Here is a 57,671-nt window from a genome sequence, read left to right as displayed (position 1 = left end):
TGTGGTGATGGGGGTCAGTGGCACCGGGAAAACCAGTGTCGCCCACGCTCTGCGTGATGAGCTGGGCTGGGAATTCATCGAAGGAGATGACTTGCACCCAGAATCCAACATCTGCAAAATGAGCGCAGGAATACCCCTCAACGACTCTGACCGAGGCCCTTGGCTAGAGAAAATTGCCTCCTGGATTCAGGAAGCAGATAAACGAAAAGCTAAGACCCTGGTCACCTGCTCGGCCCTTAAGCGTGCCTACCGCGATGTACTCCGAGAAGCATCACCGGGACTTGTGTTTCTGCATCTCACCGGAGATAAAGACCTAATCGCTGAGCGCATGAAGAGGCGCACAGGCCACTTTATGCCGCTTTCACTACTTGAGTCACAGCTAGCTACCCTAGAACCCCTCCAAGAGGATGAAAAGGGTGTAGTCGTAGATATCTCAGGGGAGATGCCCCAGGTCCTTGAGAGAGCTTATGCAGCTCTAGGCCTTAGCCTGACCTAGCCCGTAACCACATCATCTTATCCATCAGGAAAGTAGTTCCTCATGCCCCTCCCCGACGACTGGAGTCAGAGCCTGACCGCAGGCCCGCTTCTAGCTATAGCCGCCGGTGCAATTTTGCTCCTGCTACTTCTCATCATCAAACTGAAACTACATGCCTTTCCCTCCCTGATCATTGTCAGCCTCCTGACCGCAGTAGCCACAGGCATACCGATTACCAGTGTTGTACCGGTCATGCTCAGTGGCTTTGGGTCTACACTTGCCTCCGTAGCCCTGCTGGTGGGACTGGGCGCAATGCTGGGTGCTCTGATTCAGTACTCAGGTGGCGCCCAGGTGCTAGCCAATAAGCTGATCACAGTTTTTGGTGAGAAGAGGGCTCCTATTGCCCTTGGTGTCGCTTCAATGCTCTTTGGCTTCCCCATCTTCTTTGATGCCGGGCTGGTTGTCATGCTACCCATCGTCTTCTCAGTAGCTCGCTGGGTCGGAGGTTCCTTGCTCTACTACGGTATTCCCGTTGTAGGTGCCTTCTCGGTTATGCACGTCTTTGTTCCACCCCACCCTGGGCCGGTATCTGCCGCAGCATTCTTTGAAACAAATGTAGGAACCCTACTACTTGTCTCACTCCTGATCGCAGTCCCAACCTGGTACCTGGCAGTCTACCTTTTTAGCAAGCTGGTAGCCCAGAGAATTAACCTACCGGTTCCGGCACTTCTGGGGTACGAAGAAACTCAGGAAGATCCTACCAACCCGCCCTCTTTTGGAACGGTTCTTTTTGTTCTGCTCCTACCTATGGCCCTTATTTTTTTCAATACGGGCCTCAACACCCTTGCTACCGGCGGTGTCCTACCTGAAGGTTCAGCCAACCAAACCTGGTTCCAGGTCCTACGGCTCTTAGGAGAGACTCCCGTTGCCCTGCTCATCACCTGCCTAGTTGCCATGTACCTGCTAGGCTTCAAGCGTCAGGACCAGGCAGCCGGACTACAAAAGATTATGGACGGCGCCCTGCCCGCTGTCTGTTCGGTTATTCTGATTACCGGTGCCGGCGGTATGTTCGGTGGGGTCCTGCGCTCCTCAGGGATTGGTAATGCCCTAGCTGATGTACTGGGTGATTTAGGGGTTCCGCTGATTTTTGCAGGCTTCATGATTGCGGCCATCTTACGTGTAGCTCAAGGCTCAGCTACCGTAGCTCTGACTACCGCTGCTGGCCTGATTGCCCCCGGTGTTCTAGCGGCTAACTACAACTCAATTCAGCTCGCCGCCCTGGTCGTCTCAGTTGCCGCCGGTTCTGTAGTGCTCTCCCACTTCAATGATTCAGGTTTCTGGCTGGTCAGTCGCTTCTTCCGCATGGATGAAAAAACTACGCTCAAAACCTGGACCGTCATGGAAACCCTGATCGGCATAACTGGTTTTGCCGGTGCCCTGGCAGTTTTTGGAGCCGCAAGCCTACTCTAGAGCCTGACTCCCTGAGAAAGGTCAGATGACCTCAGAGGCCGCCCCTTCTGTTGAGGGGGCGGCCTCTGAGCTCTCTATGAGTTATTACTTCTTCTTATTGAGCTGGGCAGCCTGTGCACCAAACTTCTCTAGAAGCTCAGGCATGTCCATGGGGGCGGTGACAACCTCCACAAAGACCAGCTTGTCGCGGGTTTCACGAGCAAGGCGGCAGGCCTCGTCAAATTCACGAATAGTGGCGGCTCGAAGAATAACAGTGTTGTCCTCTCTTCCCCCAAAGGCACCGGGAATCTTTGACCAGTCATAGGCCGTGATGTCGTTGTAGGAGGCGGTGACACCGTGGATTGAACGTTCAATGGTGTAGCCATCATTGTTAATCAGGAAGATAACCGGGTTGATCTCTTCACGGATAATTGTGCCAATCTCTTGGATCGTGAGCTGGGCAGAGCCATCGCCCACCATCAGTACACCGCGGGATCCCTGGTCAGCCATAGCCGCTCCCAAGAGAGCCGGAATGGAATAGCCGATCGACCCCCATAGTGGCATGCCAATAAAACGTGAGTCCTTGGGGAACTTGCGAGTAGCCATACCAAAGAAGGAGGTGCCCATATCGACTACCACGGTGTTCTTAGAATCCAGGTTGGATGAAAGAACCTTCCAGAGGGCGTCCTGGGTGAGTGCCTCATCGGTAATCTGGGGGAGTGGCTCCTGGGTGGTGGTTGCCTCAAAGTCGGTACCACTGAGCCCCAGTTCCAGCGCGACTTCCTTCACGATGGTCAGCGACCTGGCCATGGTCAGTGGCGCATAGTGGCGGCCCGCGATACTGGTGCTCTCAGCCGCAACATTGATTACCCGGCTAAAGTCAATGGAATGCGAGTAGATGCCGGTGGTGGTATCGGTAAGCTCTACACCAGCGCAAATAAGAACCTCGGCATCCTCAACTACGGCACGTGTCGGCTCGGCAGAAAGCCCACCCACATAGATACCCGCAAAATTAGGTTCTGTCTCATCGAGAACAGCCTTACCCCACATGAGTGATGCGAAGGGGAAGCCGGTTTCGGTCACCAGGTCCCGCACCTCAGCTACGGCACCTAGCCTCTCGGTCATAATATCGGCAAGTACAGTAACCTTCTTACCCTGCATAAAATCAGCTACTGCCTTGCGGAAAGCCTGTTCAATATCGGGTGAGGAAACCTTGCTGTCTACCTCAAGTGGCTGTGCCGGTGGGGTGGTAGGCATAGTGGATACATCAACAGGGAGCATCAGGTAGCCGGGCTTGCGCTGAATGACGGCGCTTCGGATCACACTGTCAATGTCACTGGCTGCAGTGGCAGGGTGGATAGCGGCTACAGCGGCAGAAACCTCCGAGGCCATACGCATGAAATGCTTAAAATCCCCATCACCTAAGGTGTGGTGCATACGCAGGTGGGAGTTCTGCGCGGCAAGGCTAGGGGCACCCACAATATGGATGACGGGGACGTTTTCTGCGAAAGAACCGGCAGTTGCGTTAATAGCGGACAGTTCACCTACGCCGTAGGTGGTAACTAGTGCACCCAGACCCTTAACACGGGCGTACCCGTCTGCGGCATAGCCAGCGTTCAGTTCGTTGGCGTTGCCCACCCAATCTAGCTTCTCATGGGCCAGAACATCGTCCAGGAAAAAGAGGTTAAAGTCCCCCGGGACGCCAAAGACCTTATCGACCCCTAGCTCAGCCAAGCGATCGAGAATATAGCGGCCTACGGTATAAGTCATCGTCGACTCCTTCTCTAGTACATCATGCAGGTTATTAGCACCTGCCACAGTCATCTAACAGTTTAATCGCTCCTGCAAGACCCCCCGAGCCGGTTTGCGCTTACTCTTGGTCTGAGGGTGCACAAATGGGTGTTTAATAGAAGATCCGCCTGTATGTGAGGGGCTCTAGGGGGGGCTTATGCGGTGATTGTTGCGGTTTCGGTAAGAAGGGGATGAGAGTAAGGTCCTGAGGTGTAGCGGGTACGGAAGAAAGATAGTGTGCAGGAGACTAGCCCGCCCTAGCTCTGAGCTTGCCCGGTACTTGCCGTGATTTCTGCAGGTTTAAGCCCGGGATTAACAAGGCTCAAGAATAATATGTCTAAAATAGGAGATACTTTTGATCCGAACCCATAGAGCTCATGGGTTGAGTTATACCGGATATTTTATCCCCGAAAGGTAGTGGGACTGGTGAGCTGGTCTGTTCTTGTGCTTCCGGTTGTTATCTGTGTGGCGCTTCTTGTTCTACCGGGGCTATTCCTTGTCCTAGCGACAGGCCAGAAGGGGCTAGATGCCCTAGCCCTCTCCCTGCCTGTATCGGTGGCCACTATTGGGCTAAGCGCCATAGTTGCACCCCTGTTGGGGATCAAGTGGTCTATAGCTGTTCCCTGCCTGAGCGGGCTCATATTAGCCCTCCTTACCTACCCGCTGATGCGGTTGCTGCAGAGATATAGGTGGTGGGATACCCCCCTGCCCCTCACGGCGGGTAGCCCATCCACACTGAGCCAGTCACAATGGTGGGGGCCTCAAAGTATTTATTCTGTCCTAGGATTTTTTCTAGGGGTTGCCCTCCTGGGCCGCGGTATCCTGGGTGCTCTCGGTAGCCCAGATGCTATTGGGCAGTCCTTTGATGAGCTCTTTCATCTTAATGCGGTCCGGTATATCGCTGAAGAGGGCAATGCCTCGTCCTTCTTTGTCGGGACCATGACTATTGATGCCGACTCATCCTTTTACCCGGCTGCCTGGCATGCTATCCCTGCCTTGGCCCTTGGAGCGGCTCAAGATTCTGTTCGGGCGGCAGTCAATAGCATGGCTTTAACGGTTGGTGCTTTTGTCTGGCCTATCAGTACTCTCTACATGGTGCGCCATATCCTGAGGAACAACCCGGTATCGCTGGTGGGAACAGGGGCTATTTCGGCATCTTTTATAGCCTTCCCTTTTCTTCTCATGCGCTGGGGGATTCTCTATCCCAATAGTTTGGGAATTGCGCTTATTCCTGTGGGTATCGGTCTAGCTGCCCAGATTTTTAGACTTGCGCATTTGAGGACCCTAGCTAGTGTTCAGGGAATTTTCCTGGGAATTTTCGTTTGCCTGGGCATAGGCTTAGCCCACCCTAACGCGGCACTTACTTTGCTGGTTCTTTGCCTACCTATGGTTGTGGTTCGCATGTATCTACAGGTGCGCGCTGCCTTCAGAGGGCAGCTGGGTTGGCTACCTACCAGCTTCCAGTTGCTGGCGCTCTTTTCCTGCATCCTGGTCTTAGGTGTGCTGTGGGTACTGGTGCGCCCAGATATTGAGGCCGGACGTCACTGGGTACCTGAACTAACAGCCTCGCAGGCTGTGGGGGAGGGCCTGGTCAACGGAGTCATGAATACCGGTGCCCTCTGGGCTGTCAGCCTTTTGATGATTGTCGGTATATTTGTAACGGTTGCCCAAAGGGATAAAAAACTGTGGATTCTGGGTAGCTGGCTAGTAGCTATGTTTTTTCTGGTAGCTATCCGGCACCTAGATTACGATGAAGGCCGGTACGAAATTACCGGTGTCTGGTACCAGGATGCCTACAGGGTTGCTGCTTTTACACCCGTTGTAGCCCTACCCTTGGCCGCCTGTGGCTTATCTGCAATGAGTCAGAAATTGGTTGATTCTTTCTCCCCAATCCTACGGGGGCGGGTGAAGGAAGGAGTTCTATGGGCCGCTCTTATCTTGGTCTTTCTGGCTCCCCTCACCTACTGGACCCAGAATGCAGTAGGTTATACAGAATATCTTCAGAAACTTAAGAAGTACTATACGGTGACCGACTCGAGTTACCGGGTCTCCAATGACGAAATCGCTCTCTTACAAGAAATCAAGGGGATTTTGCCCCCAGGGTCCACCATTGTGGTGAATCCAGAGGATGGAGGGGCCTATGCTTATGCCATATCTGGCTATGAGGTCACATCTAAGCATATACTTGCGGATGTTACGGAGGATGAGAGGACGCTTAAGCTCCATTTTGATGAGGCGGCTACCGACCCTGACGTCTGCCCAGCCATGCGCCGGGAAAACGCCTTCTACGCCTTGGATTTCACACCTCCTCCTGGTCAACAAAAGGCAAGTGGCTTCGACCGCCTGGGGGAGGACCTCCCCGGCTACACTCAGATTGACCGTGTGGGGGCTGTCGGTTTATACCGGGCTGACCTCTGCATGTATCCGCCGAGCTAGGGTTTTTGAGGTTGCCCCAAAAGAGGTAGGCTAAACCTTTGCGCACATCCTGCGCAGAAAGTGTCCTAGGCTGGGTGGTTGAGAGACTCAGCTTGGTTTAGGGCCTACCGGCGGTGGACTGGGGAAGGGACTCGGCCGGACTATAATTGAGGCTAAGTGCCACAAACAAGGCCCTAATTGATATTTTTGTGAGGAGAGCTCCACGCCCATGCCTGCGGAACCCCTAAGAGGTAGTCTGAGTACCCTCATTATTATGCCCGCCTGGAATGAGCAAGACGTTATTGGTCGAACTATTGCAGAGCTCTACGCCGTAAAACCGCAGGCTGATCTTTTGGTTGTTAACGATGGTTCAACAGATAGAACAGCTCAGGTAGCCCGGGAGGCCGGCGCCCTGGTGCTGGACCTGCCCTATAACATGGGAGTGGGAGGTGCTATGCGTGCAGGTTACCGTTACGCCCAGCGGATGGGCTATGACGTTGCCCTGCAAATGGACTCTGATGGCCAGCACCCCCCAGAGTACATCGACACTCTAGTAGAAGCCCTTGAGGGAGCGGATATAGTTATTGGATCGCGTTTTGCTGGGTCAGATAGTTACAGTGTGCAGGGTCCTCGTAAATGGGCCATGCACCTGCTGTCCTTTCTTTTCACGCAGATATCGGGTGAGAAATTTACGGACGTCACCAGCGGTTTTCGTGCCGTGAATAAAAGGGGAATTGACCAGTATTGCGACTTCTTCCCAGCGGAATATTTGGGCGACACCATTGACTCCACAGTTATGGCCATACGAGCTGGCTGTAAAGTGATTCAAGTCCCAGTTGAGATGCGAGAACGTCAAGGAGGCAAACCCTCATCCGGACCTCTTAAATCAGCTGTCTATCTGATGCGCTCTTTTTTCGCCTTTGGTATATCCATGACCCGTAAAAAAACAGAAAGCGGGAAGTAGTCGTGCCATCTAACATATTTTTCCTGATCCTGGCCATTCTCATATTCGCTATGGTCTTTGCCCAAGTCCGCAATCAAAAGATGAAGGAAAAGTACGCCGCGCTGTGGCTGCTGGTCTCGGCAACCATCATTATCTTAGCTATCTTCCCACACCTTTTGGAGGCCTTGGCACAGTTAGCCGGGGTTGTTATGCCTGTTAATCTGCTCTTTATGTTAGCGATTATCATGCTCATAGGGGTCTGCTTACACCTAACATTAGACTTATCTCGTTTGGGGGAAGACACCAGAAGGCTGGCCGAAGAGGTAGCAATCTTACGGTCCCAGCTGGAAAAGCCAGATCATAGACCGGGGCCAGCTGCTATCTTGAAGGACCAGCCAAGCCAGGCAGCAAACCATAAGAGGAAATAGCTAGGGCATGAATATTGCTTTTGTCATTAATAATTACCCTCCCAAGGTGGGCGGGCTAGAACAGCATGTCTCTGCCCTAGCCGCTGAACTTAAAGACTTAGGCCACCAGGTGACGGTACTTACTTTAGGAGCCAAATCCCACTTCACGGTAGAGGAAGGTATCAGGGTTTACCGGCTCAAAGAATATCTTACCGTGGATGGAATTTTAGGTTTTCCCTCACCGCTGGGAATCCTGAAAATTGCCCGTCTGCTCAAAAGCGAAAAAATAGATATCATCTCGGTTCACACTAGGTTTTTTAGTATGAGCTGGATAGGAGCCGCCTTAGGGAAAATCCTGGGAATCCCCGTTCTGCATACTGAACACGGTTCAGGTTTTGTAGCTTCGGAAAAAGCTTTAATTCGCACTGCCAGCCGACTCGTTGATCGGACCTTGGGTGTTTTGACCCTGCGAGCGGCTTCACGGGTTATTGGGGTGTCAGAACCCTCCTGTGATTTTATTAAAAGACTTGCCGGGGTGGAGGCTGAAGTTTTCTATAACGTTTCTCCACTTCCTGCCCTAGCCCCTGAAGATGTAACTTTTGATCGTAAAAAGTTGGTCTTTCTAGCCCGGCTTGTGGAGGTTAAGGGTTGGAGAACCTTCCTTGAGGCGGTTGAGCTCCTAGCAGCTGATGACCCGGGGATCAGAGCTCTTGTTTTAGGGGCGGGTCCCGACCTTGAAAAGGCTCGTGCTTATGCTAGTGAGCTGGGTATAGCTGACCGCGTAGATTTTAAGGGGTTTGTGGATCATTCCACGGTAGCCCGGGAGCTGGCCGGTGCTACCTTGGTCAACCCGACTGTTGCCGCTGAGGGCTTCCAGACCACCATTATTGATGCATACGTTTCACAGGCTGCCATTGTTACCTACGATGTTTCTAGCGCCCGCGTACTTCAGGAATCCGGTGTTCGAATTCGTATCGTGACTGACCGCGGGGCAGAAGAGCTGGCAGCTGCTATTGCCGCACAAATCGCAGAGCACGACGCTCAACCCCGCCCCATTCAGAGCCTAGAGCAGTGGGGGTGGCCTAGCCAGGCTAAAAAATACGAAAATATCCTCACAAGCTTAGTGAAATAGTCACCTCTGATAAGGAGTGGTTGCCTATGAAACCCGTGCCTGAACTTTCCGTAGTGATTCGAGGCGGCGATATTAATGACTGGCTATGCAAAACAGTTGAGTCTACCCTCAACAGTCAGGGCCTTAACCTTGAAATTATTTTGGTCCTCAATAGCCCAGATGTCCCATTAAAGGGTGAAGCCCTTGAGTCTCAGGAAAGAGCCTACAGCTGGCTTCAGGACCCACGACTGACTGTGCTTAGGTACGACCGCTACATCGGTGTTTCAAACGCTATGAGAGTTGGTTGTGAAAATGCTCGGGCGGATTTCATCGCTAACGTGGATGGCGATGATCTGGTGGATTCAACCAAATTCCGCACCCAACTGGACTATCTGGCTACCCATCCTCAGTGTGTTCTTGTGGGTACCGGTGGATGCCTAATCGACGGTACCGGTCAGGTTACCGGCCATTTTAAAATCCCTCTCGGTGATGATGTGCGCCGAAGTATGCTTCTGCTGAACCCCATACCTCACTCTTCTATCGTTATGCGCGCCCAGGCCTACAAGGAGGTCGGCGGATACCGTCAGGACCTGGAACAGTTCGAGGACTATGATCTCTTCTTGCGGCTAGCCAGATTAGGCGCTGTAGCCACTCTGCCTGGGCCTGGTATCAGCTACCGTGTGCACTCGGAAAATATCAGTAAGGGTGCAGGTGCCCGGGGTAGACATATCAAGGTAGTGGCTCAGGGACGCCGTCAGCTGGCTAAGGTGCTGGGTGTTCCACAGTTCCTTGCTCTGCCCCAGCACTTTATCTGGCGAGCTGTTCAGTTTATCCGGGTAGCTGGCCTTATCCGACCTTTGCACGAGTACTTTAAATTTTTGTAGGTAAGGTCTACTGCCTAGAACGGAAGAGGGCCTGCATTCCAGCAAGATGCACCGCTGCACCTACCAGCGGGCTAGATATGAGGGCAAGCAAGGTTCTGGCCTCTAGCCCTAAAGGGAAGATGAGGCAGACCAAAGCGGTGAGAAGGGTGGCGACCCACCCGAGCAGGTAAATACGGTGTGCCCCCATAGCCAGGGCCGCCGTCCCTGAGAGGGTAGTAAGAGCTAACAGGGCTGCTGCGAAGGTTAAGGCGGCCAAGAAGGGGCCAGTCAGTTGCCCAGCGTACTGTGTATAAATCAGATCGAAGAGCAAGGGGCCGATGAGCCAGGCCGCTAAGGCACCCACCACTCCCAGGCCGACTAAGCCCGCTAGGGGTTTAGCTAGAATCCTTGCGGGGCTTTGACTTTGGGTGATGAAGTAGGAGACCGCCACACCCTGAAAAGCCTGAAGAGGGAGCATAATGGGGGCTCTAGTGATGGATATACCCAGAATGATTGCCGCCATCAGGGTAGCTTCTTTTGCTGAGCTGGTGGAACTGGTGGCTTCAAGAAATACGGGGAAGCCCGTAGACATGGCGGCCATAGCCAGAGCCGTTCCTACCGCCAGCATCATGCTGATATAGGTAGTCCTTAGATTACCGCTCAGGCGAATCGTGAGTGTGGAGCGAATCTGCGGTGAGAAAAGGATAAAGAAGATCCACAAAAAAGCGGTAGCTAAAAAGGATAGCTGGAAGCCTAGCGGACCTGCTCCGGTCACCGATGCAAGGTAGGTGCACAGCAAACAGAAGATACCGCCGGTAGCGATCAGAAGAGCATATTCGGTCCAGGCTCGGATCCCAGCGGCTGCACCGATAAAGTAAACGTGGCAGGCGTAAACGGTGGTGGTCAAGGCGATCAGGAGGGCTGATCGAAGGTCCTTAGCCGGAAGCACCGTCCCTAACCATACGGGAGTGAGGGCGAGGAAAACCAGGGAGCAGGTGACACCAACGAGCACTGCAGCTAGAAGGGGGTTATAGGTTGGTGAGCTACTGGAGTGCTGGTTTTTGAGACCTGTCCCAGCCCGGTCTTGCTGGGCAAGCCCCAGGAGCCTGGCTGATTCCTGTTGGACACCCAGAAGTGTTGCAAAGACAAGGGAGGTAAGGGACCAGAAAACGAGGAAGTCCTTGCCCTCCTGAGGTCCCAGGGAGCGGGTTGCAAGCCAGGTGACAATAAAAGTGGAGACGGCGCTAATAACTGATGAGCCGGTGATAAAAAGAGACTGCCCCTTGCTGATGACAGGTTGCTTGGATAAATCCTGCTTCACGAGCCCTCCAGTTTGATTCCTCATAGCCTTTAGTCCCTCTAGTCTAGTGGTGGTGAGGCTGTCGCCCGGTGCCGTATCATGGTTCTGTGACCAATCCTTCCTCCCCCAAGCCTGACCAAGGTGTAGCCGTCCTGTCGGTAGTGGTTCCTGCTTACAACGAAAGCGAAGGTATCAGAACATTCCATGAGATGCTACTGATACCGGCGCTTGACGAGATGCGCGAGGAGCTGAGCCGATTGGGGCAGGTCCCCTATGAAGTGGTTTACGTGAATGATGGTAGCTCTGACAGTACATTAGCTGAACTCCACGCTCTTGCAGACCAAAAAGAGAACATAAGGGTCGTTAACCTCTCGCGTAATTTTGGTAAAGAAATTGCCACAACTGCTGGTATTGAAGCAGCTACCGGTCAGGCTGTGGTGATGATGGACGCAGACGGACAGCACCCGCCTGCCTATCTACCAGAGTTCATAAGGCTCTGGCAGGGTGGGGCCCAGGTCGTTGTAGGGGTTCGCTCTAACGATGCTGGCGGCTTCTTTAAAACCCAAGGTTCCCGCTACTTTTACCGCATCCTCAACTCAATTTCTGATAGCCAAACTGTGCCTCGGTCTACTGACTATCGCCTACTTGATCGGGGCGTGGTCGATGAGTTCCTCCGCCTAGGTGAGCGTAAACGCATCACTCGGGGGCTCATTGATTGGCTAGGTTTTAGGCGAGAGTACATTGAGTTTGAGGCTCCAGAGCGTCTGGCCGGCGAAGCCACCTATGATATGCGCAAACTGGTAGGTCTTGCACTTAATAGCTTTACCACGATGAGCATTAAACCGCTCTTTATTTTTGGCTATCTAGGGGTCATGATTACCCTGGTAGCATTCATCACCGGTATTTCCATTATCGTGCAACAGTTTATGATGGGTGACCCGCTGGGGTGGGACATTACTGGGTCAGCTATGGTGGGCATCCTGGTGGCCTTTCTCGTAGGTATCTTGTTGATAGCTCAGGGGATTCTCGCGGTGTATATGTCACATATCTACGTGCAGGCTCAAGGGCGGCCTCTCTATGTGGTTGATCGTTCCTCATCACGCAATCTGGCAAGGTAAACCATGCTCGGTTTAATCCGTAAAAATCAGACCTTGGTGCGTTACGTTCTAGTGGGCGGAGTCGGCGTACTATTTGAGCTTGCGGTCATCTTCGTGATGATCCGGGTATTCACTGCAAGTGATAGTCTCGCGGTCACCGCGAGCTACTGGCTCGGCGTTATTTTCTCTTTCTTACTGCAGAAATTTTTTGCGTTTGAGAATAAGGACGTTCGTGCTAAAACCGTGAGCTACCAAACCGCTGCGTTTGCAGTTCTGCTTGGGTTTAATTACCTCTTTACCTTGGTTTTTGTGCATTTTACGGCCGAGTTTTTAGGGATCTATCTTTCCCGTATGGTTGCACTAGCCATTACAACCGGCTGGAACTTCTTTGTCTATAAATTAATTATCTTTAGAAAGCCAAGCCATGTCTCATAGCTCTCATACCCGCGCTGTAACTAGTAGGCTTTCAAGGGTAGCGGCTACGATACTTGCTGCTGCCGCTCTTGTGGCGTTTGGAACCTTTACCTACTTTGCCACTCAGGCAAGTATCATTGCCGATGACTTTAGCTACTTTCATGCCTATGAGCAGGCGGGTAATCCTATAAGTTATGTCACCCACCACTATATGACCCATAATGGGCGGTTGGGGCAGGCCGCCTTCTTTGCCTTTGCCTACGCAGTCTTTGGTCAGGCCTCCTTGCAGATTGTGCCTGTTTTTATGCTGGTCATGATCGTTTCTTTGGTGGCTTATATGGTGCGCCGTCTAGTGGCGCTGACTGTGGCGCCGCTAGTTGTCTCCTATAGCGTAGCTGCCCTCTTCACCGTAGGCGCTTTGATACTCACCCCGAGTATGTTTGATTCCTTCCTCTGGCTTACCTCAAGCACCGTATATCTGGGTGGCCTTACCTTTACACTGTTGGCCTTTTCTCTGGCGCTGTCGATGAGTTTCAAAGACGTGCGGCTACCGGGTATTTTAGTGTTGTTCCTGGTGACGCTGTGGGCGGGTATGTTCACTGAGCCCCTAACTGTCTGCACCGGTCTTACCGGGTTTGTCATACTCTTGAGTGGAGTTTTTACGGGTAAGGGCGCCATGCGCCGTCTTGGCCTTCCCCTGTGGCTGGGCTCAATTGTAGCCTTTGCGCTCATTTATTTTTCCCCGGGTACAGCAGCTCGCCGTGAGTACTATGGGACTGATATTTCTATTGGAGAGATTCTTAAGAGTCTCCCCGCGAACTTCCGCCTCTTCACAGAGCACTCGCAAGAGTGGGGGTATCTACTTGTTGTGGCCGCAGCTTTAGCTGTTTATGGTTTTGCTTCAACCCAGTGGCACGAAAACCTCAAGTTCAGAAAACTACTAATGGTTACCGTACTGGTATTCCTCTTTTATTTTGTGGGCCAAATTTTTATTGCTCGAACAGGTAGCCCCGAGATTGCACTAAGAACCTTCACAAACCCCACTTTCGCTCTAGCAAGCTGCTGTGCCCTGGTTGTACTTGCGCTGGTTCGACTCCTAGCACCTCGGAAGGAACAACAATCGGTGGTGCTGGTGTTGCCTTGCATTCTTCTGGGCCTTTCATTAATTTCGGCGGTGACGTATGTTCAAACTGTCTCTCAGGCACTTACCATGCGCGCTACTCAACTTGAGGTACGCGCTCAATCTGTAGCCGACCAACTGGCATCTGGAGACGCCCATTCGCCGGTTGAGCTAAAGCCACTCAATACTCCCTTGGTGAGTGAGGCTGTTGATCTTAACTACAGCGATGTGCCCCAGATTGAATGGGTCCTTGATGCGATTAGCACCTGGTACGGGGTAGAAACTGAGCGGGTAGTCATTGGACAGGAGCCGCAAGGCTACTGCCTGCCTGCAAGCCCTATCGTCAAGTCGTGGATGACATGCAATATGCCTTAGGGGTCCGTGAATACTATTTTTGCAACGGCTAATAGCGGGGTGTGATAGGATTCCTCAGTTATTGGCTTGAGATTTGATAGAAAACTTGGGATATCCGATACGGCCTGGCCTAGCAGATAGTGTTAAGAGATGAATCAGAGACCGCGTAGACAGCATAAGCCCCTCGGTAGCTTGGTGGAACAACCTAAATTCAGGCTAGAAGTGCAGGGCCTGCGTTCTTTGGCTGTGCTCCTGGTTGTCATGTACCATGTCTGGTTTGGCAGAGTCTCAGGCGGTGTGGATGTCTTTCTTTTCATCTCTGCCTTCCTGCTGTCTCTTTCCTCTCTGCGCAAAATTCAAGAAGGTCAGCCCCTAAAAATCCTTAGCTACTGGCTCCATGTCTTTCAGCGCTTGCTCCCGGCTGCCGCAACGGTGATTGTTGCCACCCTACTGGCAAGCTACTTTGTTATTGTTCCCTCACGCTGGGCCTCCATACTGGCGGATGCCAAAGCTTCCATCTTCTATTACCTTAACTGGCGACTGGCCTTCAACGCCGTGGACTACTACGCCCAGGACGCCACCCTCAAGACACCATTCCAGCACTTCTGGTCGCTCTCCATGCAGGGACAAATTTTTATTCTCTGGCCCCTGCTTTTTGCTCTGGTAGCTTTCCTGGTCGGTTATCTACGCCTTAAAGTCTTACCGACAGCCCTCTTTGTCTTTGGTCCTATCTTTGTTCTCTCTTTGACTTTCTCTATCTTGGAGACCGGTTCGAACCAGGGCTTTGCCTACTTCGATACTCGGACCCGCCTGTGGGAGTTCGCTGCGGGCACTCTGTTGGCTATTGTTCTTCTTTCATGGCGCGTGCCCCAATTCATTAAAGTCCCGATGGGTTGGGCTGGCGTGATTGGCCTTGTCACTTGTGGATGGCTTTTACCTGTTCAGCAGGCCTTTCCCGGCTACCTAGCTCTCTGGCCCCTGCTCTCCGGTGCTTTCGTGATTGCGGCCGGGCAGACCGGCTCACCTTTTGGAGCAGATAGGTTGCTATCCGCTAAGCCCTTTCAAAAAATGGGTGCTATCTCCTACTGCCTCTACCTGGTGCATTGGCCGCTACTGATTCTTTATACTTCCTGGGCCCGAAAACCTCAGGCAGGCTGGTTTGACGGTGCTCTCATTATCCTGATCTCCCTGGTCCTTGCCTGGTTGCTTCATAAGGGTGTTGAAAGGCCGCTGAGAGCCTGGGAGAAAAAGTCAGGTGCTACTCCCTTTACTTCCCCTGCTGGAGCAGCAGATAGGCACCAGATGCCCTGGTCTAGTGTGGTCCGGGTAAGTGTAACCCGTCTGATTCGCCCGGCCTCATTAATTCTTCTTTGCTTGGCACTAGCGGGAGGCCTGGTGTTTGGCGGGCAGAAGTGGCTTGAGGCGAAATCGGTTCAGTGGGCCTCAAATGAACAGTACGCCGGGAGTGAGCGATTCCCTGGCGCCCTCGCTAAAAACGTAAACCAGAGGTATACGGACCCGGCTATCCCAATGACTACAGACGGCCAGCTCCCCCCCTTTGGTGAAAGTTGTTTGGATTACCCCGGTATTGATAACGAGTATCTCGATTCAGGCGTTGAGACCAGCATCTGCCGCATGAAACTATACGGAGACCTGGATGCTCCTCTGACCGTGGTGGTCGGAGACTCCCATGCCCACCACCTGGTCTACCCCCTGATGGAGGGTATCGCCCGGGCAACGAACACTAACCTCATCTTGCTCTTCCGCCCGGGTTGCCGTTTCTCGCTCACCTCAGACCCTGCTGAGCCAGGATCATGCCAGGACTACAACCAGATTGTCTACCAGCAGTTGCTGGAATTGCACCCTGATAATGTGGCTTTGGTTTCTACCCGCACCTCCAGAGAATCCAATGAAGAAATTTTTACACCCAACTTGGAGCCAGCACTTGCTGGGCTCACCTCTGAGGGGATTAACGTCATAGGCGTCCGGGACAACCCCCGTTGGACAGAGAATAAGTTTGAGTGTGCACAATCTAACCGGCAGAACCCCGCCTCATGTGGCGCTCCCCGGCAAGACAAGATGGCTGCGACCGACCCCAGCATCGACATCATGGATCGTTATGATCACACCTACAGAGTCGATGTCACCGACGGTTTATGCCCGGATAACTATTGCAACTCCATTGTGGGCAACATCATTGTTTACATGGATGATAACCACCTGAATTGGTCCTTTTCTCAAACTTTGGTTGAGGAAGCAGACCGAGAGCTACGTGAACAGGGCTGGGATCCCTACGATTTACAGATTCCTTCCTCACAAGAACTGATACCCGCACCGTAATCGGCCCGTTACCTGATGGCAGGCTGAGAAAGTGCTAGCTCTCAAAGTGACCCCCGTGTGAAGACGCCCGGGGTTAGGCTCCTTATGCCTTTGAGCGGTCTCACTAAAATCTAGAGGTGGTAGTGTTGCGGTTCACTCCTACCCCCAAGCGGACTAAGATTAAATGACGCGCACCACCCCGCGCACCGATATCACAAAGAAGTGACATCTTCACCAGCGAAAGGCAAATTCTTGCGCACGAACGAACGCTCAGCCCTCTGGTCCGGCACCAATGACTGGATCAACGATTACTACCGTCACAGCTCAGCAGACGAGCTTGAAGGGCTGACCGACCAACAACTCACTGACCTTGCCCAAGCACACCGGTCCCTAGCTGCCGTCCGCGCACCGGGCCAGGCTATTGTCTCCCTCCAGAACGACGACAGCGGCAGCACCCTCTACATCGTGGTCGATGACACCAGCTTCCTCGTCTCCTCCATCACCGCCCAGATCGCAGCCCACTGGGGCGGTATCTCGGGCCTGGTTCACCCCACCTTCCTGGTAGAACGTAACGGTGCAGGTGAACTGGTCAACCTCACCGGCCCCGGCCTCAAACAGCCTGTAGCCAGCGGTGACACCGTCTCCATGCCCATCATCAGAGACGCTGCCAGCGGCAATATGGGGGCAGGGGCAACCGTCGAATCCTGGATCTCCGTCCGACTGACCACCCGCGTCGATGATGCCGCCACCGGGCAGTTGGAAGAAGAAATCCGCTCCGTCCTGACCGACGTACACCGCGCTGCCCGTGACAACGAAGCTATGGCTAGCCGTGTTCTAGATATCGCTGATAAGCTCAACGAGCTTTCCGGGGTCACCCTCGGCGGGGCCGAACACTACACCGGCACCATCAATTCCGATGCCGACCCCATGACCCGGGTGGAAGCCGCCCAAGAATTCCTGCGCTGGCTCACCAGAGGAAACTTCCTCTTCATGGGCATCAAAGAACGTGACCTGACCGGCCACTCCGGCGAAGTGCTCCTGACGGACCGCCCAGGCTCCGGCCTAGGCATCCTGGCCACTACGGGGGAAGGCGACCCCATCGTCCTCACCGGCCTGGGCCTAGAAAACGCCCGGAATCCGCGCCCCCTCTACATCACCAAAGCCAACTCCCGCTCCACCGTGCACCGCCACGAATACCTGGACTACATTGGGGTACGCGACTTTGACCGGTCCGGCAAGATTGTGGGCGAATACGTCATTCTGGGCCTGTTCTCCCGCCAGGCCTACTCGCTACCGGCGGTAGAAACCCCGCTGGTGCGTGAACGCATTGCCATTATGCGCCGACACCTGGGCTACCAGCCCGGCTCACACTCCGATAAGACCCTGGCTGGCATTATCGAAGACTACCCCCGCCTAGAACTGCTCCACGCCGACCTGGAAGAACTCACCGACACCTTCCGTGGCATTATGGGCCTAGAAGAACGCCGTACCACCCGCCTCTTCCTGCGCTCCGATACCTTTGGCCGGTTCGTTTCAGCCACCGTCTTCCTGCCCCGCGACCGCTACAACACCCAGGTTCGCCAGCGGCTCGAAGCGGTCTTCTATGAGTTCATCGACGTAGAGAGCCTAGACTTTGAGGTCTACCTCTCCACCTCATCGCTGGCCCGTATTTTCTTCCGCCTGCGCCTGGCAACCCCCAACGTCATTCCCAGCCTGGATGCACGGGAAATTGAACGCCGCCTACAGGCCACCACCCGCTCCTGGGGTGAAGCAACCGCCGCCGCCGTTGAAGGCGCTGTCCTTGGCCAAAAGCAAGACCCCGAAGCTAGCCGCCTGGCCGCATCCGCCTGGTCAGAAGCGGTACCCATGACCTACCGCGCCGACTACGAGGTTGAAAACGCGGTCGAAGACATGGCCATCTTTGAGTCCCTCAGTCAGGAACAGCCCGCCGCCGCCCGCATCGATGAACGCAAGGGCCGCACCCGCATCAAGACCTACCTGGCCTCGGCGCACACCCTGACCGAGCTACTGCCGGTCATGCAGAACATGGGCCTGGTCGTCATTGACCAAAAACCCTACGAAATCACCCCTGCTGACGGACGAGTATTCTCCCTCTACGACTTCGGCGTAGAACTACCCCAAGGGGTCGATATCCAGGCAGTTGCAGGGCTCTACCAGGATGCCCTCAACGCCTACCTGCTGGGCAAGCGCGAATCTGACAGCCTGGACCGCCTCATCCTCATTGAAGAACTCACCTGGGAACAGGTCGCTATCCTGCGTGCCTACACCCACTACCTGGTCCAGCTGGGCCAGGTCTACTCCGCAGAGTTTATGTCCGACACCCTGCTGGGTTACCCTGCGGCCACCCGCCTGCTTGCCCGCTACTTCGCGGTCAGCTTCGACCCCGACGCCAGCTACAGCCCAGCAGAGGAACGAGAAGCCAAGCGCGAACAGGTCTGGGCCGAACTTACCACCGCCCTGGATGCCATCCCCACCCTCGATGTGGACCGCTTCATGCGCTCACTTGCCACCGTCATGAAGGCAACCCTGCGCACCAACGCCTACCTGGACCGCCCCGCCCTCGCTTTCAAGGTGGCACCCGGCCAGATTGACTTTGCGCCCCTACCCCGGCCCACCTTCGAAATCTTCGTCTACTCACCGCGCGTTGAGGGCGTTCACCTGCGCTTTGGCCCCGTAGCCCGCGGCGGCCTGCGCTGGTCCGACCGCCGTGAAGACTTCCGCACCGAGGTCCTGGGCCTGGTCAAGGCGCAGATGGTCAAAAACGCGGTCATTATCCCCACCGGTGCTAAGGGTGGCTTCTACCCCAAGCAGCTCCCCAACCCCGCACTTGACCGCGACGCCTGGATCACGGAGGGCCGCGAATCCTACAAGGTCTTCATCGCCTCCCTGCTCGATGTCACCGACAACCTCTCTATCGAGGCCGACGGCACCGAAACCGTAGTACACAACCCCCGCGTCCTGGCCCGTGACGGCGACGACTACTACCTGGTCGTTGCGGCCGATAAGGGCACCGCCTCCTTCTCCGATACCGCCAACGCCATTAGCGCCGAATACGGCTTCTGGCTGGGCGATGCCTTTGCTTCCGGCGGTTCGGTAGGCTACGACCACAAGGCTATGGGCATCACCGCACGCGGCGCCTGGGAATCCGTCAAGCGGCACTTTGCCGAACTCGGTATCGACTGCCAGACCCAGGAGTTCACCGCCGTAGGTATCGGCGATATGAGCGGGGACGTCTTTGGCAACGGCCTGATGCGCTCACGCGCCACCCGCCTGGTTGCGGCCTTTGACCACCGGGATATCTTCCTGGACCCCTCACCGCATGCTGACGTCTCCTTTGAGGAACGTGTTCGCCTCTACAACCTGCCCCGCTCCTCCTGGCAGGACTACAATCCCGAGCTGATTTCTGAGGGCGGCGGTGTCTACTCTCGCGGCGCTAAGTCCATTCCCATCTCTCCCCAGGTGCGTGAGGTTCTGGGGCTGGGTGAGGATATTACCCAGCTCTCACCGCCCGAACTGCTCTCCGCCATTCTTAAGGCCCCGGTTGATCTGCTCTACAACGGCGGCATCGGTACCTATGTGAAGGCTTCCAGTGAGAACCACGCGGCCGCGGGTGATAAGGCCAACGACGCTATCCGCGTGGACGGCCGCGACCTGCGAGCTAAGATTGTGGGCGAGGGCGGCAACCTGGGCTTCACTCAGCTAGGTCGCATTGAGGCCGCACGCGCAGGCGTCCTGCTCAATACCGATGCTATCGATAACTCAGCCGGCGTGGAAACCTCTGACCGCGAGGTTAATATCAAGATTCTGGTGGACCGCCTGGTGGCTGCCGGTGAGCTTGCCGCTGAGGAACGCGCGGCTTTCATTGAAGCCCAGCGTGAGGATGTTGGTGCCCAGGTTCTGCTGACCAACCGGGAACAGAACGTGCTTTTGCAGGCTGAGCGCCACGGCACCGCCCCCGGTATTGAGGTCTATATCCGACTGATTCACGACCTGGAAGAGAAGGCCGGGCTGAACCGTGCTGTCGAGTTCCTGCCTACCGATGAGGAAATTCGCAGCCGCTACGAGGCGACCGGTGAGATGCTCAACGGCCCGGAACTGGCTGTGCTGGCGGCCTACGTCAAGATTCACCTGACCGCCGAGTTGGAGAAGACTGACCTGGCCGATGACCCCTACCTGGCCCGTATTTTGACCGACTACTTCCCGCCTGCCCTGGTGGAGCGTTTTGGGGAACATCTGGCTTCGCACCCGCTGCGTCAGCAGATTATTTGTACCCGTGTCGCCAATGAGATGGTGAACCTGGGTGGCATTACCCACGTCTTCCGGGCTGTGGAAGAAACCGGGGTGGGGGTTGATGCGATTGCCCGCGCCTTCTATGTTTCCCGTGAAACATTTGGCATTGGCAACTCTGCACGGTTGCATCGTGAGCTTCCTGCTTCAACTCCCTTGGAGGGGTGGCTGGCTGTTATCCGTGACTGGCAGCGCGTGTTGGACCGCCTAGCCCGCTGGTTTGCCGCTGAACGCTCGGTGGTGGTGGGCACCCCCATTGCTGACATGATTGAGCGCTTCAAGCCCGTTGCCGAACTCATCCCCTCACTCAATGACTACTTTGCAGACGACACACGAGCCAGAGTGCGCGCTATGCGTAACCAGGCAGAGGCCTGGAATCTACCCGAAGAGCTCACGGTCAACTGGATTCGCGAGTTTGAGGCATTTGCTCTTATGGACGTGGTACGTGCGGCAGAAGACCACAACCTGTCCACCGAGCAAATGGCCCGCGTCTACTACTCGGTCTATGACCGCTTCCAGGTAGATATGCTCCTGACCACTATCTCGACTCTGCCCCGTGCAGACCGGTGGGAGACTCTGGCTCGCTCATCACTGCGCGATGACCTCTACGAGATTGCCGCTAAGCTGGCCCTGCGTGTGCTCCAGGAAACCGGGCAGGGCGTAGTAGCGGGCACCGAGAACGGCGATCTTGCCGTAGCCCGCTGGGTAGAGAAGCACCCGGTTCGTATGGGCCGTGTGGACACCATGCTGGCTGAGATTCAGCAGGCTGCCCCCGGCGCCGACGGCCGCCCCCGCCTGGCGGTACTCCAGGTAGCCCTGCGTACCCTGCGCGGTGCCGTGAGCTAGACGGAAGATCTCCTCACTGCAAGGCGAAATAGCTAGTAGACAGCGGCCCCGGGGAATGTTCCCCCGGGGCCGCTACTTTCTGACAGGGGCTCAGCTAGGCGGCGTAGAGCTCATCAATGACCTGACCGAAGCGCTTAGAAAGCGCTGTGCGCCTGAGCTTCTGCGTGGGGGTTATAAGCTCCGGGTCCTGATCATCTAGCTCAATGACCTTAAAACGGCGGACCTGCTCACTGCGGGCCACCAGGGAATTAGCATCTTCAACCAGCTTCTGGATAGCCTGAGCGCAAGCCGCCTGAGGTAGTGCCCGGCCATCTTCGCTGGGCACTATCAGGGCAACAAGGTAGGGTCTCTTATCTCCTATCATGATCGCGTGTTCCACCAGTGGGCTGGCGGTAACCGCCTCCTCCCAGGTAAAAGGCGATATGGACTTGCCGCCGGCTGTTGTAATTTCATCTTTGAGTCGCCCGCGAATGGTCAGGTAGCCGTCCGCGTCTAGGGAACCCAGGTCACCGGTTCTCAGGTAGCCGTCTTCGGTAAAAGCCAGCTGATCCCAAGAACTATCTGTGTAGCCCGAAATCACACCGATGCCCCGCGCTAAGACCTCCCCTTCCTCGCTAATGCGGATCTCTGCGCCGGGCAGGGGTAAACCTACCGTCCCTGAGCGGATAGCACCTGGCCTGTTACCAGCCAGTGGGGCGGTAGTCTCGGTCAGGCCGTAGCCCTCCACCACCGGAACCTTCATGCCCGCAAAAAGTAGTGATAGCTCACGAGCTAGGGGAGCACCGCCTGAGAGTATCCATTCAATTTTTCCTCCCAGCAAGGAACGCACCCTGCTAAAGAAGAGCGCATCGTATGCGGCCCTAGCGAAAAGAAGCGGCCGACCGGGGCGTACCCCCTGCTCCTGCGCTCGGGCTACAGCCAAGGCGGTTCGCTCGGCGGCCTGCCACACCCTGCCCAGGTGCTTAGCCTGCGCCTGCTTGGACACCGCATCTCCTACCTTCTCTAAGACGCGCGGAACCACCACTAAGAAGGTGGGCTGGGTATGCGGTAGCTGCGAAATCAGCTCCTTGGGGTTTGAAAGGTGGGCGATCCGCATCCCCTTGACCAGGCACACCAGCTGTAAGCCTCGCGCCAGAACATGAGCCAGTGGCAGGAAAATAACCGTCCTGCCCTGTTCATGAACAATCTCCGAGTAGGCAGCTGCAACGTTGAGAACCTGCCCCATCATATTCAGGTGGCTAATTTTTACGCCCTTGGGCGCCCCACTGGTCCCCGAGGTGTAGACCAGGGTAACGATATCTGCGGGCCTCAGCTGAGCTCGGCGCTGGTCCACCTGCACCTGTTCAAGGCCCCGCCCTGCCTCCTCCAGATCGGCCAGACAGGGGTAAGCAAGCGAGCTTTCCCAGCACCAGATGGCAAGGTCCAGCCCGCGTTCTTCCCCTGCCTGAGTCAGGGTATCGGCATGCCCCTGCGACCCGGCAAAAGCAGCCACCACGCCGGCATCGGCCAGAATATCGCCCACCTGTTGGGGTGAGCTCGTGTCGTAGATGGGCACCACCTGGGCACCTGCATAGATCAGGGCGCAGTCAGCTACAGCCCACTCATAAACGGTGGGTGAGAAAAGAGCAACGCGGTCGCCCAAACCTATGCCCTGGGCTATTAGACCCGCCGCAACGGCCCGAACCTGCCGGTGAAACTCTGCTGTTGTGACATGCTTCCAGCCCTCAATGGCACCTGTAGACCCTCGCACCGGCAGATCAAAAGCAATGTGCTCAGGGTTCTGTGAAAGCCGTTCCTCTAAAACGTCACTGAGGTTACGGTACTTCTGCTCAGGATCAACCATCAAAGCTGATGAGACCGATGTCCGCTTTCTCACTAGTTCTTACCCTTAAGGCCCGGAATCAGCACAGGGGTGTTCCGCTTGTACTCCTCATAGGCCTCCTGGCCGCCCCAGCGTTCATCGGCACGAGCCTCCAGCTTGGGGATACCACTGACCTTAGTAAGAAGAAGAACCACCACAACAGGCGACAAGATAGTTACCCACTGCCAGCCCACCAGCAGGGGAGCAGCGGTCACCAAAACACCCACCCAAACCAGAATCTCGCCCAGATAGTTAGGGTGACGCGACACCGACCAGACCCCGCTTTGGATAAAGTCACCACGGTGGGCGGGGTCAGCCTTAAAGCGGCTCTTCTGGACATCGGCGGTTATCTCAAGAGCCATACCTACCAGCCACACCAGTACACCCAGATAGCTTACCCAGCCCAGCTCAGCATGGCGGCCTGAGGTAATGACCGCCCAGGCTGCACTCGCTGTTACCGCAACCCACAGCCCCTGCAAAGTCCAGGCGATAAAAAAGCGTACGGGGTCGGTTTTAATGTCGTCAAAGCGGCCGTCGCCCCCGCTGCGCATGACCCGAACCAGGAGGAAGAGGGACAGGCGGAGCGACCAGAGAATAACCATGGCCCCCAGCAGCCAGGCAAGAGGGCTCAGAGAGGAGGCAGCAAGCATCACAAAGAGGGTTCCTCCCACAAAGCCCACACCACCGGCAGCATCATAGAATTTCTCGGTCTTTAGGGCGTAGGCGGGGATGAAAAAGAGCCACTGAATCAGGTAGGACAGCACCACGGCGCTCGCAAAGAGCGGGAACCCACCCGCTAAGGTCTCACCCCGGTAGCTACCGCCGCTAGCTACCAGAGCAGAAATCAGGATGACTACCCCAAGTACGCTGACCAGTGCTTTTAATTTTTGAGACATATTTCCCTTACCTTTTCGCACCCGCTAGCTTGAGCGGTCCAGGGGTTATAAATATAGTTGCTGTTTCGAGTGCCCCGCACCCCCAGCTCAGAGCTGGTTCAGGCTGGTTTTACCGGAACCCACACCTGCATCTGAAAGTCTTGAGACGAGGGGTCACCCGGTCCGTAGGCTTCAAAGACTGGGCCGTTGGCCTTAAAACCAGCTTGGGGCAAGAAAGTCCCCATGAGGTGATCCACACCTGCCATAGTACTCATAGGCACAGCACCCTGAACAGTGGTCACAGCAAAATCGCCGCCATCCACCTTAAGGGCATTAAGCCCTAGAGCTTGAGCGGTCTCTAGGTTCTCCACCAGAATTCCCGCCATGTAGTCGAACTCGCCTGCGGCATTCATGCCCACAATGACACCCATGGAATGAACCTCTGGCATGGTAACACCGCGCTTCTGGGCGTGGTCGGTCAGCTTCTTCCAGAGTTCACCGATTCCAGCCCCCTGCTTGACGGTCTGGCGGAACCCCGCAATAAAGAACTCGTCCTTGTGCTCTACCCGCGCACCAATCATCGCCACTCCTTAGAAAATAAAATCAGCACTATTCTAGTGTCCAGCACCCAACGGCCGGTCAGCTGCCGCACCCGCATCCGCCGCATCCGCAGGTGGACTGCGACTCCACCAGGGGGTCACCGTCATCGGGCAGGCCCTGCCCGAAATCGCCGCCCATGAGGTTGCGGCGCCCGCCGATGTCGGGGCCACCCGTTGGTTTTTGGGTGACCCCCGCAAGGACGGCCGCAAAGCCAGCTGGCTCAAGGGTAGGTGTGCTTGCCGGAGCTTGGGCACCACCGGTCCCGCAGGCCGCAGCTGCTGCGTTCACCTTGGGTTGTTTGACCTCAGAAAAGTGCGAGAAACGGCGCATCTGCTCAGCAGTGGGGTACATATAAGACACCTTGACTAGGCCCTCCACCAGCAGGATGGGTAGGACCGCTTCCCCAGCCATAGCAATCTGATCCGATACCGGCTCACAGTCCCTAAAAGCAGAGGGGTAAGAGTCCGTGGAGTAGACGGCGATATCAAGACCGGCATCCAGGAGCTCCTGCGCCTGGCGCAAAAAATCCTGCCGGGCGCTATCGCCCGGGTCGTCAGGGTTTTGGCCGGGCGCTGGAATGAAAACTTCTAGAGCGGTGGTGCCGATGGTGTCCTTGGCGATACGGGCCACGGGTACTCCTTTGACGGGGTGTGCAAGGGTGCTAGCTCTTCTCCCAGCAGATATGAGAAGAAGTTAGACCCTAGCCTACGCCCAGATAGTGCCCCCGCGCCTCTAGTTACCTAGCTGCCGGTAAAGAATTTGCGCAGGGCGGAACGCAGGTTACCTTCGGGCTGCTTATCCTCACGCTGGGCTGTTACCTCACCCGGGGAGGCTGAGGTGAGTGACAGTTTCTTACCGCGCCTATCACGGGTGGGCATGAGGCTGGCGTCTGCCGCACGGTATTCCTCGCGCTGTTCCTTGGTGCCAAAGGCCAGGGTGCCAATAGCAGTGGCGATATTCTTCTGCTCCGGCGAAATCGGTGCGTAGGTCTTGCCGGGGTTAGTATTGTCGGCGCTGACCTCCGAAGCCTCAGACTGAACGGTTTCTGCCCGCTCCGGCTCATTGTCGGGTTGGGCGCCGTTGGCTTGTTCTTCTTGCCACTCGGCGCTGGGTGCCTTAGGGCTATCAGCCTCGGTCCCCTCAACATTGGTAGAGTACTCAGGCTCGTCGGCTTTGCTGGTTGCACCCGCCTGCTTACCTGAATCGGTAGCGGACCCGGCGGTAGCTTCAGTATCTGCTACGGGAGAGGATGCCTCGGTGGGGGCTTGACTAGAGAAGAGAGCGCTGGCATCTTCTGCGACCTTGGCCTCTCCAGGAGTAGCATCTTCTAGCGGCCCAGAAGTCTCCGCCTGCCCTGCTGTTCTCTGCTCGACGGTTTCAGCGTCGGTTTCACCCTCAGCAGGAGCCGGGTCAGCCAGCTCTTGGAGTGCCTGCCGGTAGCGGGACTCAGCCGGAAACCCTGCCCAGCCTAAGAGCGAGGGGAAGGCGATAGGGTCTACGGTGCCAACCCAGGCAACGGTTTGCCCAAACGGGCTTTCGTTCTGAGAAGTGCCCTGGGGAGCTTGGGCTCCTTGGTCGCCTCCAACCTCACCTACCACAAACTGGGCCAGTGAACTTGCAACCTGCACAGGGACGGAGGCCTCGCCAATAGGGCGCGCAATAATCTGACCGATAACACCGGCAGAACCTGGAGCCAGGTCGATGGCGTACAGGTGGCTATCGCTGTGGGCTATCTCGATCCACAGGCGGTGGTTCAATACAGCCTGCACGGTACCATCGTGGGTGGCCGGGGCCTTCCAGGGGGCACTGTCGAGGCTTGAAGCCCCGAAGTCAGCCTGTGGACTAGAGGCCAGCACATCGCGCCCCTGCGCCTGTGCAACCACACCTTCACGCACCAAAGCCCTGTAGAACTTGAGTTCGGGAGAAAAAGAAAAACCGCGTTCTCTTTCTTCGTTGGCAATCTCTTGGGGAGAATAGCCCGAAGTATGCCCACGGTCCATCAAAGCCGCGCGTAATTGCAGGCCATCAGCGGTGATAATCTGCTGGGGCTGAGCGGCCGGTGCCGGCTGGGAATCAGCGCTAGCAAGGGGTACCTGCTTGACGATCACCTGCCCGCCAGGGCTGCTATTGATGCGGACGGTGAAGGAGCCTGAAAAATCTTCAGACCGGGCTATATCAAGGGCGGCAACTGTAACCGCTTGGGCGTAGTCGGTTGGAACCGGCCTATCAGCGCCCCCGGTCACAGAGGTGCGGACGGTATCGACAGCGCCCTCGTGCACTCTCAGGCGAAGCTCAAGAGGTAGCTGGTGTGCATCCGTGTACCACTGGGTCATCTGAGCAAGAGCTAAAAGGTGCGAGGGGAGCTCGGAGTGCGAATCAAAACTCATGGTCACTATTTTTGCACGTTTCCAGGGGGCTATGACCCGAATGACCGGTGGCTAGGGGAGATTACTTTTTGCCGTTCACCCCACAAACTTTAATAACGAAACATGACCCGCCCGTCGGCATGTGAGGCAGGCTACCTGCCTAGCAGGGGAGGGCGTAAGATGGATAGGACAGCCGCGAGACATTAGACACACAGTCACTGAAAGGTGAAAACCCTCATGACCCTGGATACACAGGAACTTTTGGCAAAGGTCCCCACCGGCCTACTTATCGGTGGGCAATGGCGTGAGGCCTCCGACGGCGGAACCTTCGACGTTGAAAACCCCGCCACCGGCCAACACCTCGCCACCCTAGCATCAGCGACCGAAGCCGACGCGCTCGCCGCCCTCGACGCCGCCTGCGCCGCTGAACGCGGTACCCGAGGCAACGGCTGGGCCGCCAGCCCCCCGCGCGAACGCGCCGAAATTCTCCGCCGCGCCTTCGAGCTCGTTACTGAACGCGCCCAAGAATTTGCCACCCTCATGACCCTAGAAATGGGTAAGCCCTACGCCGAAGCCCTGGGAGAAGTCACCTACGGTGCCGAATTCCTGCGCTGGTTTGCCGAGGAAACCCCCCGCCACTACGGGCGCACTCTCACCGCCCCCGAAGGGCACCTGCGCATGATCACCCGCCACAAGCCGGTTGGCCCCTGCCTGCTCATTACCCCCTGGAACTTCCCCCTGGCCATGGGCACCCGCAAGGTAGCCCCCGCCATCGCCGCAGGCTGCACCATGGTGCTCAAGCCAGCCCGCCTAACCCCGCTCACCAGCCAATACCTGGCCCAAACCCTCATGGACGCCGGCCTGCCCGCAGGTGTACTCAACGTGGTTTCCTCCAAGTCGGCGGCAGCTATCTCCGAGCCCATCATGAGCGATTCGCGCCTGCGCAAGGTCTCCTTCACCGGCTCCACCCCGGTGGGTAAGCAACTCCTTAAAAAGGCCGCTGAGAACGTCCTACGTACCTCCATGGAACTGGGCGGCAACGCCCCCTTCATCGTTTTTGAGGACGCCGACATCGACCAGGCGGTTGCCGGGGCCATGGCTGCCAAGATGCGCAACATCGGTGAGGCCTGCACCGCCGCTAACCGCTTCATCGTCCACGAATCCCTGGCCGAAGAGTTCTCCCAGAAGTTTGCCCAGAAAATGAGCGAACTGGTGGTGGGCAATGGCCTGGATGAGGGCGTGACCTGCGGCCCGCTCATTGAGCAGAAGGCCCAGGACTCCATGGTTGCCCTGGTTGAAGATGCTGTCGCCAAGGGTGCCCGCGTGCTCACCGGCGGTAAGAAGGGGGAGGGCGCCGGCTACTTCTTCCAGCCCACCGTGCTAGTTGATGTGCCCCTGGACGCTCGCGTAGCCCGCGAAGAAATCTTTGGGCCCATCGCCCCCATCTTTACCTTCAGCAAGGAACACGAAGCCTACGCCCTGGCCAACGACACCGAATACGGCCTGGCCTCCTACGTCTTTACCGAAAACATCGACCGCCTCTACCGGGCTTCTGACCACCTAGAGTTCGGCATCATGGGCTTCAACGCCGGTGTCGTCTCTAACGCGGCGGCCCCCTTTGGTGGTGTCAAACAGTCCGGTATGGGCCGTGAAGGCGCGGCAGAAGGCATTGACGAGTACTCCTCCATTCAGTACATCGGCATGCGTAACCCCTACACCAGCTAGCTACCCTGCGCCGCCGGTCCCCACCGGCGGACACCCAACTTTTCTGTAATTACAAAACTTTTTAAGGAAAACCATGGCTGAGATTACCTACCGCCTGCCCCAAGAAATCAAGCTAAACGGTCCCGTCCCCGGCCCCCGCTCAGCAGAACTGGCCGCCCGTCGCAGCGCCAACGTACCCGGTAGCGTGGCCTCCACCCTGCCTGTCTACACCGCAGACTCAGACGGTGGTGTGATCGTCGATGTGGACGGTAACTCCTTTGCCGACCTGGGCTCCGGTATTGCCGTGACCTCCGTGGGCGCTTCGGCCCCCAAGGTTGTGGCCGCCGTCCAAGAAGCGGTCAGCCACTTCACCCACACCTGCTTCATGGTCACCCCCTATGAGGGCTACGTGGCTGTTGCCGAGAAACTCAATAAGCTCACCACCGGCGACTTCGACAAGCGTACCGTGCTCTTCAACTCCGGCGCTGAGGCTGTAGAAAACGCCGTCAAGATCGCTCGCGCCGCCACAGGGCGCAACGCCGTAGTGGTCTTTGACCACGCCTACCACGGGCGCACCAACCTGACCATGGCACTGACCGCCAAGGCCGCACCCTACAAGAAGGGCTTTGGCCCCTTTGCGCCCGAGGTCTACCGCGCACCCATGAGTTACCCCTACCGCGATGGCAACGTCGGCGGTAAGGAAGCTGCCGCCAAGGTCATCGACATGATCGAAAAGCAGATTGGCTCCGAGTATGTGGCCGCAATCCTGATTGAACCCGTACAGGGCGAGGGCGGCTTCATCGTACCCGCCGAGGGCTTCCTGCCCGAGCTCGTCACCTGGGCCCGCGAAAAGGGCATCGTCTTTATCGCTGACGAAGTACAGGCTGGCTTCTGCCGCACCGGTAGCTGGTTCGCCTGCGACCACGAAGGTATCGAACCTGACCTGATCACCACAGCTAAGGGTATTGCCGGTGGTATGCCCCTCTCTGCTGTCACCGGCCGCGCCGAACTCTTCGACAAAGTCCAGCCCGGCGGTTTGGGCGGCACCTACGGTGGTAACCCCGTGGCCTGCGCCGCAGCCCTGGCCACTATCGACACCATGGAAGAGTGGGATCTTTCTGCCCGCGCCCGCCACATTGAAGAAATCGCCCGCCAGAAGCTGGCCCCCCTGGTTGAAGAGCTGGACATCGTGGGTGAAATCCGTGGCCGTGGCGCTATGTTCGCCGTGGAGTTCGTGGCAGATTCCGACTCCAAGGAACCCCACGCCACCGCCGCTAAAGAGATTGCCGCCGCCTGCGCTGAGCGCGGTGTACTCATTCTGACCTGTGGCACCTACGGTAACGTGGTGCGCTTGCTGCCGCCGCTGACCATCGGTGATGAACTGCTGGGCCAGGCCCTGGATATCTTCGTTGAAGAAATCCGCAAGGTCGCCGGCTAATACCCAGCGATAGGCGGGCGGGTGTCCCCGGCAATCGGCTGGCTGGCATGAATCGTCTGCGAGCTGGTTAGTCGGCCTAGGAGCGCCTAGCCGCATCAACCCTAAGAGACACAAAAGGAATATGATCCATGAGTAACTACCGCGTAGAGGACCCCACCACCGGGCAGATCCTCGAAACTTTCCCAACTCTCACCGACCAGCAAGCCATCCAGGCTGTAGAGCGCGCCCACGCCGCCTACCTGACCTGGCGCAAGACCAGCCTGGAGAATCGTGCGGCCATTGTGCGCCGGATCGGTCAGCTCTTTGAAGAGCGCAAGCAGGAGTTAGCAGAAATCATCTGCACCGAAACCGGTAAGTCCCTGCCCGAGGCGATTGAAGAGGCTGAGTTCTCCGCCGCGATCTTCACCTACTATGCAGATATCGCTCCTGACCAGCTCAAGGACGAGCCAATCCCCTCCCAGACCGAAGGCTCTGAGGCCTACATTCAGCGTCGCCCCCTGGGCGCCCTGCTGGGAATCATGCCCTGGAACTTCCCCTACTACCAGGTGGCCCGCTTTGCCGCGCCCAACCTGATGCTGGGTAACACCATCGTGCTCAAGCACGCCGAAATTTGTGCCCGCTCCGCCCAGGCTATCGAACAGTTGATGCTGGACGCTGGTCTACCAGCTGGCACCTACCTGAACGTCTTTGCTAGCCACCAGCAGATTGAAACCATCATTGAGCACCCCCACATTCAGGGTGTTTCCCTGACCGGCTCAGAGCGCGCCGGATCCATTATTGCCGGTATTGCAGGACGCAACCTCAAGAAGGCCGTTCTGGAACTGGGCGGATCTGACCCCTACATTGTGCTTGATACCGACGATGTGAAGGCCGCCGCGGCAACCGCCTGGGGCTACCGCATGTACAACGCCGGTCAGGCCTGCAACTCCAATAAGCGCCTGATCGTCATGGAGGACATCTATGACGAGTTCGTAGCTGAACTGGTTGCCTTGGCCCAGGCTATGAAGCCCGGCAAGCCGACCGAAGCTGACGATACTACCTACATGGCTCTTTCCTCTCGTTCTGCCGCTGAGGGCCTCAAGAAGCAACTGGATGAGGCCGTGGCCGCCGGTGCCACCCTGCACGCCGGTGGTGAACTACTCGATGACACCAGCGCCTACTTCTCCCCAGCTGTCCTCACCGATGTTCCTGTGGGTTCTGAGGTCTACTACCAGGAACTTTTTGGCCCTGTTGCTACCGTCTATAGGGTCAGCAGTGATGAGGAAGCCCTGGCTCTGGCTAATGATAGCCAGTACGGCCTGGGTGGTGCGGTCTTCTCCCAGGACCGGGAGCGTGCCGAGAAGCTGGCCCGTCAGCTGGATGTGGGCATGGCCAATGTGAACACTCCTGCCGGGGAGGGAGCTGAGATTCCCTTCGGCGGGGTGAAGAACTCCGGTTATGGCCGTGAGCTGGGCCCCTACGGCATGGACGAGTTTGTCAACAAGCGCCTCTACTTCGTGCAGAAGTAAGAGCCATACGGTCAAGCCTGTCTTCACCCTCTGATAGAGAAGGTGAAGGCAGGCTTCACTTATTGGTGTCGGCTGATATAAATTTTTCTACAGCTATTTATTAGATTCACCAGGCAGTAAAAAGTCATGAGTGGGACGATGATGTGGATATTCTTGCCCACCCCTGGAGGTCAGAAAAATTATTATGAGTATTGAGGACACTAAAGAAATTAAGAAGAGCATGGATGATGCTAGGGCGTTTAGAGCTTCCCTGGATTCTTCTGGTGTTGTAAACATAGGTTTATAGGGTAAAACGGTGGGCAACTGCGGTAGCTGAGATACCACCTATGCCTACCAGTGGGACCTTCAGGAAGAGCGATGGTATGGGCTTTAGGGAGGTCTTCATGGGGCATAACTTTCTGTTTGGAATCTAGATTTTCTAGATTTAGGACGTTGTTCCCGGCTTGATGTGAAGAAAGTCTAATTAAGTGGTTCTCTGGTAGCGGACCAATTTATGGTGTTCCATACTTTTACTTTCTTATCTCAAGAGATTAGGGGTGCTACCTGCCTGCGGACCCTCTTGCCCGGTGCGTTTCGCTCGCAAGGGCGATTCGCGCCCCGGCCTTGCCGCGGACTCCGTTCGCTCCTGGGTGTTGCGCACCCGCTCACTTCATCGAGCCGGTAAGCGAGGGCGGTTCTAAGCGGATGATCAGAGAAATTTTCTACTCTTGACTTGCCCGTGTCCAAACCAGTATATTTAGAAGCGCAGAACCCCTCTACACAGGTAGAACAAGGGGTTCTAGCTGTTTAAAGGATCTATATCAGGTGTATTTAAAATAATTGGTTTTCTAGCCACATCTCTTACCGATAAGTACTGTTCATACCATCGATGCGCAAAAGAATGTTTGGGTATTTGGGCGATACTGGCGTTTGCACACCAGGCTACGTGGTCTGCCATCTGCATGAACTGTGATGTCTTAGAGTCCAGGTAAATAGGATCTTCGATAATGTTCCGTTCGGAACGAGGTAGGCTACGGTGAGTATCACGATACGAGGTGTCGCTTCCATCGCCATCCATATAGATAATCCCTAGAGAATGTCTAGATGCAAGCTCTTGATCAATCTTTTGGATAAGCCACTTGTAGACTTTCTGACGGTTAACCGCCAGGTTCTCGGGCTTGCCTGTAGTGCCTGGTGGCACCTGCCAAGAAATATAACAGTGTCTCAGGTCATATGGGTGTGTCTTGTGTGTAGTCTAGTGGGAAAGTGATTCTTGGTGACACCACCTGCCCATAAGGAGAAACTCATGGCTCACCCTCCTGCCAACAGCCCCCAAGCATCAACACCCAACGGGCCAGCCCCCGGTATCTCGGGGGATACCACCGTCCACAAGCTCAAGCCCCGCCACGTCACCATGATTACCCTGGGTGGCATCATCGGGGCTTCACTCTTTGTGGGCTCCGGCAACGTTATTCGGTCCGTGGGGCCGGCTGCTATCCTTTCCTACCTCATGGGTGGTCTACTGGTCTTCCTGGCTATGCGGATGCTGGGTGAAATGGCCGCAGCCCGCCCCTCCATCGGCTCCTTCATGGAATACGCCAGGGTGGGCCTAGGCAACTGGGCGGCCTACCTGGTGGGCTGGCTCTACTGGTACTTCTGGGTAGGGGTGTTGGCCTACGAGGCGGTGCTCGGTGGTGAAACCCTGGCCACCTGGTTCCCCGGCCTGCCCGCCTGGGGGGCCTCCCTGGCCCTGCTTGCAATCTTTGTGGGCACCAACCTCATTTCGGTACGTACTTTCGGTGAAGTCGAGTTCTGGCTGGCCTCCATTAAGGTGCTCGCTATTGTGGTCTTCCTGGGGGCAGGCACCCTCTACGCCCTGGGCCTGTGGCCAGATGCCACCCTGAGCGTGAGCAACCTCTGGGCCCACGGCGGGTTCGCCCCGCACGGCTACGGTATCGCCCTCACCGGTGTTGCCCTGGTGATTTTCTCCTACTTTGGCACCGAAATTGCGGTGATGGCCGCCGCCGAATCTGAGGACCCGGCTAAGGGGATTAGGCAGGCTACCTCCACTATTATCTGGCGCATCCTGCTCTTCTTTGTAGGGGCTATTGCGGTGATCTGCATGGTCATTGCCTGGGATGAGCTACCTGAACCCACCAACGTCGCAGCCGCGCCCTTCACCCAGGTCTTTGAACGCCTGGGGATTCCCGCCGCGTCGGTCATCATGCAGTTGGTTATCTTTACCGCCGTGGTGTCGGTCCTGAACTCTGGTCTCTACTCGGCATCGCGTATGGCCGCTGCGCTCGCCCAGCAGGGCTTCGGCCCGGCCCTCCTAGCCCGTAGGTCAAGTAGGGGAGTGCCGGTCTACGCGCTCTTTGCCTCCACCGTGGGTGGTGTGATTGCTTCCTTGGTGAACTTTGTGGCTCCTGACTCCGGTATTTTTGAGTTCATCATGAACTCCGCTGGCCTGGTGGCGCTCTTTGTCTATGTCTTTATTGCCTTGACCCAGTGGAACCTGCGCCGCACAATGACCCCGGAGCAGGTGGCCGACCTCAAGCTGAAGGTCTGGCTCTTCCCCTGGCTGAATATCGTCCTGATTGGCGGGGTGCTCTTTGTTCTGGTGGTCATGATGGGTAGTGAATCGGGGCGCACCCAGGTGTACACCTCGCTAGTAGTCACTGTTGCCATGCTTGCCTTGTGGCCGCTGGCCCGCAAGAAGGCCCTGAATGACTAACTGCCTGCGCAGGCACGGCAAGTTACCTTGCCCGGGTGCACACCTGGGGTAGCCTAAGGTGAGATGGATCAGGTAATAGAAAGGTGGCCTTGGTGCTTCTCATGCTGGTAGGGGGCCTGCTCATTGGCCTACTCATGGGCGCCCTGGGCGGCGGCGGCGCTATCTTGGCCGTGCCCCTGCTGGTCTACGGGGCTGGAATGGCACCAGCTTCTGCCACTCTGGCATCACTCGTTATCGTCAGCCTGGGTTCTATTACCGGAATCGCCACGCACGCTCGCGCCGTTCGGTGGCGGCAGGGCATTACCTTTGGTGCCCTGGGTATAGCCGGTGCCTCTGTGGGGCGGATGCTATCTGTAGGGGTAGACGGCAGCGCCCTGCTCCTGGCCTTCTCCGCACTCCTAGTAGTGGTGGCAAGCCTCATGGTGACCAAGGCCCTCAGGGCCACACCCGCACGCCCCTCCCACCCCGCTCACACCACCCATCTAGCACCCGGTCGGCTTGCTCGCCTCATCGGTGCCGCTAGCGGGGTAGGTTTTCTGACTGGCTTCTTTGGTGTGGGCGGAGGTTTTGCTATTGTCCCCGCCCTCACCCTGATTCTGGGGCTGGGAATGGGGGCGGCTGTGGGTACCTCCCTGCTGGTCATCCTCATTAACAGCCTTATCACTCTCGCCCTGAGCGCCAGCCACCTGGCGACCCTCGACTGGGCGCTACTGCTTCCCCTACTGCTGACCACCGTGGCAGGAGTACTTGCTGGCGGCTGGGTGGGTAAACGCGTCTCCCGCAGGGCTCTCCAGCTTTCCTTCGCAGGCTTCCTCTACCTTATTTCCATATATATCGCTGTCAGTACCCTCACTCAGTTGGCCGCATCAAGGTAAGGACAGCACACGACGGCTATCCCCACCGACCTCCCCGCACAGATTGATGTGCCCCAGCGCGGTCTCTTCCCCTACGCCAAATACCTTGCCGGGGCATTACTAGTATCTGGGGCCTGCTTTAGGCCAGGGAGAGGAACATCTTTTCAAGTTCCTGCGGGCTCAGTTCCGGGTCGTCAGACGCTAGGCACTGCTGAAGGCCGCAGGCCACCACCGCAAAGCTGGCCCGGTCTACCGCCTTGGATGCGGCGGCCAGCTGGGTAACAATTTTCTGGCAGTCATCGCCCTCTTGGAGCATACGAATAACACCGTTGAGCTGGCCCTGGGCACGCTTAAGACGGTTGATGACGGGCTTCATCTCATCGGGATCGAGTTTCACGGCTTCTCTACTTTCGTGTTTGGGTGGTCCCTACAGAAAAATTATACCCCCCGGGGTTTATCGTATTTTGAGAGCTACACCGCTTTCCCCTGGCATACCTACTCACGGCAGGCATACTGCAAAAGCACCGCCCCTCCCACCTAGAACCAGGGGAGAGGGGCGGCTATTTTTAAGGCGGACTACTGGCAGGGACCACCTATGAGTTGGCGCGGGTCAGTGCAGCGGCCACATCCGCCAGCAGAGCCGGGACGTCGTCCTGATCCATGACGACTTCTATAAAGACCAGCCTGTCACGGGTTTGGTGGGTGAGCTTGGCAGCCTCGACCAGCTCACGGGCGGTAGAGACCTTGAGCATGAGTACATCGTCCTCCTGTGCGCCCAAAGCCGCCGGAATCAGCTGCCAGTTGTAGGTGCGGATATCGTTGTAGGGCTGGGTGGCTCCGTGGATAGCACGCTCCACCGTGTAACCCTTGTTATTAATGAGCACCACCACCGGGTTAATTTTCTGCTCCAGCATGGTACCGATTTCCTGGAAGGTCAGCTGGGCTGAGCCGTCACCAATGAGCAGAACCCCGCGTGCTGAACGGTCAGCTATAGCCGCCCCCAACATAGCCGGTAGGGTGTAGCCAATAGAGCCCCACAGGGGTTGGCCAATAAACATTGAGTTCTCGGGGAAGCGGCGCGAAGCCATACCGAAGAAAGAGGTGCCCTGGTCGGCCACCACAATATTGCCCGGTGAAAGTTTCTGAGACAGCAGAGACCAGAGAACATCCTGGGTGAGCGGCTCATCCCAGGCGATTACTCCCTGGTTTTCTTCCTCGGCCCAGGGCAGGAGCTCCTTGGGCTGGGCTCCCACCTCAAGGGCAACCTCCCGCACCACATCGAGAGCGGCAGCCAAGGTCAGCGGGGCATAGGTGCGCCGACCAATCTTGGCGGTCTGCGCCCCCAAAAAGACAGTATTCTCGGGGAGCTTCTGCGAGAAACCAGCCGTGGTGGTATCGGTAAAAGTGACACCGGCGCAAATCAGGGCCTCGGCCTGCTCCACAGCATCCTTTGCCCGCGCATCAGAAACAAGGCCGGCATAAATGCCCGCAAAGGCAGGCTTGGACTCATCAACCAGGGTCTTACCCCACATGAGGGTGGCGTAGGGTAGGCCGGTGGTGGCAAGGAGCTGGGCCAGCTGTTCCTGCGCCCCCATGCGGTGAACCAGTAGGTCCGCTAGAACGGTGGCCTTTTTACCTGCAAGCGCTGTGGCAAGATCTGCCCGGAAGGACTCTAAAGCACCGGGGGATGAGAGCGCCTGGGGCAACTCCAGCGGTGCCTGGGGCGGTGCCACCTCAACCCGGGCCACATCGGTAGCTAGCAGAATATAACCGGGCCGCTTTTGAATCATCATCTCGCGCAGGACGCGGTCAATCTCACCGGTCGCGGTGGCGTGTTCCAGGTTAGCCACAGCGCAGGAAACCTCGGAGGCCATGCGGATAAAGTGGGTGAAATCGCCGTCTCCCAGGGTGTGATGCATGGTCAGGTGGGCGGCCTGAGCATCTTTAGAGGGCGCACCCACAATGTGCAGGACGGGCACATGCTCGGCGTAGGAACCCGCCGTGGCGTTGATAGCCGAGAGCTCACCCACCCCGTAGGTGGTCACCAGGGCACCAATACCGTTAACACGGGCATAGCCGTCGGCGGCGTAGCCGGCATTGAGCTCGTTAGCGTTGCCCACCCATGCCAGGGTCTTGTGGGCAACCACATGGTCCAAGAATTGGAGGTTAAAGTCGCCGGGAACACCGAAAATATCGGTAACCCCCAGCTCAACAAGTCGGTCAAGGAGGTAGTCGCTGACGGTGTAGGTCAAAGGTCGGGCCTTTCTCTGGGGGTAACCACATAATGTTGTTAGCATCACGTTTGTCTCTCTCTATGATAGGGCCGGATGCTAGCTTGAATAAACTGCCCCTAGCCCCAGCGTCACAGGGGCGTAAGAAACCTTATCGCCTGCCGGTGGGCGTAGACTGACCCTATGAAAGAGCAGGATATTCTTGGGCACCCCTACACAGCCGAAAGCCTTGACCTGGGCTCTGATTCCGAAGGCCCGCTGGTGGCCACTCTGGTTCACCGGCCCGCTGATTCTGGCCCCAGCCCGTCAGCGGGTGCTGTGCTCTATGTACACGGCTTTGTGGACTACTTCTTCCAGCGGGAACTGGGGGACTGGTGGGCAGCCCGTGGCTACGACTTCTACGCCCTTGACCTACGAAAGTACGGACGTTCCCTGCGCACCGGCCAGACCCCCTTCTACACCGAGGACATCACCGACTACTTTGCAGAACTGGACACCGCCTGGGAACTAATAACCAGCCGTGACGGGCACCAGCAGGTGGTGCTCATGGGGCACTCCACCGGCGGGCTCATCACCAGCCTGTGGGCAGGGCAGACCGCCCCGCCAGAACTTACCGCCCTGATCCTCAACTCGCCCTGGCTGGATCACTTTGAAGGGCCGGTTGCCCAGGCCGGTTTGACCGCCCTGGCCGCTACCGCCGCCCGTCTGAACCCGCGCACCGTCCTCAAAAAGCCCGCACCCGACCCCTACGCCCGTTCCCTGCACCACAGCACCGGCGGCACCTGGGACTTCAAGACCGCCTGGAAGACCCTCGACTTCCCTCCCATCTACGCAGGCTGGCTTACCGCTATCCGGCGCGCCCAGGCTAAGCTCCACCGGGGTACCGGCATCACAGCCCCGGTGCTGGTACTGACCTCAGCCCGCTCCGGGCGGCTGTGCGCACCGGGCCAGAAACATGACTTTGACGCGGTACTCTCTGTTCAGCAAATCCGCCGCTGGGCCCTAGAACTGGGCAGCGATGTCACCAGTAAAGTCATTGACGGTGCTACCCACGATGTTTTTCTCTCCGCCCAACCCGCCCGCAGTCAAGCTTACAAACTTATGGGCCGGTTTATGCGGCGGCTGGCAGTGGACTAAGAGGGTGCTAGAGCTGTCTAGCCCTCCGCAGGCTGGGTGGGGGCTATGCTCTCTACCTGCCAGCTAGTTGCCGGGCTGGGGTCTTTGCCGCAGGAGGCCGGCCGGGCAGGTAGCTCTACCTCATGGGCGGTAACTAGCCATGCCCGCCCGTCCCGGTGGGTCACGCGTGCGCTCTGGACGACCCCCTCTGCCGGTGTGCTTACCCGTTCGGGGCTGAGGTCATTGATTGGCGGCTTCTCGCCCTCTTGGGCAAGGTAGGAGCGCACTGCAACTTCCGCTACCTGCTCGATAGGGGTGTGGGCTGAGCGTCCCCTTAGGCCCGCTAAAGCAAGCTGCTCAGACCGGATGTCAGAGGCGAGAGTTAAGGCCTGCTCAAAAGTGAGCCGCCCATAGGTGTAGCCACTGGGTAGGGTGAGGGCAACCGGGCCAAAACGGTGGCCTCCGGTGTGGGAGCACTCCCATACCTGCACCCCGGTGCTCTGCTCCTGGAGGAAAGCCGCCAAGGGGCGCCCCAGTAAGGCACAGCACCGGTCGCGCTTAGAATGGGTGCATATCAGCACCAGGGTTTCACGTGAAACAACTAGTCCGGGTATAGTTTCTGGCTTTTCCAGGGGGAGCGTCAGCAGGTCTGCCACATCTGAAACCTCAAAAGTATAAAGCACGGCAGGCTCAAAGCCCCGACCTCCTACCCGGGCAAGGTAGGCCCTGCGGGACTCCCCACTAGCCATAAGTACCTGGCCCTCCCGTCCCGGCTTACGCACCAGAAGCAGGCGGGCCCCTAGCTGCTCCATGCGCGCCGACAGCTCAGTGGAGAGAGGCTGGCCAAATGCTGACCCATCCAGAATATCTCGCCCCCAGCCACCCGGGTGCTCCACAAGAACCCAGGTAGTTACCTGGGCTGCTGTGCCGGGAAGAGCCTCATCGCGAGGTAGAGAGCAGGAACCCGCTGGAAGCTCCGCCTGCTTTCTAACTGTAGAAGAAGTAAAAGCCATACCATCCAGTCTAGGGCCGGTAACAGTGCTCTGCCCATGGGTCCTCTGAGGCGCTACCCCTTGGCTTCATGCAATGCTCTTAGCTGCTACAGACCCGGCCCCTGCTTTTATTGAGGTGGCCTGGTGACTACCCTAGAAGACATGACTCAACCCACCGGTGCCGGAGCGGTGCCCCCACCCGCGGCAGAAGAAGCACAGGCACCCGTTCGACTTGACGCCTGGCTGTGGGCCGTCCGCATCTTTAAGACGCGCTCGCTGGCCTCCAGCGAAGTAAAGGCCGCCCACATTCGGCTTAATGGGGCCCACACCAAGCCCTCCCAAAAGGTGCGCCCCGGAGACACCGTCACCGTGCGTTACCCTGGCTGGGAGCGCACACTGGTGGTACGTAAAACCCTGTCCAAACGGGTCGGTGCACCCGTAGCTGTTACCTGCTACGAGGACATCTCTGCCCCCAAGCCCGCCTACCTGACCAGCGGAACCCTACCCCGGCGCGAACGCGGCGCGGGCAGACCCACTAAAACTGAACGTCGCGCCCTCAATAAGCTGCGCGGCTACGAGAAAGCGTAAGTGCTCACGGCCTCCACTCTCTGCCTGATCCGGTGAGATTCTCAGCACAGCCGCCTACCTGAGTAAGTTCTGCCTGGGCCCTGCTGTGCGGGGTAACGGGCTGGCCGGTGAGCTCATGGAGCGGGTTAAAAGACCAGGCTCCTGCCTCCGGGATAGAGGGTATCTATTGAGCTACCCACCAGGAGAATCGCCGGGCTCAGAAGTTCTAGGAGAAGATGGGCTACACCATCGTGGGAACCCGCCAGTTCTAGCTAGCCCCCGGTGTGCTGGTGCAGGACTTCGCCTACTACCTCCCGCTGACAGAAAAACATCCTTCGCAGGTTGGTGTTGTACGATATTCTGTGCCCCCACCCATCTCACGTCTTTTGGTGGGGTTGGAGGACACCGTGAAATTTGAGGTTCGCCCACCTCTGCCAGCGGAGGCAAGGGCCTGGGAGCAGCTGCGTATTACCTCCTGGCGAGAAGCCTACGCCGGCGACTTTACCCCCGAGGTCTTTAAGGCTCAGGAGAGCCAGCTAGAAGCCCGTGCCGAGGGCTTTGCCCAGTGGCTCGAATCCACCGCTGGTACCGGTGAGGACGTACAGCCCCAGTTGGGCCAGCGCCGCCGTGCCCTAGTGGCTGTGCGATCAGCGGAAACTGTAGCGGCACCACAGACTAGCCCCGCAGATCTAGGGGGTCTGTTGGGCCTAGCCTTTGCCACCCGCATACCCTATGAGGTGCAGAAACTTGAGATGCTCTACCTGCACCCACAGGCTTTCGGCACCGGTATCGCCCACGCCCTGCTCAGCCGAGTTCTTGACCCCGGTCCCGCCGAGCTAGAAGTACTGACCACTAACGCCCGCGCAATCCGCTTCTACGAAAAAGAGGGATTTGTGCAGGTGCGAACCGATAGGTTTGCCGGGCGTAAAACCTACATTATGGCCCGCCCCTAGCTACCCTTGGAACTGCCCTTGCAAGGAGATACGGTACCACTGAACCCACCCACAAGGCGCTAAAGGCCGCGCAGGATGCTCCGCAGGCGGCGCACCTAACTCTCATAACTCATCACTTCAGAGAGGAAGGCTTGGAGCTATCCAGAGCCTACCTGGTGGAGGGCTCAGCCTAAGAGCTAGGCTAGAAGCTATGCCAAACGCAGCTCAAACCAGACCAGCAGACCGGGGGAGTACCCCCTCCCTGAATCGTCAGATTCTTGCCCTTGCCCTACCTGCCTTCGGCGCACTCATTGCTGAGCCGCTCTTGGTGCTTGCAGACTCAGCTATCGTAGGCCACCTGGGGAGCGCCCAACTTGCGGGCCTGACCTTGGGCTCCACAGTCCTTCAAACCCTGGTGGGTTTCATGGTCTTCCTGGCCTACTCCACCACACCCGCCGTCGCCCGCGCAGTCGGTGCAGGTGACACCGGGCGTGCCTTTGCCGCTACCCGCAACAGCCTATGGGTAGCCGCTGGCCTGGGAGTATTCTTTGCTCTGCTTCTAGCCCTCCTTGCTCACCCCCTACTCAAAGCCCTGGGCGGTGAGGGTCAGGTACTTACCTACGGCAACGCCTACCTGCTGCCCTCTCTGGCCGGTCTGCCCGGCATGCTCATCGTTCTGGCCGCAACAGGTGCCCTGCGCGGCTTCCAAGACACCAAAACCCCGCTCTACGTCGCCATAGCCGGGGCCGCCCTCAACGTGCTGCTGAGCTGGGTTCTGGTCTATCCTGTGGGCTGGGGCGTGGCCGGTTCAGCGGCCGCAACCGCTCTCACACAATGGGCTATGGCCCTGGTACTCACCGCCTCAGTGCTGGCCCGCACTCGCGGGCAAGAACAGGGCTGGGCACCCGACAGGGCTGGACTGGGGGCCGTCTTTAAGGTCGGTGCCTGGCTGATGGTTCGCGCCGCCTGCATGCGCGTCGCCCTGCTTGCCACCGTCTTCGTGGTCACCGCCCAGGGTGAGAAAAACCTGGCCGCCTACCAGCTCACCATGGCCTTCTTCAACCTACTGGCCTTCGCCCTAGACTCCCTTGCCATTGCCGCCCAAGCCCTCCTGGGGCAAGAGATGGGCACCCAAAACCTGACCACACCCCAGGGCCGTGCCGCCGTCACCCAGCTGAAAAACCGGTTGGTCCGCTGGAGCGTCCTCTTCGGGCTAGTGACCGCCCTAGCCTGCCCCGCCGTAGGGTTCGGTGCGGCCTGGATCTTTAGCTCCGACCCGCAGGTCCAGCACCTCTTTGCCCTCTCCCTGCTGGTACTGGGAGCAGGCCAGCCCCTGGCGGCCTACGTCTTTATTCTGGACGGCGTCCTCATCGGTGCCCAGGATGTGCGCTACCTGGGCCTGGCAGCCTTCTTCACCCTGGCCGCCTACCTGCCGGTGCTGGTGGGCCTCTACCTGTGGTGGGCCGGTGGTTCCTTCCCCGCCGGGGCCACCGCTGCCTACCTGCTCCTCTGGTGCGCCTACGCCCTCTGGTACATGGGCGCTCGCGCCACTACGCTCTGGTGGAGGGCCCGCACCGGCGTCTGGATCCGTTAGCCAGTTTCACCCGGATGCGCGAGCAGCCCGTGCAGTTGGAAGGAAAGCCCTCAGGTTATTGGCCGTCCTGCGTCAGTAGCCCCTCGATAAGACCCTCTACCCGGTGGCCCTGCCCGGTGGTCTGGAGTAAATCAAGGCAGGCATCTAAGGCGGCGGTGGCTGACTCGAGCAGCCCCACCCCCTGAAAGAGCTCCCTGGCCCGCTGATAGGCGCTGACAGCGCCCTCAACTCCGCCCCGCTCACGGGCATACTCAGCAACCAGCACGAGCAGACGCGCCGAACGCTCGGGGAAACCCAGCTCAGCATAAGCATCGGCCGCCGCGACCAAGCCCGCCTGAACCTGCTGAGGGTTAGATGTTCCCGCCGCCGCATCCAGCCGCGCAACCAGTTCCTGGGCTAGTAGATAAACCAGGAGGTCAGGGCGCGGTAAGGCACTCATGCCGGTGCCGCTGGGTCGGGCTTCACTGCCCTCCTGAGTAGGAACCAGGGCGCTCTCTGCCCGGTCAAGGGCAACTTGGGCAGCAGGCACCACCGCGCTGTAATCCCCCAGAATCTCAGCCACGGGGGCCCACTGGCGTATCGTCTCTACCAGAAGCGCGGGGTGCGCATCACCGGCTACCAGCAGATCAAAAGCCTGGCTCAAGAGGGCGGCAGCTTCAGCTTCACGGCCCACTAGCTTGGTGCAGATAGCGGCCTCAGCCCGTGCCTGCCCCGCCGCCGCAAGCTGACCGGCACCCTCATAGCTAATGGCCTGTTCCAAGTAGGCCTGGGCGGCTCGGTCGTAGCTGCCCTCCGTCAGTAGGCCATCTGCGCTCTCACCTGCGGCGGCAGTATCCGGCGACATCAAACCTGCCTGCGCAGAGTCAGTGTAAGAAACAGGCTCACCGGCAGATTCCCCCTGAGGCCCTAAGGGGGCGCTCGTGGCCTGCCCCTCCGGAAGAATCAAGGGGGTGAGAACAGATTTTAGTTCGGCATCTGCCAGCGATTCACTAAAACATGTGTTACCCGCCCGCCGGTCAAAAGCCGCAACCAGGGGTAGGGATTGGGCCAGGGCCCAGTCGTAGAGCTCACCCAGGGTAGCGCGAGACACCTCTGCTGACTGGCCTCCCTGGCTCCCGGCAGAAGATGCGGGGGTAAAACCGCTCAAGCCGGTGGGCATCTGTCCCTTCTCCTGGCGGGCCCAGGCCAGACCGGCTACCAGGTAGCGCAAGAAGTTACGGTTATCGCCGGGGTCGCCACCCAGGGCCAGCGCCCGTTTGCCGTGTTTTTTCAGCAGAGCAAAGGCGCGCTCTAACTGTTGGCCGCGCGCTAAAATCTCAAACTCTACACCCACATCGTCGGGGTCATAGTGCTGGCTGTTGGCCTGGGCACGCAAAAGCTCCCGCCCGGCCTCCTCGCCCCTGCCCAGGTGAAGCAGGGCCAGGGCAAGCTGGCGGTGGGAGGACGCCGGTTCGCGGTTGCACAAATCTTCGGTCGGGGCACCGAGCGCAACAGCCTGCTCAAACTCCCCGGCGGCCATATGGTCCCGCAGATTGCTCCCGTGGCGGCAGGAGCCGCAATCCATCTCGTCCTCACCGTGGGAGAGCCAGCGGGCCTGCCAGGTTTGGGCGGCTTCGTCATCGCCAATGTGGGCGGCCCACATGTGTTCGGCACGGTCGGCGGCGCTATCGCCCAGCCCGGCTAGGCGGTAGCGTTTACGCATCTCATCAAGGAGCTGGCGGGCCTGCTCCTTGGAAATCTGCGGGTAGGCGGTCAGGTCGCCGGTGACCCACTTGAACTGCCAAAAGAGGGCCTTGGCGGTTTCGTCGTCAAAGTATTCGGGGTGGGTGTCCCACAGCCGTAAGAGCTTAGAGAAGACCGCAAAAGAGGCGGGGGTTGGCTGGCCAAAGACATAGGCCTCCACCAGGGTTAGGAGGGCCTGCGGTAGAACCTGCTCCGGCCCCTCGTTCTCAAGGGTGCGGGCAATGTACTCTGCGGCGGCGGTGCGCGCGCTCCCATAGGGTAGCGTGCGGGTGTGAGCTATCTTCTGGGTGGCTTCGTGGATGGACCACACGGTGTTTCTCCCTGGTGAAAACTAGGTGTTGGGGCGCAGAGCGGCTTCAAGAAGCTGGGCCAGGCTGTCGCTGAGCAGGGTGGTTTCACTGCCGCGCAGGCCCTCACCCGCCAGCATGAGTGCCGAGAGGTAGAGGGTGTTAATGCCGGGCTCAAAGGAGGGGTGATTCGGCTGGTGCAGTAGCCGCTGGACGTTCTCGTTGGCGTCGTTGAGCACCAGGGTACGGCTGGGCTCGGTGGATTGACCTGCTAGGGAGCCAAGAAGATCGCCCCACAGCCCATCAGCTTGCTGGGCTTCTTGGGTGAGGTCGCGGCGGCGTTCGGCGGCGGCATCGCGCAGCAGAACTGCCGGTACGCTGGCCGGTTCAAAGACCCGCAGGGTGGCCCCGCAGTCTTGGGGGGATAGTACAGCGCGGGCGAGTTCCAGGGCTGGCATCACGTCAAACTCCCGCTCCATCTCCACAGAGGAAAGGGTTTGGGTCACGTCCTGGCTGGTGAGTTCGGTGACCTGCCAGCCGGGGCGGTCAGCCAGCTTAGCTAGCAGGTCTGAGTCGTAGACGTAGCCGCCGTTGACCACCCATAGGCCTTGGGCGCGGGCCACGGGAGCTATACGGCGGTAGGCCTCGGTGGTGGGAGTGTAGAGAATCTGCCCGGCGGCATCGGTGACCTCGGTGAGGGTGGCAAGCCCCTGGGATGTTTCAAAGGGGAGGGAGCGGGCAACCACATCGAGCATGTCGTCGCTGGCAAGGGCAACAGCGCGTAGGGCTAGGTTGTGGGTCTGCACAAAGCGGTCGCGCAGGGCACTTGGCTCTGCCAGAGCTTGCGTAATCCAGGTTTTGAGCTGGTCCCCGATTGCTTCGCGGGTGAGCAGGAGTACCTCGTCCTCGCGCAACTGTTCGCGGGAGGCGGTGGGGGTCAGCCCCTCAGAATTGACGACCGCCCGCACAAAGAAGGCCCAGTCGGGTAGGAGCGAGTCCTCACGGGAGGCTACCAGCATGTTCTTGACGTAGACCCGGTGGCGGCCAGAGCCCGGTGAGACGGCCTGGGGGAGTATGTAGGCGACCCCGCTGGTGCCGGTGGCCGGTACCTCTAGGTCGATCGTGGCAAGTGGGGTGATGCCCAGGGTTTTTTCTGCATAGGTAGCTAGGGCCATGGTGCGTTCATGCTGGTTGGGGGCTTCTTCGCTGGCGCTGTTGTTTCCCAAGGTGCGGGCGGGTGCCCACGGGGGGCGGGGGTGGGAGATTCTGCGCGGTAGGCGGCGGGAGCCAGCTTTGACGACCACGGATACGTCGATGGGGAGCATGTCGGCGTAGTCGGTTGCCAGGGTTAGCACAGTTTCTTGAGCAACCCAGTGGGCGGCATCGCGGCGGGCTTTCAGGCGGATAAGGGTGCCCACTTCGGGGGCCTGCTCCGGCGCTAGCTCGGTAACCTCAAAGGTGCCGTCGGCGTGGCCCAGCCAGCGGACCGGGGCCTGCCCAGCGGTGGCAGAACGTGACGTGATATCAACCGTGTCAGCAATCAAGAAGCAGGCCAGTAAACCAATACCGAACTGGCCTAGGTACTCGGCTCGGCCTTCGTTAAAGACGTCGTCACGCTTGGAGGTGCGCCCAATAGTTGCTAAAAATTCTTCGGCCTGTTCCGCGGTCAGCCCAATCCCGGTGTCGGTGATGGTGATACCTGTGCCCTCTTCCCAGGGTTCTAGAAGCACCCGGGCGGGGGCATCGGGGTCAGTCTCGCGGCGGGCGGTAATGGCATCGACACCGTTCTGGATTGCCTCGCGTAGGTAGACCTGCGGGCCTGAATAAAGGTTTTTGGAGAGCAGTTCAACCAGGCCGCCCAAATCCACTTTAAAGCGCTGTGACATGCTTTTATTCCCCTTCCGTTATGGGTGCAAAGGCGCCTTCTACTTCGGTCAGGAACTCCTGGGCCGAGCGGCTAGCTTCACGCAGGTAGAGGTCGATCTGCTCATCGGTGGCCCCGGCGGTGACGGGCAGGGTGAAGTCCGCTGGCAGGAGCGCGAAGTCCTGGCCGTCCTCACCCAGAATGGCCGGGTAAGCAGTGGGATAGGGGCGGTGCTGGTTCCATTGGTGGGCAAACATGCTCAGGTGGGGTAGGGAGCTGGTGGGTAAGGACTGCCGCCAGGTGGTACGTACCGTCAGCCGGTCAGGGGTGAGCAGGTAGAGCAGATAGCCGGCAGGGTAGTAGGTGATGGGGGTGCCGTCCGCTTCAAGCTCGTGGGGGATTTCAAGACGCCGCAGTGCTTGCCCCAGTCGAGTGCTTGTGAGCGGTGCAGGGGTAGCAGGTGCTGGCTGGACGCTATCAAAGAAGCCCAAGGGTGCTCTTTCTTTTTGCTGGCGGGCGGTGAGGCTGATAGCCACAGGCCCGTTTATGTGGTCTGTAGGGGGGGCGCTGGCACCTCTCTATCCTACAAGTTTTGGGGTCTATCTTTTAATGGTCTTGAGGATAGGTTCCAGACCTTGCCTGCTGGGGTAGCTCCAGCCCAGTATTTAGTGGGGCGGGTGCCGGGTTTCCGTCTGTGGTCTAGGCTAGAACTAGCTAAATCTACCTCAAGGAGCCCCGTGGCTGACACCGCACTTTCTGCCCTCGACCGGCAATCGGTTCGAAAGACCCTTACTTCCCCCAAGCTACTCAAAACCGAAGTCCTCGCCGGGCTTGTCGTTGCCCTAGCCCTCATCCCAGAAGCCATTGCTTTCTCTATCATTGCCGGGGTAGACCCCAGGCTAGGGCTTTTTGCCTCCTTCACCATGGCAGTCACAACTGCACTGCTCGGCGGGCGACCAGCCATGATTTCAGCAGCCACTGGCGCTATCGCACTGGTGATCGCCCCGCTGGTTGCCAGTCACGGCACCGACTACTTTATTGCCACCGTTATCCTGGCCGGATTTTTCCAGGTTCTTTTGGCTGTGGCGGGTATTGCTAAGCTCATGCGCTTTATTCCCCGGCAGGTCATGGTCGGTTTTGTGAACGCCCTGGCTATCCTCATTTTCATGTCTCAGGTTCCCGAACTTTTGGGTGTTCCCTGGGCGGTTTATCCTCTGGTTGCCCTGGGTCTTCTGCTGGTGTTCGGGCTTCCCCGCCTCACCCAGGCTGTCCCTGCGCCCCTGGTCGCTATCGTTCTCATTACCGCTATTACCGTAGTAGGTGGAATTAAGGTGCCTACTGTGGGCGATAAGGGCGAGATGCCACAGGCCCTGCCCACGCTCTTTATCCCCCAGGTTCCCCTCAACGTGGAAACTTTCAGCATCATGGCCCCCTACGCCCTGGCTATGGCTATCGTGGGTATCTTGGAGTCGCTGATGACAGCCAAGCTGGTGGACGATATTACCGATACCCCTTCCAACAAGACCCGCGAATCTTGGGCCCAAGGTGTAGCCAATATCGTCACGGGCTTGACCGGCGGTATGGGCGGCTGCGCCATGATTGGGCAGACCATGATCAACGTCAAGGCCTCGGGTGCCCGCACCCGTATTTCTACTTTCCTGGCCGGTGTTTTCTTGCTGACGCTGGTGCTCCTGCTGGGTGATGTGGTGGCGCTGATCCCTATGGCCGCACTGGTAGCTGTCATGATTTTTGTTTCGATTGCGACCTTTGATTGGCACAGCATCACCCCGCGTACCCTGCGAATCATGCCCAAAAGTGAGCTGGTAGTCATGCTGGTGACGGTGGCTACCACAGTGGCTACCCACAACCTGGCAATCGGTGTGGTGCTGGGCGTGCTGACCGCTACGGTTCTCTTTGCGCGCAGGGTTTCTCACCTGGTGACGGTAGACCGGCAGATGGCACCCCTGGACGGGGTGGAGGCCGTGACCTACCGGGTGGAAGGGGCGCTGTTTTTTGCCTCCTCGAATGACCTCTACTACCAGTTCCAGTACGCGCAGGACCCGCAGACCGTGGTCATTGATTTGAGTGGCTCCCACATTTGGGATGCCTCCACGGTAAGCGCCCTGGACAGTATTACAGCCAAGTATGAGCGACTGGGTAAAACCGTGCAGATTCAGGGTTTGAACCCTGCCAGCCAGGACTTCCAGGACCGGCTGAGCGGCCAGTTAGGAGCAGGTCACTAGGAAGTGGCATTTCCCCCAGCATGTTCCCGTACTCCTACCTGATTCTCAACCGGTGCCGTGCCAGCCAGCTGGCTTGGGGGGGGCTGGCGTTAAGGGTGCTGGGCCGGGCGCGGCACCGGGTATTTAGGTTGGGTGCTATTGACTTAGCCCGCAGCCCCCGCGAGTTCCGGTGCAGGGGCGTTCTTGCGGGCACGTTCTGCTTCCCTGCGGTCTTCCCGGCGGTGGCGAATCCAGATGCTAGCTGCGGTACCGCTAAGAGCCAGGATGAACCAGCCTGCCAGCCAGGCAAGGCCGGTAGAGATTCCAATTGAACCACCAGCAATGAGTGAGCGGAAGGCTTCCAGGGCGTGGGTGAGCGGTAGCCAGGGGTGCAGGGCCTGCAAGAAGCCCGGGGCTGTTTCAATCGGGTAGGTGCCGCCTGCTGCGCCAATCTGAATAACTGTCAGCATGAGCGAGATAAAGCGACCCGGTGCATCGAGCAGGGCAATGAGTGCCTGATTGATAGCCAGGAAGGTGATGGAGGTCAGCACCGCAAAACCCATCAGGCCCCAGAAGTTAGCTGTCTTAATATCTACCAGGCTGTGAATGATGATAGTCATCACTGACCCCTGGACGATACCCATGATGATAACCGGCACCATGGCTCCTCGGAGGGTTGCCAGGCCGGAATGTCCACGTCGAGCGAACTTAGCTGAGATAGCTGGGTACATCATGAAGTAAGCAATGGCACCTACCCATAGACCAAGAGTCATGAAATAGGGGGCTAGGCCGTGTCCGTAGGTGGAGACCTCGTTGATGCGGGTTTTGTCAATGGCTACGGGGTCGCTGGTCACTGCGCTCAGATCCTCAGCTTGCCCGTCAGTATAGCTAGGTACCTTGTCCACCGCGTCACTGAGCGAGGTGGAGAGGGTAGAACTTCCCTTCTTGAGTTCTCCGAGACCTTGTGAAAGCTGGCTGGCTCCGTCTACGGCCTTACCGGCCCCTGCATCAAGGTCAGCGGCCCCGTCGTTGAGCTGGTTGGCTCCCTGGTTGAGTGAGGACGTGCCTTGCGCCAGGGTGAAGGTGCCGTCTTTGAGCTGGTTGGCTCCCTGGTTGAGTGAGGACGTGCCTTGCGCCAGGGTGGATGCGCCAGCCTCTAAGGAGGAGGTGCCATCTGCCAAGCTGGTGGCTCCGGTAGCAAGTGATGAGGTCCCGTCATGGAGGTTATGGGCACCGGTAGCAAGTGATGAGGTGCCATCTGCCAGTGCGGCTGCCCCGTCATTAGCCTGGGATACTGCACCGGCTAGAGCTCCGAGATTTTTGCTGAGGGCTCCGACTGAGCTATCTAGCTCCTGGGCACCCTGTGAAAGAGCGCTGGCACCCTCTGCTAGGGTGGTGGCTCCGGTAGCGGTTTGGCTAGCTCCGGTTTTTAAGCTATTTGCTCCACCGGCTAGTTTGGTTAGCCCGCTGTTTTCATCGCCGACCAGTGCCTGGGTGCCCGCAGCTAGGGTGTTTGCCCCGGAATCCAGCGCCTTAGTTCCTGCTGAGAGTTTACCGGCCCCGGTGTTGAGCTCTTGGAGGGCAGCTCGCTTCTGTTCGTCTGTGAGCTTGTCCCAATTATCTAGTAGGGATTGGGTGCCCGCAGCTAGTGTGGTGGCTCCGGTGGTGAGCTCGTCGGTGGCGCCGGCTAGGTTGGTTGCTCCGGTGGCCAGGTCTTGTGCCCCGCCCAGGGCTTTATCTGCTCCTTGGGAGAGCGCTTCAGCCCCAGAGCTCACCTGATTAGTAGCTTCTTTGAGCTCTTGTGCCCCAGCAGCTAGGTTGGATGCGCCTGTTGTAAGTGAACCGGTGGCATCGGTCAGGGCGGGAAGTTTTTCGGGTAGGGTGGCTACACTCTCGTTGAGTTGGGTCAGGCCCTTAGAGAGGCTAGAAGCCCCTGCCTTGACCTGGTCCGCACCGGTTGCCAGGGAAGATGCCCCACCATTGACCCGGTCTGCACCCTTGGCTAGGGATGATGCTCCCTCGTTAACCTGGCTGGTGCCCTGCGCCAGGGTGGATGCTCCTTGGTCAACCTTGCTGGTGCCCTGAGCTAGGGATGATGCGCCTTGGGAGAGGGATGAGGCGCCTTGGTCAACCTTGCTGGCGCCGTTAGCTAGGGATGATGCGCCTTGGGAGAGGGATGACGCGCCTTGGTCAACCTTGCTGGTGCCCTGAGCTAGGGATGATGCGCCTTGGGAGAGGGATGACGCGCCTTGGTCAACCTTGCTGGCGCCCTGAGCTAGGGATGAGGTCCCGCTGGCTAGTGAGTCTGTTCCTGATTTTAGGTCGGTGAGCCCTACGACTAGCTCCTTACTGCCTTGGGCTGCTGAGCTTGAGCCGTCTGCCAGTTTTTGGGCACCGTCGGAAGCTTCCCCCAGGGAGTCGTGGATATTGGTGAAGCCCGCGTAAATCTTGCTCAAGTATTCTGTGGATACCTTATGGGCCAGTGCGTCGGTAACTGCTGTCCCAAGTGAGCTAGCGATATTGCCGGAGATGATGTTAGAGCCGTCGTTGGTGGCAATATCTAGTTTGGCTTTGCGGGCTGCATCTGAAGAGTTTTCGGACAGGGATGAGACGTTGGCTGAGAAGTCAGCTGGAATGGTCAAAACTGCCTGAACCCGACCGTTTTCGAGCTCGCTCCGTGCTTGGTCAGCATCCATGACTGACCAGTCAAAATTACTGGTGCTGTCCTTAGTAAGTAGTTCTTGGGTGAGGTCGTCACCGAGGGTCAGTTCTTGGCCTGTGCGTGTGGTGGCAGCCTTGTCCTGATTGACGATAGCAGCCGGTACGGCATCGATGGTACCGGTGGGGTCGTAGTTAGCCCAGGTGAGAATACCTGCGTAGATGGAAGGAATAATAATAACTGCCAGGAGTACCAGGTATTTCATGGGGCCTGATGTGCGCTTTAGGGCTGGGTGTTTGGTTCGTGTTGAAGGCACCGGGTTCACCTACTTTCTTTTTAAGGTTGGGGAGAGGGGAAAACTAAGGGGGTTAGCTGGTAGCCGCTTGGATCATGGTGGACAGGCGCTGGCCCATGGCCTGGGCGGTGTTGGGGCCGGTGAAGTCTGTTCTGAGCCAGCGCACTGTTAACCAGGCGGCCCCGGCGGCGATAAACTGGGCGTAGTCACTGGTGAGAGGCCTATTTGTGGTCTTGGGTTGTTCGGTAGCAGAGCCTCGGAGCAGGAGTCTATGGGTCAGGAAGGTAACGAGCTCTTCGACCAGAGATGAGTTGCCGGAGGCGTCTAAGACATTGCGGAAGAAGACTGCATCTGCTTGGAGTGCGGTGAGCAGGCTGGTGCTAGCTGCGCTTGTGATGAGGGTGCTTGGGTCGGTGGGGTCTGCCTCGGGGAGCGAGTTGAGGGCGGTATCTAGCTTTTCCAGCGCGGCAGTGTGAATGAGCGTGTTGATGTCTGAGAAGTATTGGTAGAAGGTGGGGCGGCTGACTCCTGCGGCCTTGACCAGGTCGGTGATATTAAGGCTTGCTGGTTCTGGGGTGTTCAGAGCCTTGATGGTGGCCTCGACAAGGGCTGTGCGACTACGGGCGGGGCGGGGGTCTAGGGTCACGGGCTTCTCTCCACAGTATTTTTCTTACAGATGTAAAGTTTACGCCTGTGAGGGAAATCGGCAAGGGGCTGGGGTGTGATATAGGACAGTTTCTGTGAGCCAGGGGTGCTCAAGACTGCAACCGCTACCTCAAATGCCCGCCCCTGAAGTCTTCCTTTTCGCTGGGTAGGTAGAGTACTGGCAAGCCTGTTTCTTGCCTGGCTCGTTAGCGCCCGCACGGGAATTCACGTTAGCCCTAGCCAGCTTGGCTGGTGCGCCTTGAGTTTCAGCCAACAGGCTGGCCGGTTACCTGCTAGCGGAGACCCGGTAGATTAGAACTATGAGCACATTCACCCGCTACGCCCTCACCGCAACCACCACCCTTGTCGCAGGCGCTTGCGTCACTACCGCTCTCACCGGCTACCGGCAAGCCCGTAAACCTTTAGCTAAAGGGCTCAGCTTGGAGGGTCGGAGTCATCCCTCGGGTTACACCCAGCTTTTGGCTGACCTGACCTACCAGCAAGAGGGCACTACTGTTTCGGAGCAGTCCATTTTTGCCGCCCTTGAGGGCCTGATCGAGCGTGCCCAAGACTTCCTGGTCTTAGACCTCTTCCTCTTCAACTCTGACTACGACCGTACCCGTGGGCCAGAGGGTGGCTACCCGCGGCTTGCTGAGCGGGTGACTAGGGCCCTGGTTAACAAGCGGGCACAGGCACCTGAACTGCCTATCATTTTTATTACCGACCCCATTAATACTTTCTACGGTAGCTACTCCCTACCTCACCTGGAGCAGCTAGCTGATGCTGGGGTGCAGGTGGTGATGACCGATCTAGATGCTCTGGCTGACTCCAACCCGATCTACTCGGCTTTCTATCGCACCTTCCTGGCCCGTCTGCCCGAACTTCCTGCAGGGTTGCCTAACGTCTTGGCTCCTGGGCGTCCTAGGGTGAGCCCTAACGCCTATGCTCGTCTCTTCAATTTCAAAGCCAATCACCGCAAGCTGGCGCTTAGTGAGCGAGAGGCCCTTGTCAGCTCAGCTAATCCCCATGACGCTTCGGCCCCTAACTCTAACCTAGGTTTGCTGGTGACGGGCCCCGTTCTGGCCGATATTTTAGCCAGTGAACGCGCTATTTATACCCTCTCGGGTGGGCAGGGTGAGGTCTTTGACAGGTTCGAGCAGGTGCTCACCCAAGGCCTGCGCGACAGGAGCGGCCAAAGCTCAGAAGACCATGAGCCGGTGAGAGTTCAACTGGTCACCGAAGGAGCTATCCGGCGGGTAGCCTGCCAGATGGTGCGAGCAGTAGAGCCCGGTGGAGAGATTTGTCTGGGAATGTTTTATCTGGCTGAGAGATCAGTGGTGCGGGAGCTCAAAGCTGCCGCTCAGCGCGGAGTTCAGGTGCAGGCCCTGCTTGATCTGAACCTTGATGCTTTTGGGCGTAAGAAGACGGGGCTGCCGGCCCTGCCTGTAGCCCGCGAACTGCAAGGCGCTGGGGTGCAGATGCGGTGGTATGCCACCAGTGGGGAGCAGTTTCACCCTAAGTACTTAGCGACCTACCGAAAGGGGGAGGGCGGCGGTATCTTCGAGCTGCTGGCTGGATCGGGTAATTTTACCCGCCGAAATATTTGTAATTACAACCTGGAGACTGACCTGAGGTTGGTGGCACCTATCGATGCCCATTTGGCTCAGGAGTTTACTGCCTATTGGTCACTGATGTGGAGGAATGAGCCGGTTGCTGGCAGGCCAGCTCTCTTGAGTCTGCCCTATGAAGGGCGTGAGGAGCCTGGGGCCTTGCGCTCTGCCTTGCACAAGCTGGTTTATCGCTTTCAGGAGGCTACCGGTCTGGGTACCTTCTAGAGACTTCTTAAGCTGAACTGCGTGGAATAAAAGAATTTTTGCGTTTGGTGGACGGCTGGGGCCTAGTAATTGCACAACTACTTTAGGCAAGGAATGCCAAGATGGTGCAGTTGCTCAAGAAGAGCGCGACAAGCGATAAGAACACCAGCCATGGTCCAGAAACCTCAGGTCATAGCCGTGCCGGGTGATCTCTCGTGGGTACAATTTTTTTATCAAGAAAATTGCTAGTGAGGTTCATTCAAGAGAGCTGCAGGAAGCCATGAAGAAAATAGTGTCTTTGCTTATAACGGTAATGGTTTTATTACTGATACCCCTGCCTTTTGCGATGGTTCTTAGCGGAGTGAACTTTTTAACCGGTGGTTGGTCGGGGGCTTCTCAGGAGTTCTGGGTTAGTTATGCCTTTGGTTTAGTAACGCTTCTGGTAAGCCTAGGCTGGTATCTGTGGAAAGTGAGAGCAAGAGATTCTCCTTGACCAGCTGACCTATCAGAAATATTTGTGGGGCTAAGAGGGGGGAATAAAATTTTCCGGCTTGCCCCACATCCCCCGGTTTGTGGGACGGTAGTAGCGGGCAGGCAAAATGCCCGGAAAACACAAGCCGAAATTCTGCTGCGAAAAGACGTCCCCGCAAATGTGCCAGGGAGTCTTTGGGACGCTTCAAGCTATGACCACCAGCCACACCCCAGTCCGGGTCATACCTGCATCTTCGCTGCAGGCCAACTGCCGGTGCAAGAGCTGAGAGTGAGTGGTGGGTAGATACCGGGTGGCTATTCCGAGGGTTAGACCAAGCAGAGAGTAAGCCCAAGGGCTATGGAGGCAGTTGCCCCAGAGAGGATGAGGCCAAAGAGGAGAGCCGGACCACCAGCGGAGAGGGTGGATTTGAGATTGACTGCCGTGCCCAGAGCGGCCATGGCTACTGCCAAAATAAAAGTGGTGAAGGTATTGAGTCCAGCCAGGAGCGGGCCAAGGGGCTGATCCAAGCCGCTCCACGCCAGCACTGACCTGAGCACGATAGCCACGATAAACCCCACCACAAAGAGGGGCAGTAGGGGTGGTCTGTGACTCTTAGCCTGCGAGGTCTTCCTCTGGGCCTGCCTACTCTGGCCATAACCTACCAGAGCCACAATAGGGGCCAAAAGAACTACCCGGCCCAGCTTGCTTACCGTAGCAATATCGGTCACCTCTGGGCTAATAAAGCCCCCCGCCGCTACTACCTGCCCCACCTCATGAATAGAAGCACCTAACCATACCCCAGCCTGCAGAGGTGTAAGGGGCAAAAAACCGACCAGGGCCGGTAAGGCAAACATAGTCAAAGTGCCGCAGAGGGTAATGACAGCCAAGGCCGTGAGGGCCGCGTTATCCACTGTTTCATCGTCTGGGTCTTGGGCTTTTGGGGGTAGGGCCGCCGAGATGCCGGCAATTGCCGAAGCGCCACAGATTGCAGTGCCGGTGGCGGTCAGAAGGGCGGTAGTGGGGGCCAAAGCAAGGTAGCGCCTCAAGATGATAGCCACCAGGTAGGTCCCTGCAACTGTCAGAAGTATGGTCAGTAGGGCCCCGAACCCCAGTGAAAATACATCTGGCAGAGACAGACGAAGACCCAGGAGGACAACGCCCAGCCGTAACAGGCTCTTGGAGGCAAAGGTCAAGCCAGCCTGAGCAGTTTGGGGTAAGAGGCCCATATTGCGGGCAGCTATTCCCAGAACTATGGCCAGAAGTAGGGTGCTGACCAGCTTGAGACCGGGCATAAGGGTCAGGAGGTAGGCAACTAGGGCTAGGCCCACCGCTAGGACTAGCCCCGGTAGGAGCTTCGGGAGGGACGCTAGGCCAGCGCGAGGGGTGGCTCTGCGGTAGATTGTGGGGTCTGGCAAGCTCATGCTTTTAGTTTAGACTGCCTTGAGCCCTCTGAGTTGGCCTGCAGAATGAAATCCCTCCCCTTTCCTTAGCTACTCTTGACACCCCTAGAACCTCAACCCTTTTATTCCGGGGAGTGCCCCGGTAAGGGCTAGGCGGTGGTAAGTTCCAGTAAACGGCGGTGGACAGTGGTGTCCCCGGTCAGCTCGGGGTGGAAGGAGATGCCCAGTAGTTTGCCCTCTTGGACGCCTACTATTTTCTTGCGGTAGGTGGCTAGGACTTCTACCTCGGGGCCTGTTCGTGTAATCGCAGGTGCACGGATAAAGGCTGCCCTCAGCGGGGTTTCTTGCTGGCACCAGGCAAGCTCAGCTTCCGCCGAATCGATCTGGGAGCCAAAAGCATTACGGGCAACGGTGACATCGAGCAGACCCAGGGTTTGCTGGTCAGCGGCTGTGCCCTCAAGGTCTTTGGCCAGAAGGATCAGCCCGGCGCAGGTGCCCAGGGTGGGCAGGCCAGCGCCGATAGCGTCAATGAGGGGTTGGCGTAGGCCAAAGATACGGGTGAGCCTGTCGATAGTGGTTGATTCCCCACCGGGTAGTACCAGGGCATCGCACCTTTGCAGTTCCTCCGGTTTTTTGACCAGCAGAGTGTTCACCCCCAGCGTCTCTAGGAGCTTGACGTGCTCGGCCACTCCGCCCTGGAGGGCCAGAACACCAACGGTTAAAGTCATGGATTCCCTTTCGCTACCCCGGCAAAGTAATAGATGCTAGGGGTGGGGCGTAGTTACCCCACCCCTTAGGCTTACCAGCCGCGTTCTGCCAGGCGGTGCGGTGCGGGCAGGTCGGCAACGTTGATGCCGACCATGGCTTCACCTAGGCCACGTGAGGCTGCGGTAACCTGCTCGGGGTCATTGTAAAAGGCGGTGGCTTTCACGATTGCCTTGGCGCGGGCTTCTGGTTTGCCGGATTTGAAGATGCCCGAACCCACAAAGACACCGTCTGCTCCTAGTTGCATCATCATGGCAGCATCGGCTGGGGTGGCAACGCCGCCTGCAGTAAAGAGGACTACGGGGAGCTTGCCGGTGCGGGCTACTTCAAGGACCAGCTCGTAGGGTGCGGCCAGTTCTTTGGCCTTGACGTAGAGCAAGTCGGGGGACGTGGCCTGCAGAGCCTGAAGCTCAGCGATCTGGGTCTTGATGGTGCGAATGTGTTTGGTGGCTTCGGAGACATCCCCTGTGCCTGCTTCACCCTTGGAGCGGATCATGGCTGCACCTTCGGTGATGCGGCGCAGTGCCTCGCCCAAGTTGGTGGCGCCACAGACAAAAGGAACCTTAAAGGTGTGTTTGTCAATGTGGTTGACGTAGTCGGCGGGGGAGAGCACCTCAGACTCGTCAATGTAATCGACCTTGAGGTGCTCTAGGATCTGGGCTTCGACGAAGTGCCCGATACGGGCTTTAGCCATGACGGGGATTGAGACAGCATCGATAATGCCCTCAATCATATCGGGGTCACTCATGCGGGCAACACCGCCCTGGGCGCGAATGTCGGCGGGCACGCGTTCAAGGGCCATGACGGCAACAGCGCCAGCATCTTCAGCGATTTTGGCCTGTTCGGGGGTGACAACGTCCATGATGACGCCGCCTTTGAGCATGTCGGCCAGGCCGCGCTTAACAAGGGGTGAGCCGGTGTTTGCGGTCTCGGTTGTTTTTT

General features: G+C 57.9%; 42 protein-coding genes (2 of these 42 only partly in view). 23 read left to right on the top strand and 19 right to left on the bottom strand.

Annotated features, from left to right (window positions below; translation table 11 throughout):
• Positions 1-496, top strand: partial view of a gluconokinase gene (locus ACN080_RS03425; protein ID WP_419113057.1) — the 3' portion only. 26 nt of this gene lie to the left of the window's left edge; only the last 496 of its 522 coding nucleotides appear in the window; its start codon lies off the left edge, out of view; it ends in the stop codon at positions 494-496.
• A 42-nt stretch (positions 497-538) separates the two neighbouring features.
• The gene (locus ACN080_RS03420; protein ID WP_419098822.1) at positions 539-1,945 is read left to right on the top strand and encodes a GntP family permease; all 1,407 of its coding nucleotides are present in this window, start codon (positions 539-541) and stop codon (positions 1,943-1,945) included.
• 84 nt (positions 1,946-2,029) lie between these two features.
• On the opposite strand, the gene ACN080_RS03415 is transcribed toward ACN080_RS03420, so the two are convergent.
• Positions 2,030-3,694 (bottom strand): alpha-keto acid decarboxylase family protein, encoded by a 1,665-nt coding sequence (locus ACN080_RS03415; RefSeq protein WP_419111456.1) that lies wholly within the window; start codon positions 3,692-3,694, stop codon positions 2,030-2,032.
• A gap of 447 nt (positions 3,695-4,141) precedes the next feature.
• Here ACN080_RS03415 and ACN080_RS03410 point away from each other — a divergent pair, with 447 nt between their 5' ends.
• The 5 genes from ACN080_RS03410 (at position 4,142) to ACN080_RS03390 (ending at position 9,475) form a co-directional block, all read left to right on the top strand.
• Positions 4,142-6,151 carry a DUF6541 family protein gene (locus tag ACN080_RS03410; RefSeq protein ID WP_419113056.1) on the top strand — a complete coding sequence of 670 codons (2,010 nt, stop codon included), beginning with the start codon at positions 4,142-4,144 and terminating at the stop codon, positions 6,149-6,151.
• Positions 6,152-6,359: 208 nt separating this feature from the next.
• Entirely contained in the window at positions 6,360-7,094 is a 735-nt protein-coding gene (locus tag ACN080_RS03405) for a glycosyltransferase family 2 protein (RefSeq protein ID WP_419105176.1), read from the top strand.
• 2 nt (positions 7,095-7,096) lie between these two features.
• The gene (locus ACN080_RS03400; protein ID WP_419111825.1) at positions 7,097-7,501 is read left to right on the top strand and encodes a DUF2304 domain-containing protein; all 405 of its coding nucleotides are present in this window, start codon (positions 7,097-7,099) and stop codon (positions 7,499-7,501) included.
• A 7-nt stretch (positions 7,502-7,508) separates the two neighbouring features.
• Entirely contained in the window at positions 7,509-8,612 is a 1,104-nt protein-coding gene (locus tag ACN080_RS03395; RefSeq protein ID WP_419113055.1) for a glycosyltransferase family 4 protein, read from the top strand.
• Positions 8,613-8,638: 26 nt separating this feature from the next.
• Positions 8,639-9,475 (top strand): glycosyltransferase, encoded by an 837-nt coding sequence (locus ACN080_RS03390; protein WP_419113054.1) that lies wholly within the window; start codon positions 8,639-8,641, stop codon positions 9,473-9,475.
• A 7-nt stretch (positions 9,476-9,482) separates the two neighbouring features.
• Here the strand turns inward: ACN080_RS03390 and ACN080_RS03385 are convergent, their stop codons facing one another.
• Positions 9,483-10,775: a hypothetical protein gene (locus ACN080_RS03385; RefSeq protein ID WP_419105172.1), complete on the bottom strand. Its 1,293-nt coding sequence runs from the start codon at positions 10,773-10,775 to the stop codon at positions 9,483-9,485.
• Between the two features lie 86 nt (positions 10,776-10,861).
• Between ACN080_RS03385 and ACN080_RS03380 the strand changes: the two genes are divergently transcribed.
• The 5 genes from ACN080_RS03380 (at position 10,862) to ACN080_RS03360 (ending at position 21,212) form a co-directional block, all read left to right on the top strand.
• Positions 10,862-11,872: a glycosyltransferase family 2 protein gene (locus tag ACN080_RS03380; RefSeq protein ID WP_419113053.1), complete on the top strand. Its 1,011-nt coding sequence runs from the start codon at positions 10,862-10,864 to the stop codon at positions 11,870-11,872.
• A gap of 3 nt (positions 11,873-11,875) precedes the next feature.
• Entirely contained in the window at positions 11,876-12,286 is a 411-nt protein-coding gene (locus tag ACN080_RS03375) for a GtrA family protein (protein WP_419098831.1), read from the top strand.
• Positions 12,276-13,760 carry a hypothetical protein gene (locus ACN080_RS03370; RefSeq protein ID WP_419113052.1) on the top strand — a complete coding sequence of 495 codons (1,485 nt, stop codon included), beginning with the start codon at positions 12,276-12,278 and terminating at the stop codon, positions 13,758-13,760. Before ACN080_RS03375 ends, ACN080_RS03370 begins: the two co-directional genes overlap by 11 nt.
• A 174-nt stretch (positions 13,761-13,934) precedes the next feature.
• Positions 13,935-16,079 (top strand): acyltransferase family protein, encoded by a 2,145-nt coding sequence (locus ACN080_RS03365; protein ID WP_419113051.1) that lies wholly within the window; start codon positions 13,935-13,937, stop codon positions 16,077-16,079.
• 231 nt (positions 16,080-16,310) lie between these two features.
• Complete coding sequence (locus tag ACN080_RS03360; RefSeq protein ID WP_419113050.1) at positions 16,311-21,212, top strand: NAD-glutamate dehydrogenase; 4,902 nt, start codon at positions 16,311-16,313, stop codon at positions 21,210-21,212.
• 94 nt (positions 21,213-21,306) lie between these two features.
• Here the strand turns inward: ACN080_RS03360 and ACN080_RS03355 are convergent, their stop codons facing one another.
• The 5 genes from ACN080_RS03355 to ACN080_RS03335 form a co-directional block, all read right to left on the bottom strand.
• On the bottom strand, positions 21,307-23,088 hold the full coding sequence (locus ACN080_RS03355; protein WP_419113049.1) for an AMP-dependent synthetase/ligase: 1,782 nt from the start codon (positions 23,086-23,088) through the stop codon (positions 21,307-21,309).
• On the bottom strand, positions 23,088-23,969 hold the full coding sequence (locus ACN080_RS03350) for a DUF1295 domain-containing protein (protein WP_419098836.1): 882 nt from the start codon (positions 23,967-23,969) through the stop codon (positions 23,088-23,090). Before ACN080_RS03350 ends, ACN080_RS03355 begins: the two co-directional genes overlap by 1 nt.
• Positions 23,970-24,067: 98 nt before the next feature.
• Positions 24,068-24,529: a GyrI-like domain-containing protein gene (locus tag ACN080_RS03345; protein WP_419113048.1), complete on the bottom strand. Its 462-nt coding sequence runs from the start codon at positions 24,527-24,529 to the stop codon at positions 24,068-24,070.
• 58 nt (positions 24,530-24,587) lie between these two features.
• A complete protein-coding gene (locus tag ACN080_RS03340; protein ID WP_419113047.1) occupies positions 24,588-25,178 on the bottom strand; it encodes an arsenic metallochaperone ArsD family protein in 591 nt (196 codons plus the stop codon).
• Positions 25,179-25,288: 110 nt separating this feature from the next.
• Positions 25,289-26,935: a hypothetical protein gene (locus tag ACN080_RS03335; RefSeq protein WP_419113046.1), complete on the bottom strand. Its 1,647-nt coding sequence runs from the start codon at positions 26,933-26,935 to the stop codon at positions 25,289-25,291.
• A gap of 216 nt (positions 26,936-27,151) precedes the next feature.
• Between ACN080_RS03335 and ACN080_RS03330 the strand changes: the two genes are divergently transcribed.
• From ACN080_RS03330 to ACN080_RS03320, 3 genes are all read left to right on the top strand, one after another.
• On the top strand, positions 27,152-28,639 hold the full coding sequence (locus tag ACN080_RS03330) for an NAD-dependent succinate-semialdehyde dehydrogenase (RefSeq protein WP_419113045.1): 1,488 nt from the start codon (positions 27,152-27,154) through the stop codon (positions 28,637-28,639).
• 73 nt (positions 28,640-28,712) lie between these two features.
• Complete coding sequence (gabT, locus tag ACN080_RS03325; protein WP_419113044.1) at positions 28,713-30,056, top strand: 4-aminobutyrate--2-oxoglutarate transaminase; 1,344 nt, start codon at positions 28,713-28,715, stop codon at positions 30,054-30,056.
• 128 nt (positions 30,057-30,184) lie between these two features.
• Complete coding sequence (locus tag ACN080_RS03320; RefSeq protein ID WP_419113043.1) at positions 30,185-31,564, top strand: NAD-dependent succinate-semialdehyde dehydrogenase; 1,380 nt, start codon at positions 30,185-30,187, stop codon at positions 31,562-31,564.
• Between the two features lie 778 nt (positions 31,565-32,342).
• Here the strand turns inward: ACN080_RS03320 and ACN080_RS03315 are convergent.
• Complete coding sequence (locus tag ACN080_RS03315) at positions 32,343-32,744, bottom strand: DUF3800 domain-containing protein (RefSeq protein WP_419105441.1); 402 nt, start codon at positions 32,742-32,744, stop codon at positions 32,343-32,345.
• 105 nt (positions 32,745-32,849) lie between these two features.
• Here ACN080_RS03315 and ACN080_RS03310 point away from each other — a divergent pair, with 105 nt between their 5' ends.
• Positions 32,850-34,277, top strand: coding sequence for an amino acid permease (locus ACN080_RS03310; RefSeq protein WP_419111813.1), 1,428 nt, complete (start codon positions 32,850-32,852; stop codon positions 34,275-34,277).
• Positions 34,278-34,360: 83 nt separating this feature from the next.
• Positions 34,361-35,152 (top strand): sulfite exporter TauE/SafE family protein, encoded by a 792-nt coding sequence (locus ACN080_RS03305; protein ID WP_419111812.1) that lies wholly within the window; start codon positions 34,361-34,363, stop codon positions 35,150-35,152.
• A gap of 118 nt (positions 35,153-35,270) precedes the next feature.
• On the opposite strand, the gene ACN080_RS03300 is transcribed toward ACN080_RS03305, so the two are convergent.
• Both ACN080_RS03300 and ACN080_RS03295 read right to left on the bottom strand, forming a co-directional pair.
• Positions 35,271-35,528, bottom strand: coding sequence for a metal-sensitive transcriptional regulator (locus ACN080_RS03300; protein ID WP_419113042.1), 258 nt, complete (start codon positions 35,526-35,528; stop codon positions 35,271-35,273).
• A gap of 196 nt (positions 35,529-35,724) precedes the next feature.
• Positions 35,725-37,383: an alpha-keto acid decarboxylase family protein gene (locus tag ACN080_RS03295; RefSeq protein WP_419105438.1), complete on the bottom strand. Its 1,659-nt coding sequence runs from the start codon at positions 37,381-37,383 to the stop codon at positions 35,725-35,727.
• A 162-nt stretch (positions 37,384-37,545) separates the two neighbouring features.
• On the opposite strand from ACN080_RS03295, the gene ACN080_RS03290 reads away from it, so the two are divergent.
• On the top strand, positions 37,546-38,499 hold the full coding sequence (locus tag ACN080_RS03290; RefSeq protein WP_419113041.1) for an alpha/beta hydrolase: 954 nt from the start codon (positions 37,546-37,548) through the stop codon (positions 38,497-38,499).
• A gap of 17 nt (positions 38,500-38,516) precedes the next feature.
• Here the strand turns inward: ACN080_RS03290 and ACN080_RS03285 are convergent, their stop codons facing one another.
• A complete protein-coding gene (locus ACN080_RS03285) occupies positions 38,517-39,491 on the bottom strand; it encodes a sucrase ferredoxin (RefSeq protein WP_419113040.1) in 975 nt (324 codons plus the stop codon).
• Between the two features lie 141 nt (positions 39,492-39,632).
• Between ACN080_RS03285 and ACN080_RS03280 the strand changes: the two genes are divergently transcribed.
• The 3 genes from ACN080_RS03280 (at position 39,633) to ACN080_RS03270 (ending at position 42,563) form a co-directional block, all read left to right on the top strand.
• On the top strand, positions 39,633-40,058 hold the full coding sequence (locus tag ACN080_RS03280) for an RNA-binding S4 domain-containing protein (RefSeq protein ID WP_419105435.1): 426 nt from the start codon (positions 39,633-39,635) through the stop codon (positions 40,056-40,058).
• A gap of 386 nt (positions 40,059-40,444) precedes the next feature.
• Positions 40,445-40,990 carry a GNAT family N-acetyltransferase gene (locus tag ACN080_RS03275; protein ID WP_419105434.1) on the top strand — a complete coding sequence of 182 codons (546 nt, stop codon included), beginning with the start codon at positions 40,445-40,447 and terminating at the stop codon, positions 40,988-40,990.
• Between the two features lie 190 nt (positions 40,991-41,180).
• Positions 41,181-42,563: an MATE family efflux transporter gene (locus ACN080_RS03270; RefSeq protein WP_419111476.1), complete on the top strand. Its 1,383-nt coding sequence runs from the start codon at positions 41,181-41,183 to the stop codon at positions 42,561-42,563.
• Between the two features lie 55 nt (positions 42,564-42,618).
• Here the strand turns inward: ACN080_RS03270 and ACN080_RS03265 are convergent, their stop codons facing one another.
• Genes ACN080_RS03265 through ACN080_RS03255 form a run of 3 tightly spaced genes read right to left on the bottom strand, consistent with a single transcriptional unit; the run spans position 42,619 to position 46,993 of the window.
• On the bottom strand, positions 42,619-44,616 hold the full coding sequence (locus ACN080_RS03265; protein ID WP_419113039.1) for a hypothetical protein: 1,998 nt from the start codon (positions 44,614-44,616) through the stop codon (positions 42,619-42,621).
• Positions 44,617-44,637: 21 nt separating this feature from the next.
• A complete protein-coding gene (locus ACN080_RS03260; protein WP_419113038.1) occupies positions 44,638-46,479 on the bottom strand; it encodes an HSP90 family protein in 1,842 nt (613 codons plus the stop codon).
• 4 nt (positions 46,480-46,483) lie between these two features.
• Positions 46,484-46,993, bottom strand: coding sequence for a YbjN domain-containing protein (locus ACN080_RS03255; protein ID WP_419113037.1), 510 nt, complete (start codon positions 46,991-46,993; stop codon positions 46,484-46,486).
• Between the two features lie 201 nt (positions 46,994-47,194).
• Here ACN080_RS03255 and ACN080_RS03250 point away from each other — a divergent pair, with 201 nt between their 5' ends.
• Positions 47,195-48,700, top strand: a complete 1,506-nt coding sequence (locus tag ACN080_RS03250; RefSeq protein ID WP_419113036.1) for a SulP family inorganic anion transporter — start codon at positions 47,195-47,197, stop codon at positions 48,698-48,700.
• 143 nt (positions 48,701-48,843) lie between these two features.
• Here ACN080_RS03250 and ACN080_RS03245 read toward each other — a convergent pair whose 3' ends face one another.
• The gene (locus ACN080_RS03245; RefSeq protein ID WP_419113035.1) at positions 48,844-51,654 is read right to left on the bottom strand and encodes a YhgE/Pip family protein; all 2,811 of its coding nucleotides are present in this window, start codon (positions 51,652-51,654) and stop codon (positions 48,844-48,846) included.
• Between the two features lie 52 nt (positions 51,655-51,706).
• A complete protein-coding gene (locus ACN080_RS03240) occupies positions 51,707-52,279 on the bottom strand; it encodes a TetR/AcrR family transcriptional regulator (protein ID WP_419113034.1) in 573 nt (190 codons plus the stop codon).
• Between the two features lie 319 nt (positions 52,280-52,598).
• Here ACN080_RS03240 and ACN080_RS03235 point away from each other — a divergent pair, with 319 nt between their 5' ends.
• Positions 52,599-54,113: a phospholipase D-like domain-containing protein gene (locus ACN080_RS03235; protein ID WP_419113033.1), complete on the top strand. Its 1,515-nt coding sequence runs from the start codon at positions 52,599-52,601 to the stop codon at positions 54,111-54,113.
• A 777-nt stretch (positions 54,114-54,890) separates the two neighbouring features.
• Here ACN080_RS03235 and ACN080_RS03230 read toward each other — a convergent pair.
• The 3 genes from ACN080_RS03230 to pdxS form a co-directional block, all read right to left on the bottom strand.
• A complete protein-coding gene (locus tag ACN080_RS03230) occupies positions 54,891-55,985 on the bottom strand; it encodes a YeiH family protein (RefSeq protein ID WP_419113032.1) in 1,095 nt (364 codons plus the stop codon).
• 128 nt (positions 55,986-56,113) lie between these two features.
• Positions 56,114-56,692, bottom strand: a complete 579-nt coding sequence (gene pdxT / locus ACN080_RS03225) for a pyridoxal 5'-phosphate synthase glutaminase subunit PdxT (protein WP_419105392.1) — start codon at positions 56,690-56,692, stop codon at positions 56,114-56,116.
• A gap of 71 nt (positions 56,693-56,763) precedes the next feature.
• Positions 56,764-57,671: the 3' portion of a pyridoxal 5'-phosphate synthase lyase subunit PdxS gene (gene pdxS / locus ACN080_RS03220; RefSeq protein ID WP_419111038.1), read on the bottom strand. 7 nt of this gene lie beyond the right edge of the window; only the last 908 of its 915 coding nucleotides appear in the window; its start codon lies beyond the right edge, outside the window; the stop codon is at positions 56,764-56,766.

Origin of the sequence: Rothia sp. CCM 9416, from assembly GCF_048513535.1 — a bacterium.
In the GTDB taxonomy this organism is placed as follows: domain Bacteria; phylum Actinomycetota; class Actinomycetes; order Actinomycetales; family Micrococcaceae; genus Rothia.
The sequence above is the reverse complement of the archived record's forward strand: the minus strand, read 5'-3'. Positions and strand labels throughout refer to the sequence as shown.

Coding starts and splice junctions, on each gene's coding strand:
- ACN080_RS03390 (WP_419113054.1), top strand. CDS start 8,639: ATGAAACCCGTGCCTGAACTTTCCGTAGTGATTCGAGGCGGCGATATT.
- ACN080_RS03230 (WP_419113032.1), bottom strand. CDS start 55,985: ATGAGCTTGCCAGACCCCACAATCTACCGCAGAGCCACCCCTCGCGCT.
- ACN080_RS03405 (WP_419105176.1), top strand. CDS start 6,360: ATGCCTGCGGAACCCCTAAGAGGTAGTCTGAGTACCCTCATTATTATG.
- ACN080_RS03330 (WP_419113045.1), top strand. CDS start 27,152: ATGACCCTGGATACACAGGAACTTTTGGCAAAGGTCCCCACCGGCCTA.
- gabT (WP_419113044.1), top strand. CDS start 28,713: ATGGCTGAGATTACCTACCGCCTGCCCCAAGAAATCAAGCTAAACGGT.
- ACN080_RS03345 (WP_419113048.1), bottom strand. CDS start 24,529: ATGATTGGTGCGCGGGTAGAGCACAAGGACGAGTTCTTTATTGCGGGG.
- ACN080_RS03260 (WP_419113038.1), bottom strand. CDS start 46,479: ATGTCACAGCGCTTTAAAGTGGATTTGGGCGGCCTGGTTGAACTGCTC.
- ACN080_RS03285 (WP_419113040.1), bottom strand. CDS start 39,491: ATGGCTTTTACTTCTTCTACAGTTAGAAAGCAGGCGGAGCTTCCAGCG.
- ACN080_RS03370 (WP_419113052.1), top strand. CDS start 12,276: ATGTCTCATAGCTCTCATACCCGCGCTGTAACTAGTAGGCTTTCAAGG.
- ACN080_RS03290 (WP_419113041.1), top strand. CDS start 37,546: ATGAAAGAGCAGGATATTCTTGGGCACCCCTACACAGCCGAAAGCCTT.
- ACN080_RS03350 (WP_419098836.1), bottom strand. CDS start 23,969: ATGTCTCAAAAATTAAAAGCACTGGTCAGCGTACTTGGGGTAGTCATC.
- ACN080_RS03310 (WP_419111813.1), top strand. CDS start 32,850: ATGGCTCACCCTCCTGCCAACAGCCCCCAAGCATCAACACCCAACGGG.
- ACN080_RS03235 (WP_419113033.1), top strand. CDS start 52,599: ATGAGCACATTCACCCGCTACGCCCTCACCGCAACCACCACCCTTGTC.
- ACN080_RS03395 (WP_419113055.1), top strand. CDS start 7,509: ATGAATATTGCTTTTGTCATTAATAATTACCCTCCCAAGGTGGGCGGG.
- pdxT (WP_419105392.1), bottom strand. CDS start 56,692: ATGACTTTAACCGTTGGTGTTCTGGCCCTCCAGGGCGGAGTGGCCGAG.
- ACN080_RS03415 (WP_419111456.1), bottom strand. CDS start 3,694: ATGACTTATACCGTAGGCCGCTATATTCTCGATCGCTTGGCTGAGCTA.
- ACN080_RS03335 (WP_419113046.1), bottom strand. CDS start 26,935: ATGAGTTTTGATTCGCACTCCGAGCTCCCCTCGCACCTTTTAGCTCTT.
- ACN080_RS03375 (WP_419098831.1), top strand. CDS start 11,876: ATGCTCGGTTTAATCCGTAAAAATCAGACCTTGGTGCGTTACGTTCTA.
- ACN080_RS03270 (WP_419111476.1), top strand. CDS start 41,181: ATGCCAAACGCAGCTCAAACCAGACCAGCAGACCGGGGGAGTACCCCC.
- ACN080_RS03420 (WP_419098822.1), top strand. CDS start 539: ATGCCCCTCCCCGACGACTGGAGTCAGAGCCTGACCGCAGGCCCGCTT.
- ACN080_RS03320 (WP_419113043.1), top strand. CDS start 30,185: ATGAGTAACTACCGCGTAGAGGACCCCACCACCGGGCAGATCCTCGAA.
- ACN080_RS03280 (WP_419105435.1), top strand. CDS start 39,633: ATGACTCAACCCACCGGTGCCGGAGCGGTGCCCCCACCCGCGGCAGAA.